The sequence below is a fragment of the Arthrobacter sp. G.S.26 genome, from assembly GCF_050847375.1.
GTDB lineage: Bacteria > Actinomycetota > Actinomycetes > Actinomycetales > Micrococcaceae > Arthrobacter.
In genome coordinates, this window is the sequence record NZ_CP193753.1 from 115,343 (window position 1) to 172,774 (window position 57,432).

At 61.5% G+C, this 57,432-nt stretch carries 50 protein-coding genes and 2 pseudogenes (2 of these 52 only partly in view); 27 read left to right on the forward strand and 25 right to left on the reverse strand.

The features are described 5' to 3' along the window. The 8 genes from ACRB8A_RS19645 to ACRB8A_RS19680 form a co-directional block, all read right to left on the reverse strand. A protein-coding gene (locus tag ACRB8A_RS19645) for a hypothetical protein (RefSeq protein ID WP_432246098.1) crosses the window boundary here: on the reverse strand, positions 1-428 show its 5' portion. 25 nt of this gene lie to the left of the window's left edge; only the first 428 of its 453 coding nucleotides appear in the window; the start codon lies at positions 426-428; the stop codon falls past the left edge of the window. Between the two features lie 89 nt (positions 429-517). Continuing rightward, positions 518-1,108, reverse strand: a complete 591-nt coding sequence (ssb, locus tag ACRB8A_RS19650) for a single-stranded DNA-binding protein (RefSeq protein WP_432246099.1) — start codon at positions 1,106-1,108, stop codon at positions 518-520. Further along, positions 1,101-1,409, reverse strand: a complete 309-nt coding sequence (locus tag ACRB8A_RS19655; RefSeq protein WP_432246100.1) for a hypothetical protein — start codon at positions 1,407-1,409, stop codon at positions 1,101-1,103. The genes ssb and ACRB8A_RS19655 overlap by 8 nt, the downstream gene beginning before the upstream one ends. After that, a complete protein-coding gene (locus ACRB8A_RS19660; RefSeq protein WP_432246101.1) occupies positions 1,406-1,684 on the reverse strand; it encodes a glutaredoxin family protein in 279 nt (92 codons plus the stop codon). Before ACRB8A_RS19660 ends, ACRB8A_RS19655 begins: the two co-directional genes overlap by 4 nt. 1,312 nt (positions 1,685-2,996) lie before the next feature. Continuing rightward, positions 2,997-3,839, reverse strand: coding sequence for a hypothetical protein (locus ACRB8A_RS19665; RefSeq protein WP_432246102.1), 843 nt, complete (start codon positions 3,837-3,839; stop codon positions 2,997-2,999). A 514-nt stretch (positions 3,840-4,353) separates the two neighbouring features. Further along, entirely contained in the window at positions 4,354-5,706 is a 1,353-nt protein-coding gene (locus ACRB8A_RS19670) for a ParB/RepB/Spo0J family partition protein (RefSeq protein WP_432246103.1), read from the reverse strand. A 717-nt stretch (positions 5,707-6,423) separates the two neighbouring features. Beyond that, positions 6,424-7,344 carry a DNA-processing protein DprA gene (locus ACRB8A_RS19675; RefSeq protein ID WP_432246104.1) on the reverse strand — a complete coding sequence of 307 codons (921 nt, stop codon included), beginning with the start codon at positions 7,342-7,344 and terminating at the stop codon, positions 6,424-6,426. Between the two features lie 543 nt (positions 7,345-7,887). Further along, complete coding sequence (locus ACRB8A_RS19680; protein ID WP_432246105.1) at positions 7,888-8,037, reverse strand: hypothetical protein; 150 nt, start codon at positions 8,035-8,037, stop codon at positions 7,888-7,890. A gap of 196 nt (positions 8,038-8,233) precedes the next feature. Here ACRB8A_RS19680 and ACRB8A_RS19685 point away from each other — a divergent pair, with 196 nt between their 5' ends. Further along, entirely contained in the window at positions 8,234-8,515 is a 282-nt protein-coding gene (locus ACRB8A_RS19685; RefSeq protein ID WP_432246106.1) for a DUF4190 domain-containing protein, read from the forward strand. Between the two features lie 166 nt (positions 8,516-8,681). On the opposite strand, the gene ACRB8A_RS19690 is transcribed toward ACRB8A_RS19685, so the two are convergent. The 3 genes from ACRB8A_RS19690 to ACRB8A_RS19700 form a co-directional block, all read right to left on the reverse strand. Further along, positions 8,682-9,704: a DUF4192 domain-containing protein gene (locus ACRB8A_RS19690; RefSeq protein WP_432246107.1), complete on the reverse strand. Its 1,023-nt coding sequence runs from the start codon at positions 9,702-9,704 to the stop codon at positions 8,682-8,684. Between the two features lie 613 nt (positions 9,705-10,317). Beyond that, entirely contained in the window at positions 10,318-10,668 is a 351-nt protein-coding gene (locus tag ACRB8A_RS19695; RefSeq protein ID WP_432246108.1) for a DUF3846 domain-containing protein, read from the reverse strand. A 73-nt stretch (positions 10,669-10,741) separates the two neighbouring features. Next, entirely contained in the window at positions 10,742-11,173 is a 432-nt protein-coding gene (locus ACRB8A_RS19700) for a hypothetical protein (protein ID WP_432246109.1), read from the reverse strand. 568 nt (positions 11,174-11,741) lie between these two features. Between ACRB8A_RS19700 and ACRB8A_RS19705 the strand changes: the two genes are divergently transcribed. The 8 genes from ACRB8A_RS19705 (at position 11,742) to ACRB8A_RS19740 (ending at position 17,688) form a co-directional block, all read left to right on the forward strand. Beyond that, positions 11,742-12,071: a hypothetical protein gene (locus tag ACRB8A_RS19705; RefSeq protein WP_432246110.1), complete on the forward strand. Its 330-nt coding sequence runs from the start codon at positions 11,742-11,744 to the stop codon at positions 12,069-12,071. Next, on the forward strand, positions 12,052-12,363 hold the full coding sequence (locus ACRB8A_RS19710; protein WP_432246111.1) for a hypothetical protein: 312 nt from the start codon (positions 12,052-12,054) through the stop codon (positions 12,361-12,363). Before ACRB8A_RS19705 ends, ACRB8A_RS19710 begins: the two co-directional genes overlap by 20 nt. Beyond that, positions 12,350-12,799 carry a hypothetical protein gene (locus ACRB8A_RS19715; RefSeq protein WP_432246112.1) on the forward strand — a complete coding sequence of 150 codons (450 nt, stop codon included), beginning with the start codon at positions 12,350-12,352 and terminating at the stop codon, positions 12,797-12,799. Before ACRB8A_RS19710 ends, ACRB8A_RS19715 begins: the two co-directional genes overlap by 14 nt. Continuing rightward, entirely contained in the window at positions 12,790-12,936 is a 147-nt protein-coding gene (locus ACRB8A_RS19720; RefSeq protein WP_432246113.1) for a hypothetical protein, read from the forward strand. Before ACRB8A_RS19715 ends, ACRB8A_RS19720 begins: the two co-directional genes overlap by 10 nt. Position 12,937: 1 nt before the next feature. Further along, complete coding sequence (locus ACRB8A_RS19725; protein ID WP_432246114.1) at positions 12,938-13,348, forward strand: LexA family protein; 411 nt, start codon at positions 12,938-12,940, stop codon at positions 13,346-13,348. A gap of 317 nt (positions 13,349-13,665) precedes the next feature. Further along, positions 13,666-14,040, forward strand: coding sequence for a hypothetical protein (locus ACRB8A_RS19730; protein WP_432246115.1), 375 nt, complete (start codon positions 13,666-13,668; stop codon positions 14,038-14,040). 322 nt (positions 14,041-14,362) lie between these two features. Continuing rightward, complete coding sequence (locus ACRB8A_RS19735; RefSeq protein WP_432246116.1) at positions 14,363-15,337, forward strand: AAA family ATPase; 975 nt, start codon at positions 14,363-14,365, stop codon at positions 15,335-15,337. A gap of 119 nt (positions 15,338-15,456) precedes the next feature. After that, positions 15,457-17,688, forward strand: coding sequence for a S8 family serine peptidase (locus tag ACRB8A_RS19740; protein ID WP_432246117.1), 2,232 nt, complete (start codon positions 15,457-15,459; stop codon positions 17,686-17,688). Between the two features lie 36 nt (positions 17,689-17,724). Here the strand turns inward: ACRB8A_RS19740 and ACRB8A_RS19745 are convergent, their stop codons facing one another. Further along, complete coding sequence (locus ACRB8A_RS19745; protein WP_432246118.1) at positions 17,725-18,651, reverse strand: hypothetical protein; 927 nt, start codon at positions 18,649-18,651, stop codon at positions 17,725-17,727. A gap of 177 nt (positions 18,652-18,828) precedes the next feature. Next, on the reverse strand, positions 18,829-19,551 hold the full coding sequence (locus tag ACRB8A_RS19750; protein ID WP_432246119.1) for a hypothetical protein: 723 nt from the start codon (positions 19,549-19,551) through the stop codon (positions 18,829-18,831). 512 nt (positions 19,552-20,063) lie between these two features. On the opposite strand from ACRB8A_RS19750, the gene ACRB8A_RS19755 reads away from it, so the two are divergent. Then, positions 20,064-23,303, forward strand: coding sequence for an RHS repeat domain-containing protein (locus ACRB8A_RS19755; RefSeq protein ID WP_432246120.1), 3,240 nt, complete (start codon positions 20,064-20,066; stop codon positions 23,301-23,303). Positions 23,304-23,572: 269 nt separating this feature from the next. Here the strand turns inward: ACRB8A_RS19755 and ACRB8A_RS19760 are convergent, their stop codons facing one another. The 4 genes from ACRB8A_RS19760 to ACRB8A_RS19775 form a co-directional block, all read right to left on the reverse strand. Continuing rightward, positions 23,573-24,133, reverse strand: coding sequence for a recombinase family protein (locus tag ACRB8A_RS19760; RefSeq protein ID WP_432246121.1), 561 nt, complete (start codon positions 24,131-24,133; stop codon positions 23,573-23,575). Between the two features lie 479 nt (positions 24,134-24,612). Then, positions 24,613-27,315: a GH32 C-terminal domain-containing protein gene (locus ACRB8A_RS19765; RefSeq protein ID WP_432246122.1), complete on the reverse strand. Its 2,703-nt coding sequence runs from the start codon at positions 27,313-27,315 to the stop codon at positions 24,613-24,615. Positions 27,316-27,534: 219 nt separating this feature from the next. Further along, positions 27,535-28,596: a LacI family DNA-binding transcriptional regulator gene (locus ACRB8A_RS19770; RefSeq protein ID WP_432246123.1), complete on the reverse strand. Its 1,062-nt coding sequence runs from the start codon at positions 28,594-28,596 to the stop codon at positions 27,535-27,537. Between the two features lie 21 nt (positions 28,597-28,617). Continuing rightward, positions 28,618-29,850 (reverse strand): Gfo/Idh/MocA family oxidoreductase, encoded by a 1,233-nt coding sequence (locus ACRB8A_RS19775; RefSeq protein ID WP_432246124.1) that lies wholly within the window; start codon positions 29,848-29,850, stop codon positions 28,618-28,620. A gap of 154 nt (positions 29,851-30,004) precedes the next feature. Here ACRB8A_RS19775 and ACRB8A_RS19780 point away from each other — a divergent pair, with 154 nt between their 5' ends. The 4 genes from ACRB8A_RS19780 to ACRB8A_RS19795 all read left to right on the forward strand — a co-directional run bounded on the left by ACRB8A_RS19780 (position 30,005) and on the right by ACRB8A_RS19795 (position 33,802). Beyond that, positions 30,005-30,961: a carbohydrate ABC transporter permease gene (locus ACRB8A_RS19780; protein WP_432246125.1), complete on the forward strand. Its 957-nt coding sequence runs from the start codon at positions 30,005-30,007 to the stop codon at positions 30,959-30,961. A gap of 11 nt (positions 30,962-30,972) precedes the next feature. Beyond that, a complete protein-coding gene (locus tag ACRB8A_RS19785) occupies positions 30,973-31,896 on the forward strand; it encodes a carbohydrate ABC transporter permease (protein WP_432246126.1) in 924 nt (307 codons plus the stop codon). 81 nt (positions 31,897-31,977) lie between these two features. Next, positions 31,978-33,324: an ABC transporter substrate-binding protein gene (locus ACRB8A_RS19790; RefSeq protein WP_432246127.1), complete on the forward strand. Its 1,347-nt coding sequence runs from the start codon at positions 31,978-31,980 to the stop codon at positions 33,322-33,324. Positions 33,325-33,409: 85 nt separating this feature from the next. Continuing rightward, positions 33,410-33,802: a hypothetical protein gene (locus ACRB8A_RS19795; RefSeq protein ID WP_432246128.1), complete on the forward strand. Its 393-nt coding sequence runs from the start codon at positions 33,410-33,412 to the stop codon at positions 33,800-33,802. Positions 33,803-34,279: 477 nt separating this feature from the next. Here the strand turns inward: ACRB8A_RS19795 and ACRB8A_RS19800 are convergent, their stop codons facing one another. Continuing rightward, positions 34,280-35,314 carry a LacI family DNA-binding transcriptional regulator gene (locus ACRB8A_RS19800; protein WP_432246129.1) on the reverse strand — a complete coding sequence of 345 codons (1,035 nt, stop codon included), beginning with the start codon at positions 35,312-35,314 and terminating at the stop codon, positions 34,280-34,282. A gap of 249 nt (positions 35,315-35,563) precedes the next feature. Between ACRB8A_RS19800 and ACRB8A_RS19805 the strand changes: the two genes are divergently transcribed. The 12 genes and pseudogenes from ACRB8A_RS19805 (at position 35,564) to ACRB8A_RS19860 (ending at position 50,426) form a co-directional block, all read left to right on the forward strand. Continuing rightward, on the forward strand, positions 35,564-36,871 hold the full coding sequence (locus ACRB8A_RS19805; RefSeq protein WP_432246130.1) for an ABC transporter substrate-binding protein: 1,308 nt from the start codon (positions 35,564-35,566) through the stop codon (positions 36,869-36,871). Next, complete coding sequence (locus ACRB8A_RS19810) at positions 36,868-37,815, forward strand: carbohydrate ABC transporter permease (RefSeq protein ID WP_432246131.1); 948 nt, start codon at positions 36,868-36,870, stop codon at positions 37,813-37,815. The genes ACRB8A_RS19805 and ACRB8A_RS19810 overlap by 4 nt, the downstream gene beginning before the upstream one ends. Position 37,816: 1 nt before the next feature. After that, positions 37,817-38,644, forward strand: coding sequence for a carbohydrate ABC transporter permease (locus ACRB8A_RS19815; protein ID WP_432246132.1), 828 nt, complete (start codon positions 37,817-37,819; stop codon positions 38,642-38,644). Positions 38,645-38,916: 272 nt separating this feature from the next. Continuing rightward, a complete protein-coding gene (locus ACRB8A_RS19820) occupies positions 38,917-39,138 on the forward strand; it encodes a hypothetical protein (RefSeq protein ID WP_432246133.1) in 222 nt (73 codons plus the stop codon). Between the two features lie 102 nt (positions 39,139-39,240). Next, positions 39,241-41,031: a hypothetical protein gene (locus tag ACRB8A_RS19825; RefSeq protein WP_432246134.1), complete on the forward strand. Its 1,791-nt coding sequence runs from the start codon at positions 39,241-39,243 to the stop codon at positions 41,029-41,031. A 241-nt stretch (positions 41,032-41,272) separates the two neighbouring features. Beyond that, positions 41,273-42,310 (forward strand): L-glyceraldehyde 3-phosphate reductase, encoded by a 1,038-nt coding sequence (mgrA, locus tag ACRB8A_RS19830; RefSeq protein WP_432246135.1) that lies wholly within the window; start codon positions 41,273-41,275, stop codon positions 42,308-42,310. A gap of 291 nt (positions 42,311-42,601) precedes the next feature. Further along, positions 42,602-44,794 (forward strand): alpha-galactosidase, encoded by a 2,193-nt coding sequence (locus ACRB8A_RS19835; protein ID WP_432246136.1) that lies wholly within the window; start codon positions 42,602-42,604, stop codon positions 44,792-44,794. A gap of 102 nt (positions 44,795-44,896) precedes the next feature. After that, entirely contained in the window at positions 44,897-45,934 is a 1,038-nt protein-coding gene (gene galE, locus ACRB8A_RS19840) for a UDP-glucose 4-epimerase GalE (protein WP_432246137.1), read from the forward strand. Between the two features lie 78 nt (positions 45,935-46,012). Continuing rightward, entirely contained in the window at positions 46,013-46,678 is a 666-nt protein-coding gene (locus tag ACRB8A_RS19845) for a LacI family DNA-binding transcriptional regulator (protein ID WP_432246219.1), read from the forward strand. Between the two features lie 155 nt (positions 46,679-46,833). Continuing rightward, a pseudogene (locus tag ACRB8A_RS19850) lies at positions 46,834-47,105 on the forward strand (MBL fold metallo-hydrolase); the annotation flags it as partial. A 260-nt stretch (positions 47,106-47,365) separates the two neighbouring features. Continuing rightward, positions 47,366-47,962 carry a recombinase family protein gene (locus ACRB8A_RS19855; protein WP_432246138.1) on the forward strand — a complete coding sequence of 199 codons (597 nt, stop codon included), beginning with the start codon at positions 47,366-47,368 and terminating at the stop codon, positions 47,960-47,962. A gap of 439 nt (positions 47,963-48,401) precedes the next feature. Then, on the forward strand, positions 48,402-50,426 hold the full coding sequence (locus ACRB8A_RS19860) for an ATP-binding protein (RefSeq protein ID WP_432246139.1): 2,025 nt from the start codon (positions 48,402-48,404) through the stop codon (positions 50,424-50,426). A gap of 485 nt (positions 50,427-50,911) precedes the next feature. Here ACRB8A_RS19860 and ACRB8A_RS19865 read toward each other — a convergent pair whose 3' ends face one another. Then, the gene (locus ACRB8A_RS19865; protein WP_432246140.1) at positions 50,912-51,268 is read right to left on the reverse strand and encodes a hypothetical protein; all 357 of its coding nucleotides are present in this window, start codon (positions 51,266-51,268) and stop codon (positions 50,912-50,914) included. 144 nt (positions 51,269-51,412) lie between these two features. Continuing rightward, positions 51,413-52,030, reverse strand: a complete 618-nt coding sequence (locus ACRB8A_RS19870) for a suppressor of fused domain protein (protein ID WP_432246141.1) — start codon at positions 52,028-52,030, stop codon at positions 51,413-51,415. 73 nt (positions 52,031-52,103) lie between these two features. On the opposite strand from ACRB8A_RS19870, the gene ACRB8A_RS19875 reads away from it, so the two are divergent. Then, a complete protein-coding gene (locus tag ACRB8A_RS19875) occupies positions 52,104-52,307 on the forward strand; it encodes a hypothetical protein (protein ID WP_432246142.1) in 204 nt (67 codons plus the stop codon). A 332-nt stretch (positions 52,308-52,639) separates the two neighbouring features. Here the strand turns inward: ACRB8A_RS19875 and ACRB8A_RS19880 are convergent, their stop codons facing one another. The 5 genes and pseudogenes from ACRB8A_RS19880 to ACRB8A_RS19900 all read right to left on the reverse strand — a co-directional run. Continuing rightward, positions 52,640-53,002: a PadR family transcriptional regulator gene (locus ACRB8A_RS19880; protein ID WP_432246143.1), complete on the reverse strand. Its 363-nt coding sequence runs from the start codon at positions 53,000-53,002 to the stop codon at positions 52,640-52,642. A gap of 93 nt (positions 53,003-53,095) precedes the next feature. Then, positions 53,096-53,779, reverse strand: coding sequence for a response regulator (locus ACRB8A_RS19885; RefSeq protein WP_432246144.1), 684 nt, complete (start codon positions 53,777-53,779; stop codon positions 53,096-53,098). A gap of 351 nt (positions 53,780-54,130) precedes the next feature. Continuing rightward, on the reverse strand, positions 54,131-55,102 hold the full coding sequence (locus ACRB8A_RS19890; RefSeq protein ID WP_432246145.1) for a sensor histidine kinase: 972 nt from the start codon (positions 55,100-55,102) through the stop codon (positions 54,131-54,133). A 327-nt stretch (positions 55,103-55,429) separates the two neighbouring features. After that, complete coding sequence (locus tag ACRB8A_RS19895; RefSeq protein WP_432246146.1) at positions 55,430-55,984, reverse strand: hypothetical protein; 555 nt, start codon at positions 55,982-55,984, stop codon at positions 55,430-55,432. Positions 55,985-57,122: 1,138 nt separating this feature from the next. Then, positions 57,123-57,432, reverse strand: a pseudogene (locus tag ACRB8A_RS19900) (recombinase family protein) (it continues 144 nt past the right edge of the window).

Consider the following 57,432-nt stretch of genomic DNA (forward strand, 5'->3'; position numbering starts at 1 on the left):
GGCCACGCGTGCAGGGCATCGAGGTACCCGCTATACAGCACGATGGAGCCGTCTTCTTTGGTTTCAATATCCGAGTGCTGGTGACTGCCGCCGGCATGGGCAATCGCGGCGAGAACCAGATCCAGGTTCACCCGGTCCAGACCGGGAACCACATCGCCCAGGACAACAGGGACATCCTCAGCCAGCGACGCGGCAAACAGCAGGAACCGGCGCTCCCCACCGGAGAGCACCCCAACTTCTTCCGGGATAGAAGCGAAATCGATCCAGGCGCTCACCTGGCTCGGCCCTTGCGGCTCGGTGCTCGTGTGGACCCATGGCTGGCCGACGGCGGCGAAGCGGCCGCCGAAAGCACGGAGCAGCAGCTCCGTGGCGGCTTCGGTCGTGTACGAACCTTTTGCCCAGGCACGGAGGTCATCTGCATGCGTCATTGGTGTTGTCCTTTGTTGATGCTCAGAAGGTTGGTCAGTGGTCTCGTCCGGCTCAGCGTACCTGCTGTCCCCGACACGGGGCAGCGGGTTTACGTGGCGGTTCCGGGGTCCGGGGTTCGGCTGTCCTGGGGGCTGCGTTCGGTGCGGTTCACCCTCGCGGCCGCGTAGCGCAGTGAGGGCCCGATTTCATCGATTTCCAGTTCCAGGACGATGCGCTTTTGGCCGGTCTTTGTCTCATAGGTGCGGGGTTTGATCCGGCCGCTGGCGATGACGCGGGCGCCCTTTTTCAGGGACGCGGCGGCGTTCGTCGCCGCTTCCCGCCAGAGCGTGGACCGCAGGAACATGGTCTCCCCGGGATCCCCGTCGTTTCCCAGGGCCGCTATGGTCCGGGGCGTGGAGGCGATGGTGAAGTTCGTAACAGCCGCGCCGGCCTTTGTGTAGCGCAGCTGCGGGTCGGCGGTCAGGTTCCCAATGATCGTGACGGTCGTTTCCCCCGACATGATCACCGGCGCCTTGCCCGGGGTTTCGCCGGCATACTCCGGGTACGCCATCCCCTGGTGGGGGTCCTCGAAGGGGACATTGATGGTCCCTGACTCGTTGGCTTCCAGACCGAACCAGTCCGCATCTGTAATCCGTCGCGGACTCATCGCGAACCGGTCCCCCACCGTTGCCTCAGTCATCGGCTGCGGCTTCCAGCGCCTCTATCCCTGCCCATTCAAGGTCGCTGCTCCGGCGCCACATCCGTGCGATATAGACCTCCTCGAGCATCGCACTCGTCGAAGCCTGGTAGGGGTAGCGGCCTTCCTCGTCACTGAACAGGGTCACTGACGAGTCGTAGAGCCTTGCTTCGGGCCCCTCTTCCGCGTCATTGATGAACGCGATGGCGTAGGCGGCTCCCAGCAGCTCAGGGTCTTCCCGGTGCCTGGGCTCGACTTCGGCGCGGTCGAAGATTGCGGTGATGGTTTCCTTCTCGATGCTCATGCTGTGGCCCCTTCCCGGGCGTGATTCATGGTGGCGGTGACGAGTTTGTCGCGGCGCAGGCCGGACCAGTGGTCCTGGTCATCGGCGTTGTTTACAACGACGGGCGCCTGGGCGTACCCGAGTTCGGCGGTGATGTATTCCAGGGCGGCGGGGTTCGCGGTGATATCCACCGCGGTGTAGGTGATGCCTTTAGCCTCGAAGTAGGCCTTGGTCTTATCGCAGTTCGGGCATTCAGGCTTGGTGTAGACCGTGTAAGCGGTGGGTGAAGAAGTCATTTTCAGTACCTGGTTTCGTATGAGTTTTAGTTGCGTTCGACTGCTTGACTTGATGCTTCCATTTTAGCAATTATCCAACTGAATTAGTAGCGCCTTTGGCCTATAATCTAGGCAATTTACTAAGGAATATTCGTCAGCTTTCCGGCTTTGGCCGCCCCGTTCTCTGTCCTCGGAATAGAGCCGCCTGAAGGCCCGGCCACCCTGCCCCCCAGGGAACTGCCGGCACGTACCCGGCCCCGGACCTCATCCTGTCGTCCACGGCATTTTTTTGTTTGTGAGTCCCCCGGCGAAAGAGGCTGTCCAGGGCCACCGGCCCATGGTGGTGATTTGGCGGTTGTGGCCTGGCCGGTCTGTTGGGTCCCGTCGTCCCCTGTGCGCGGGAAAAGCCCGGAGGGGTTGAGCTTTCACCATGATCAGGTTTGCGAGAGGCAAGCCGCGGCAGATCGGTAACTCAGCATCAATCCGAAAACGTGCCAGCAAAACAAAAGCCAAGAACTGTCATAATCGAAGGACGAACATGCTGCCACGATGCCGCTGTCGGACGAATTGCTTGGAATTGGGGAGCGACACATGAACGTTGATTCGCAGAAGCTGATCCAGTTGGGCGTGTGGGAGGTGAATCCTCGAAGTCTCGAAGGAACAGGCCTTGCCTGGGAACATGTGATCGCGGGACGTGCACCCACGGGAGCAGACGGTGCTCTCCCACCAAGGGCAGGAAGTGATTTTCCGTTAGCAGGCTGGCGGATTGTCGATTCTCGGTCAGAGCCGTGGTCCGATGAGGTGTTGATTTTGGGTGCGCCCTCAATTGTCGAACTGGAGCGTTGGGTTCTTGTCCAATTCGCACACGGGAACAGCGGCTGGTATTTTTCCACTCCCGTGAACTGTCTCCCTGTTCCAAGTCGAGAACAGCGTAGCCAAGGGCTGCGGCTGGAATGGGCACAGGAGGCCGTTGTTCGAACGCGGGAAGGCCTACCGAGTTTAGACGTCGTCTTAGTGAACGATTCGAACGTTCCGTGGGTCCCAACGGAGCTGGATTTCCAGCAGGTACAGGGGGCAATCGTTAACGTCTGTGGCCAGGATTCAGGTACAAGATGGTACTCACGTGGATCTGGTGGGGTACTGCCGGAGTTGGCTCCGGGCAATCGCGTCACCCTGCCCGTTTCATGGGAGGGATCTGCCCTTAATGAATTGACCAGAGGTGAGTACCAAGTAAGTGCTCACCTCGCAGCGCTGAATCTGAGTACGGAGAAAAGAGTCGGTTTGACGATTTCCTAAAATCGTCAAACCGACTCACAGTTTTCTTACTAATAAATTAAGACCAGCTGGTAGTGCCGTCGCTGGCAATCTTGTATTCGCGCCCGTCCCAAACTTTCTGGAAAGTAGCCGCGAAGTTTTTGAAAGCAAGAACGTATGTCGGGTGATAAACCTCGTTCTTAGTTCCTCCAGTCCAGCTTGCACTCAGAATCTGGCGGTACATGACCTCGTTAGTGGTCTTAGCGTTTGGACAGTTTTCCCAGTTGTGCACGATGTCGTCAACATTCAGAAATCCATCGTGTGTTGTGTAGCAGTACATAGTCGTAATGCGGATTGCCGATCCTGAAGTGACATCGATATCTCCGCTCAAGGCAAAACGCATCTTGCCAGTGGTGGACATCCGCCACTCGACATTCACTGTTCCGGAAGGCTTGCAGATACCAGTGCTGCTACTGCAGTACTCGTACGTAATGGTGTCCTTCACGTCAAGAGTGGTGCCCACAACCGTGCCAACCCCTCCAGGGTTCCTTTGGACAGGCTGCCCAATTTTCAGAGCATCCCTCTTGGCTTCCGCCGACGGTGCTTTCTTATAGGTTTCTACAATTTCCTGTATGTTAACCTGCGCAGCATCAGATTTTACTTCCCCTCTACGCTGCACGAACTTTTCGACAGAAATCACCGGAACACCCATTTGTAGTTGCTGTACCACGCCTGCAACAACTGGGTCCTCTCCTCCTGTAACAACAGCAGTGACACAAGCACCGGCACCAACGTCTGCGGCAGAGCAAGAATCAGAACCGACATTCTTGTCAACGGCGTTTGCCGGAAAAGTCCCGCTGGTGAGCAGCAACATGCCAACAGCCATGGTAGCTAGAGTGCGAATAACCAACTTTTTCTTCAATTATTTCCCCCAAAATTGTGTGATACCGACAAACATTCGGAGCCTAACCATCTCTACCTAGAACCGCAAGTCAAACGCTTGGCCGAATTTTTCCGCGGTTGTTTTGACCCGCCATGCTTCCTTGAATCGCATGCGGGGTAGAGAAATTCATCTGCAGGGAGCTGCCTTTGCCTCTTCGTGAGAAAGCCTGAGCCTGGTGTTGCCGTGTCAAGGAGGGCGAAGGGAAATGCCCTAGATGGAACTTTCCTTCCCCCGCATTCCCAATGCGCTGTACCTAGGGCATAGCCGGCGGGTGTCGCGTGTGAATGGCGGTCCGCCGGTGGGGACCACGCTGGGAGCCGGCCACCTGGTGAGGCGGACCGCCCGCGTTTTCGAAGGTTCCGCACTCTGCTCCCCACACCGGGATGACCTTGGGTTTTGCCGGTTGTGGCCGGTAGAATGTGGGGAGAAGAAACCCCGGAGCCTAGATATTTGCGTTATCTAGGGTCCGGGGTTTTTCTATGCCCGGCGGGTGTTACTTGCCGCTGTCGATGATGATCTGTTCAGTCTCGGAAGCGGTGTATCCCCACGTGACCAGCTGGTTCAGGTAATCGCGGTGGGACTGGTGAGGGGACCGCCACGAGTCTTTGGCGATGGTCTTTTCATACCCGGCGCAGATCAGGGCGATCAGGGAAACCTCGGGCCGGGTCGTGGTCTTGGCCACGTGATCCCTCAGCGGGTTCCACGCCCACGACTTATCCCCCTCGATCTTGGCCCCTGCCATGGTCGAGGCCACCTCACCGTCGTAGCCGCTGGCAACCTCCGGGTGGTGGGTGATGGCGTGGACGGTGAAGTACTGCCAGCCCTTAGGGGCCTGCTTCTTCCCCAGCAACCCGGCCACCCATGCCCTGCGGACCACCGTGGCCGATTCCATCTTCTTGTTGTTCTCGATCAGGGTTTTCCGTTCGGCCTTCTGCTCGTCCGTCATCGGGCCTTTGTTGGCCGGGGATGAGTGGTAGCTGTACCGGTCTTTGTAGCCGAGTTCTTTCCAGCCAACGATGACCGGGACGGTGATGTGTGCCCCGGTGCCGTCGGTGGCGATGTACACGGCGTTGCCGTCGTCCTCGGTGGCCCGTTCCCCATCGGCACGGTTCAGCGAGGCCACGCGGGCCACTTCTTCGTCGCTGTAGCCGGGAGCGTCAACGATGCTGGTTCCGGTCGCTTCGAGTTCAGCGGTGAAGGCGGCGAGGGCGGCGGCGCGTTCCTTCTCGTCCCGCAACTGCTGGGCCACGTGGTGGAGCTGGTCCGGTTCATCCATGATCACCGACTCCAACTCGAGCGTACGCTCGGGGTCTCCTTCAAATTCGGCCATGATGAGGGCTTCCTCGATGCTCCACCCCCGCCCAAGTGCGGCGGTCCCGGCGTCGGATGCTTTGGCTTTCAACGCACCCTCGACCGTGGTCTTGGTCCGCCCGGTCTTCTTGGCGATCTGGGACGCGCTCACGCCGATCAGAGACAGCTGGTGGTACGCGTCGGCTTCATCCGCTTCCGTCAGGGCGGCGCGCTGGATGTTCTCCACCACCTGCGTCACGATCCGTTCCGCTTCCTCCGGCGACTCGATGACCATCACCGGGATCAGGCCCCGGGCGGCTTCGACAGCGGCGCGGGTACGGCGCTGGCCCATCAGCACGTGCACCGTGCCGTCGTCCTTGCGGTGGGCGATCACCGGTTCCATCACGCCGTGTTCCTTAATGCTCGCCACGAACGAGGGGGTCAGGGCGGCGTCCTTGCGGACGTTCACGTCCACCGTGAGAGTGGACGGGTCCAACCATTCCAGCGCCGGGACGGTAACGGTGGTGGCGGTGGAGTTTTCTGCGATTGCAGTCATGTTTGGTGTTCTCCTTGTTTCATCACTCGGGGTGAGGGGACGGCGTAACCGTGCCAGCTACCCCTCTCCCCCGTTGTTTTTTTGTTGCTGGCACGCAGTGCTCTACGGGGCCGACGGAAGCGCCTCCTCCCGCCAGGGCAAGGTGTCGGGAATCTTCGTAAGGAAATAAGCGACGCAGGAGCGCCGTCGAAGAATCCCAGGACCGCAGGGCCCCGGAGTTTACGGAGGGGTCAGGAGCAAGAGCTGGAGCGGAACCGTACGATCCGAAGGACAGCCACAAAAAAGCGTCGAAGACCTCGGTTCGGGGACGTCCGGAGCTCTGCGACGGCCGGCCCCGGACCCAACAGGCGGGAGCGAAGCGGACGACCCTTCTCTTGGGTGCAGCGAAGCGAAACCCAGGGCGAGGCGTTCCGAGCTGCCCGAACACCGATGCCGGCGCCGGCGCTGGCATTCTGGGCGATACCATGATGCAGGTTAAGAGTGGAATGGCCGCCACCTTCTCGGGTGCCGGCCATTCCTGCTTTCCCTCAGCAAAAGGAAATCCATGAGGCAGCATCATCGCTGCAGGGTGTGTTGGTGTGCCGCCGGGCGTGAGTGCTCCGGGCGGCTGGTGCGTCATTGGCGGTCCGCCGCTGGTTCCCAGGCACTGAACCCGGCCACCCATGCGGCGGACCGCCCGCGGTGACCGGACTTTGGGCGTCCGGCCACCGCATGGTTTTAGCTGGTGAGCAGTTCCATCAGTTCGTTGGCTTCGGTTACGAGGACGGCCGAACCGTCGCGGGCGAGCCGGTGGCAGCCTGCACTGTTCGCGGACGTCACCGGACCAGGAACGACTGCTACATGGCGGGCGATGGTTTCGGCGTGATGGGCGGTGTTCAGCGCACCGGAACGGTAGCGGGCCTCCACCACACACACGGCACCGGACAGGGCGGCCATGATCCTGCCGCGCTGGATGAACCGGTGGCGGGTCGGGGCGGTCCCGGCTGGTGTTTCGGAAAGCATGAGTCCGGTTCCCAAAAGTGCCCGGCCAAGGTCGGCGTTCCCTGAAGGGTAGAACCGGTCTACGCCACGGGCGACCACGGCGATGGTCGGCATCGCCTCGGGGGTGCCTCCGGCCAACGCTGACTTGTGGCTGACCGCATCCACGCCATAGGCGAGGCCGGAAATAACGGTGATGCCGCGCTGAGCCAGGCTGTGGGCAAAGTCCCCGGCAATAGCTGCACCGTAGGCGGTGCAGTCGCGGGACCCGGTGAGTGTCACGCACTTCTCGATGGCCGGGATCCCGGTCGTGAGGTTCCCCCGGAACCAAAGTCCCAGCGGTGGCACCTCCAGATCATCAACACCTGCGGGCCAGTGCTCGTCCCCCGGAATGAGGAACCCGCCGCCCATCGCGGCCGCGTCGTCCAGGTCTTTTTGCGGGTCAATGTCTCCCGCGTAGTGCTGTGCAGCGCGGGCCACAGCGGCGGTGAGTTCTTCCGGGGTGACGCCCTTCAAGGCGTGGGGTGCTTGCTGGCCGGTCAGCAGGCGGAACGCTGCGTACGCGCCGAGCTGGCCAACGATGGCGGCCACCACCCGGTCGGCAGGTTCAAACAGGCGGGTCAGTGCTGCGCGGGCCGTACGGTCTCCAGTGATGTTCATGGTTTTGGTCCTTTGCTGAGGATGGGGGTGGTGGGGGGACGGCGTTACCGGGCCAGCTGCCCCTCTTTCTCCCCCGTTGTTTTTTGGTTGCTGGCAAGCTTGCTTGCTCGGTGGCCGACGGAGCCCTGTCTACCTGCAGGGCAAGGGCCGCGGGATCGGCGAAGGAAATAAGCGACGCAGGAGCGCCGCAGCCGATCCCGTGGACCGCAGGCCCCGACGAAGGAGGGGCTAGACGGGGTGGAGCGGACGCCTAGAATCCGGAGGACAGCAACCAAAAAACGTCGAAGACGTAGAGACAGGTGATGACGGGCAGGAGCTCTGCGACGGACCGGCAGTACCCAACAGCCGGCCGCGCCAGCGGACGCCCGTTCACCTGGTTGCACCGCAACCAGGGCGAGCACCAGCGAGCCTGCCCGGGTAAGTACATTAGTCACGTTGCGGCGGGGCTGGAGAGCGGAATGGCCGGCACCCTGTGGGTGCCGGCCATTCCTGTTTTCCCTCAGCAAAAGGAAATCTATGGGGCAGCGTCATCGCTGCGGGTTTTTAGTATTGCTGGTCTTGGTGGTCCCAGGTGAAGTCCGTGGGGCCTGTTGTTTTGTCGTTCCCCAGGACGGCCAGCTCGATGGCTTCTTCGGCCGCGGTAATGCCTTCGGGGGCTTTGTCTTGGTCCGTGAGGATGTATCCGTGGCTCATGGGGGGTTCCTGCCTGGTTGTCGTGTTTCCACTCTAACCCGGCGGGTGTTTGCGTGTTTTCCCGGTGGTGCTGCGCCCGCGCGAGCGTGACAGGCGGCCGGCGGCCGGCGGAGATGTTCCTTTAGACAAGCCCAAGGGCTAAATTGCGGCAGGGAGTAAACTCAGCCAAAGCGATCAAGAGTGGGGGACTCCTTAAATGTCAGCAGCAGCAGCAGCTTCACCGGCCGCAACCGGCTACAACCGTATGGCTATCGTGGCAGTAGTTAGTGCCGTGGTTGCCGTAGTTGGATTCTTGGGGACTTTCACCGTGCTGGCGGTCTTCGCCGTGGGAGCGGGGCACGTTGCTCTCAACCAGATCAATCGCGACGGCGGTCAGGGGCGCCAGCTTGCCCGGGCATCCCTCGCTGTCGGTTACGCCATCGGAATTTTCGGGCTGCTTTTCACGGTCCTGACTGTGCTGGGCGGCTTCTACAACTAAGAGTTTCCGCTACTCCGAGCTAGCATCCCTGTGCGTCCCATCTCCAGGCTCCTAACAGGCTGCGCCCGCGCGAGCGTGACAGGCGGCCGGCGGAGCCTGCGGGGGAGGCCGCCCGCCCCCGCTTGAAGGGGACGGACCTTGCTGGCCCGCCCCCTTCCACTCGTTGTTAGTGCTGGGGTTTGTAGGCGGTGGCTGGGTTCTTGGCGATTTCAGCGACGGTGCCGAGGTTCATCACGCCGGTCAGCAGTTCCGCGAGCCGGAAGCCTGGGCTGTCATTGCTGGCTTGGGTGAAGTGGTTCGATGCTGAGGATGCCCGGCCTTTGAGGAAGTCGGTCCAGCCGATCAGGGTCAGCAACGGGGCGCGGTAGCCGGTGGGTGCGGCGTTGATGAGTTCCCGCGCCCGTTCCTGGGCTTTGTCCACGCGGTTCCAGTCCGGGGCGACTTTGCCGATGAGCAGGTCCCCTGCCCCGTCAGCGATTTTCAGGTCCGGGTCGATGATGGTGCACAGCACCATGTCCCGGGCGGTGGGGATCTGAAGTGTGGCCAGCAGCTCGATCCGGTCCTGTTCAGGAATCGGTCCGTTGCTTGTGAGCGCGTGCGCCCACAGGGCTTCGGCGTGTTCGGTTCCGGTGATCATCTGGGTTGCGATGGCCGCGATGATGGTTTCCTCCGTCTCGGCCGGGCCGGTGTACGGGGTGTAGGTCGCGCCCGGGTCCTGGTTGTAGGCGCTCCCGCGGTAAACCATTTCAGCGTTCAGGGCGCTGTCGGTGATGCTCTCCAGCGGGTAGGCCGGGCAGCAGTCGTCCTGCCCGTCGCACAGGAGGTTCTGCCAGTGGCTGGAGGTCACCAGCCAGCCGTCTTTGAGCGGTGTCCCGGCCTCGTCCAGGACCTCAATGAGGGCTTCGATGTGCTCGTGGAACGGGCGGGGCAGCTCCGGCGCGCCGGTCTGGTCGGTGTAGACCGCCAGCAGCACCGAGGTAGTGGCGGGGTCCGCTGCGAGGTGCCCGGCGACGGTCCGGGCGTACATGGCCGGGGTAGGCGCCAGCGGAACATCGACGCGCAGGGTGGCGCCCAGCCGCCCGTTGTTGACGGTGATGAGCACGAAGGATTCCCGGGGAACGGAACCCAGGGCGTGCGGGATGAAGCTGAGAACGTCGGCGGGGCCGGTGGCGCGTACTGAATCAGTCATGGTTTTGGTCCTTTGCTGAGGATTGTTCGGTGGTGGGGGGACGGCGTTACCGGGCCAGCTGCCCCTCTTTCTCCCCCGTTGTTTTTTGGTTGCTGGCAAGCTTGCTTGCTCGGTGGCCGACGGAGCCCTGTCTACCTGCAGGGCAAGGGGCGCGGGATCTGCGAAGGAAATAAGCGACGCAGGAGCGCCGCAGCCGATCCCGTGCGCCGCAGGCCCCTGGAGGAACGACAGGGGCTAGACGGGGTGGAGCGGACGCCTAGAATCCGGAGGACAGCAACCAAAAAACGTCGAAGACGTAGAAATCAGGTGATGACGGGCAGGAGCTCTGCGACGGACCGGCACCACCGGACAGCCGGCCGCGCCAGCGGACGCCCGCCTTCTGGTTGCACCGCAACCAGGGCGAGCACCAGCGAGCCTGCCCGGGAATCCAGCCGTGCGGTGGCGGGGTCTTCGGTGGCGTGTCACGGCACCTGTTCCCGGCCCCGGGGTTTGGTGGTGGGAACGGCGGGCCGCCGCCAGGTGATGATTCCCTGTGGCGGGTACGGCTCGGCGGTGGCCCGCCCCGCGCCTGAGGCGGGCCGGGGCTACTGTCCCCGGCCCGCTCCCCCCGGTGCTAGTGGGCGGGGGGTTGGCTTCCTTCCATCAGGGCCAGCAGGCCCCATAGTTTGGCCGGGACGTCTGCTTCGTCGCCGTCCGGGGTTTCGCCCAGGAACACCACGTCGCCGCAGTAAACGTCCTGGAGGTCGCCGGTGAGCTGGAGGACCATCGCCCCGGCGCGGGTGTTCGGTTCCAGGCCAAGGATCTTGCCTTCCTCGTTGAGGTAGAAGTGCCAGTTATCGCCGCTGACGGCTTCGATGTTGCCGCGCACCAGGTGTTGGAGGGTTTCCAGGTCCGCGGTGATGGAATCAACGCGGGCAGGCTGCGACGTGTCGGCGGGGATGATGAGGGCTTTGCAGGTGCTCATGGTGGTTCTCCTTCGTGAAAAGTTGGGGGGATGGTGCCCCGCCCGGCTTTGGGCGGGGCACCGGTGGGGCTGGTTAGGCCGCTTCCTGATACATGGACGGGATCCGGTACTTGCCGGGCAGGTCGGCGGCGGCCTCGGGCAGGTCGTCCGGGCCGTGGGCCTGCCCGTTTTTCCAGTGGAAAAATGCCTGCTCGCTGATCGCGTCCCAGAACTTGGCTTTGGTCCGGTAGAACGTGGTCGTCACGTCGCCCTCGCAGTAGGTCGCCATGCCGAACAGATTGCCTACGGCGTCGGCCGTCCGGGTTCCGGCGACCATGACATAGGGCCACTGGCCCAAGTCCCAGCCGTCAGAGCCCCAGCTGGGAATCACAGCCCAACCGTGTTCGCCGATGAGTTCCATCCAGTCGTAGCCGGTGTTCATGTGGTAATCACCCAGCACGGTCACGTCGTCGATGCTCTCGCCGGTGTCCTCGGTGGTGATCGTCTTGGTGGTGATGGCGTTCATGGTTTTGGTCCTTTGCTGAGGATGGGGGTGGTGGGGGGACGGCGTTACCGGGCCAGCTGCCCCTCTTTCTCCCCCGTTGTTTTTTGGTTGCTGGCAAGCTTGCTTGCTCGGTGGCCGACGGAGCCCTGTCTACCTGCAGGGCAAGGGGCGCGGGATCTGCGAAGGAAATAAGCGACGCAGGAGCGCCGCAGCCGATCCCGTGCGCCGCAGGCCCCTGGAGGAACGACAGGGGCTAGACGGGGTGGAGCGGACGCCTAGAATCCGGAGGACAGCAACCAAAAAACGTCGAAGACGTAGAAATCAGGTGATGACGGGCAGGAGCTCTGCGACGGACCGGCACCACCGGACAGCCGGCCGCGCCAGCGGACGCCCGCCCTTCTGGTTGCACCGCAACCAGGGCGAGCACCAGCGAGCCTGCCCGAACCGGCCCGCATTTCCCCAGGGAATGGCCGGCACCCGTAGGTGGTGGTTGTCGGTGCCTGGATGCATGATGAACCAGTAAGATTTATTCGAAGCTATCTTCGTATTGCTAAGAGTGTCGTTCGTTGAAGTGTTCTAAAGGTGTGGTATGGACCGTGACCAGCTCAAACGGCTGCAGGCCCGGTACGCCCGGCGGGCCGGCCCGATCGGTCTGACCCCGGAAGAACTGGACCTGGACAACGCCCCGATGCAGGTCGATGTGCACGGGATCCCGGTCAAAGCCTGGATCCGGTTCCAGGACTGCTCCGAGCTCATCGAGGGCCTTGCGCACACGTGGACACAGAAAGCCGTGCAGGTGTCCTGGACCGACGGGCCGCTGCGCCGCTCGACATGGGTATGGGCCTCGGCCGTCACCCGCACCAGGACACTTGAACGAACTTTGGGAGAAAGAACACAACGTGACAGCAGTACAGACTGAAGCCCCCCTCGCGGCCGCGGTGGACGTCCGCTTCACCCTCGACGGCACCCCTTTGGCCGTCAGGTACGACGGGCATATCTGGGCCGTGGCCGCGGACCCTGTCCGCTGGTTCGAACGCGAATCCTGGTGGGAAACCCAAAACCGCGCCCCGGTCGGGGCGGCCGTAGTCGATACGACAATCTGGCAGGTCCAGGTCAGGATCAACTCGGCTTCTCCACTGCGGACCATGCAGCTGCGCCAGCCGGCGATGACCGATCACTGGATCCTGACCTCCATCGATGACGCCACCTAACCCCACCACAGCGCCGGGAGTCCTGTATGGGCAGGCGATCCCGCCGGCGGTGTGGGAGGGCATCCGTACCGAGTACGGCCTTCCCACCCTCGCCCAGGTACGAACCCGGCTCGCCTCGATCCACGCGGATCCCGAACCCGTCATGCGTCAGCTCGTACGGATCTTCCTCGGGGACGAGACCCTGTGCCCTGGCTACCAGTTCACCGACACCCTGGAAGTGAGGCCGGCCGTTCTCGTCCTGTTTGCCAGGGCGATGGAGCTGCGGATCGCTCACAACTACTTCAGCGCCTGGATCACTACACCCTGCCCGGACCTGGAAGGCCGGCGCCCGGTGGACCTGCTCCACCACCCCATTCCCCCGCTCCTGCACGCTATGGAACGGTTCGGCACATCAAAGAACACCACCACAAAGCAGAAGGTAAAAACGTGGAATTAACAGGCACCATCGAAGCCCCGGACGGGTCCCACGATCACGTCACAGCCGCCGCCGGCGACACGTATGATGCGGCCCTCACAACGCTGCGTGAACGGGTCCCGGAGGGACACCGACTCATCGGTATCCGCACGAACTGACATGACCTCCAAGGAAAACCCGGAGTTCACTCCGATCCGGGAATCGCTTCTGCCCACAGGGTTCGCCTCCCCCGCACAGGACTACTTCTCCGGCCGGATCGATCTGAACAAAGCCCTGATCCCCAACCCGGCCAGCACCGTCCTGATGAGAGTCCGGGATAACGCCATGAACCTGGACGGAATCTGCGCCGGGGATGAAATCCTGATCGACCGCACCGGCACACCCCACCACGACTCCGTCGTGGTGGCCACCGTGGACGGCGGCGAAACCCTCATCCGCCGACTCCGCCAAACCAACGACCGCTCCTGGCTCGAAGCCTCAAACCCAAACGTTCCACCAACTGAAATCTCAGACGGCACCGACCTGCAAATCCTCGGAGTCGTCACCCGCACCCTCCACAGAATCCTGTAGAGAGTCACCGCGAAGGGGGTGCGTGGGCATGGACCCACGCACCCCCTTCTTCTGTGTTGTTGGATAGCGGCCAACGACATCAGTATGTCGTAGAGAAGGTCCCGTAACGCATCCGAGGAAGATCGAAGTGTGACTGCCTCGCGGCCCAATGAGGAAACAAGCGTCGATTAAGGGACGTGTGTAGTCTGCACTGCCCGCATTTTATTTTTTATTTTAAAATAAAATAGCAACTAGTTTGACACTGTTTACCGAAGATGATACACTCGTATTATTGTGCGCAATTGTGCAGCATGTAACTGAGAGATAGGAACTTAAAATTGACAGAAAATAGTGGTATTGATGAGCTTGTTGCAGACCTCGAGTCAGAACCCATTCAGGTAGTAAACCTCTTGCGACTGCGAGAGATTTTTGGGTATAAGCGCCTTGGCAACCGCGTACTTGTAGACATCTCAAAGGAACTGTCTGACCGTGGGTTGGGATATTTTCCAAGAGAGATCTTGGATGCGAACGACCAGCCACGACAGTGGGAAGAGCTTCGGATTTTCCGCAAGCAATCACCCGTGGGCAAACTCGTGACTGCCGTTCTGGCACCGAGCCAAGAAAACGACGTTTTCCTCAAGGAAGCCAGCACCAATGATGAGACAAACGCAGCAGCAGTACTGGATCAAATCAGGACGCTCCTGGGCGACTAAGGCTAAATCGAGAGCGCCACTGTCTAGAGGAGAAGTTCTTCTTGACGGTGGCGCTTTTGTTTTAGGACATCTTCGTAACCGTTACAGCTGCTGCTGGAGCGTACGTCTGGTTCTGTGGAACTCAGACAACGGGCGTCTCATTTTCTTAGAACTGGAACGGATGGAAAGCCTCAAAGGCGGACGTTGATGGCACGCGCGGACCGTCACGGTGCCTCCGGGCGGCCTGAAGTCAAGATTCTGCGCGTGCGGGGCCGGCTCTCCTGCCTTTCTATCGTTCCGTGAGTCGCCTGAAGAGCGGCTGGCGCAAAGCTACGATGGGTAGATGGCCGGCCGACATCTGAAAGAGATATTCAAAGCGTTCCATGCTCGGGATGAGCTGGCGTTTCGTCGTGCTGCGACTGAAATTATTGAAGAGGAGCAAGCCAAGCATCACAATGCATTGGCGCGAGATCTCCAGAAGCTTCTTGTGTCCGGGGGCGGTTCAATCGATTCGGGAGCCACAGTAATTGTGCCTGCGCCGCCTAAAGACCGCGAGGGCGAATGGGATCTGGGTGAGGTGAAGGAGCCTGAGCGCCTCCTTGAAGACCTGATTCTTGATACCAAGGTTGTTAAGACACTTGACGGCCTTAGCAGGGAAGTACGGCAGTGGCCTTCCCTCGACGCAGCGGGCATCGGTCGCCGGCAGCGCATTCTGCTTGAGGGGCCGCCTGGCTGTGGCAAGACAACCGCAGCAGAGGCTTTGGCAGCAGAATTGGGTCGTCCTTTCCTCTTGGTTAGGCTGGACGCCGTTGTTTCCTCCTATCTGGGAGAGACCGCAAGTAACTTGCGACGGATCCTCGATTACGCAGATCAAGCCCCGTTCGTCGTACTCTTCGATGAGTTCGACGCGTTGGGACGATCCCGTGATGACCAGTCGGAACACGGAGAGATGAAGCGAGTCGTCACAGCTTTCCTGCAGATGACGGACAGATACAGAGGGCCGAGCCTCCTTCTTGCAGCCACCAATCACTCGGGCCTGTTGGACCAGGCCCTTTGGCGCCGCTTTGATGAAGTCCTCACGTTCAGAAAACCGACGGTGCATGAAATTCGCAGGCTCATTCGACTTCGGCTCCGAAGCGTTGCCCATGTCCCCGTTGACATTGAGCGATATGCGAGTGCTCTGAAGGGGCTGCCGCATGCGGCTGTCGAAAAATTAATCACTGATGCACGCCGAGAGGCACTGCTGAGGAACGCCGAGGCTGTGGGCCCCGAGGACTTCGATGCTGTGCTCTCCGCTGTGGTCACCCGCCCCTGGTGAGTTAGGAAACAATGGCCGATCATCTCCTCCTGCCCGACCCTCGTCGGCTTCCCTCACGGCGAGCATCCGGAAGTGGCGGTGGGGGCTCTAATCGTCAATGGGGACGGCACGGAAACCATTTGAAGACCCAATTGACTCAGGTCGTAAGGGCACCGCGACGGATCGATCAGGGGATCGATCCTGGCCTCGTTTTCAAGATCCGAGCCGCGTCCAGACCTACAGACGGCGGGTTTGAAGGCCGGGGTCTCCAGATTCTCGGCGAGACCGTGGACTACACGTATTTCGTCTTATCGGAAGACAACGGTGCAGCACTTTCGACGGCTATCTCGAACTACTCCACCCGAGGCGTACTGCGATCATTCTTTGATGCCGTTAACGACATCGAACCTTACGGTCCGGCTGACCGGCGAGGAGCTGGCGTCAAAGGGCTCACCGAATTTAGCGGGACGATCGCCGTCGATATTGGCCTGTGGGCTGCTGGCAGCCAAGCCGAGGCTGTTCGGAGAGCTAGCACAGTTGAAACCGTCCTGGCGGCTTCTCAAGGTCGCGTCCTGTTGCGCTCCACGTCCGCACGCCGGAACTTTCTTCGCGTGGAAGTTGATGAACAGGGATTGCAGGACTTGCTAGAAATCAGCGTCGTGGAGGTCGTCAGAACGCCCCCAGTACCATTTCTGGATTTCCGCGAGTGGAGGAACCTGTCCGTTGATGAACTCAGTCTCGCCAGAGAGCCAAGTGCCACGGTTGGTGTCCTTGATGACTCCCCTGCCACTGCACACCCGTTACTCGCGGGGTTGGTGCAGTCAGTCGATTCCCTCGCGCCTGATGGCTACCAGTGGCAGATGCAGGGCCACCACGGCACAGAAGTTGTTGGACGGGTCCTCTACCCAAACCTGGCGGACGAACTCCGGGAGCTTCGTCCTATAACAGGATTGGGCACCGTTCGCGTTGTCCGGATACTGGAGCCGGACCCCCACCGCGCCGATTCACCACCGCGCTTCGCAAACTACGACTTTCCGCACGAGATTGTCAGCCAAGCCATCCGGCATCTTCATGGCACCTACGGGGTTAGGATCTTCAATCTGTCAGTAGGGTATGCGGAGCCGTTTGATGAACTTCATGTCGGTCCTTTGACCGAGACCATTGACGACTTGGTTCGGGAACTGAACATTGTAGTCATCGTTCCTACCGGCAACACTGGGACGACCATGGACGGACGAACTGACAGTGGCCACCACGTTCTCCACGACAAACCCGAATACTTCTTCTCCCCGGAACACAGATTGGCAGAACCGGGCCCGGCAGCTCTCGCCGTAACGGTAGGCTCACTGGCATTGAGCGGTGCCGCTGCAGAGCTGCCGAACAGATTCGGCTGGCAGGCTGTATCAGCTGAGGATGAACTTTCGTGTTTTAGCCGAACTGGACCGGGTGTCGGGACAGCTGCGCGGCGCATGAATAAGCCGGACGTTTCTCACTACGGTGGCAACCTGGTCATCAACGACTCGGGCTACGTCGTTCGTAATGACCCTGGAACAGGAATGGTCACCCCGTCCTTCCGAAGCGGGGATGGGCGCTTATTCGCATCCGTCATCGGAACAAGCTTCGCTGCACCGGCAGTAGCTCGCGTGGCAGCTGATGTTGCTCATGCATATCCGGACTCCTCTGCAAACCTCATCCGGGCACTTCTCGTAGCTGGCGCCGCTCCCACAGCACCAGCCACCGCGATCGGGGACCTGCATCGCCGCTCCGGCTTATACGGAAACGGACGACCGTCCAGCCACCGTTCTATCGATAGCGGAGCTAAGAGAACGACCATGACATACGACGGCGCTCTGCCGATCGACACCGTCCAGATTCATCCTCTGCCACTTCCCGAGATATTCAGACGCGGGAGCGGAGGGGAACGAACGATAACTGTCGCGCTTGCCTACGACCCTCCGGTAAGAAGACAACGGCGCGAGTATTTGGCCTCGTCTATGAAGTTGGACATCTACCGAAACATCGATCCTGATGAGCTGGCAGAAATGCTGATTAAGCAGGATCCGGATGATGCGAAAGACCTCATCAAGGACAAGCGGAGACTAAGGATGACGCCAGGCAGCAATTCCTTTACGAACAGCACGCTGCAGTTACGGCAATGGGCCGCACGCAATTCCTTCACCGACGACGATGAAACTTTTTTTGCTGTGGTCACTCACAAGGCCCAAACCTGGGCGCGATCCCACCCTGACTATGAGACGCAGTCCTACGCTCTGGCAGTAACCCTTGAAGACCAGCACCTTGTTCAGGCGGATCTTCATCAGCTACTGATGCAACAGGTCAGAGTGCCAGCCAGGGCGCGCATCCGGTCCTGAACCGCGCGGCAGGAAGTCGTAACTAAAGGCGTGGCATTAGCGGTCCCGGCGTTGATCCTTAGCCACCAGGTGTGGGAATTTCTCCTGGAGGCAATCACGGAACTCTTGTGCCAGGTTTGAGCTAACCGTCCGCAGTTGCTCGATGGAATGTACGCAATTCACTCGCGACTCAAGCTCCCGCTCGAACATGTCCAGGTGGACCTTAAGTCTGTCTAGAGGCAGGCTCCCGTTCAAGTGTGCTTCAACCACTCCTACAAAGGCTGAGGCCTTTAGATCGAGTGTCACCATTTCATAGGGATCCCAGTAAAGGCTGCCCCATTCGTAGTCCATCTCCGGGGTCATCCAACGGAGGCCCACAGTTAGCAACTTTGGGCGGGCAATGATTACCAGAAGGTCCCTAGATTGCCGCAGCTCCGTTGTAGCGCGCGTAACATCGCTGATGCGTGCGCCATTGAAAGTATTGAAGGCGTTCTCCACGGATGCTGCTGCATCCGACAACTTCTCCGTAAACCGCAGCGCACCAGGCCTTGGGTTAGCCGGCTTTTCGACGTCACGAATGAGTCCCTGTATTGCTCCGTGAGCATATGCCAGATTGTGCTGTAGACGATTTATGTCAGTTCCAGGGGCTACAAGCCTTCCGGCTCTCTCGTTCAACTCTCCAGCAGCAGCAATCGCCGTTCGAATAGCACTCAAAAGGGCAGTGCGTTCCTCCTGATACGAGGTAACCGACCGGAGTACCACCAACGCAAGCGGGATGCCAAAGCACGCGGTTGTTCCCGCACTGTATATGTTGAGTTGGAAAGGGGCGCTTATCCAGTACCCAGAAAGATCAAATCGCCACCCAATGACCAAGCCAAAAATTCCTATCAAGGGCAAAAACAGGACCAGGGCCTTAAACCCGTTCCCTGATTCCTTAATTGCGGCGCCCGCTCTTTCCCATTCAGCCCTAACTTCGGTCCCCACGGCGCCTCCTGTCTAGTGGTGGCATAGTCTTACATGCCTCAGACGCATCCCACCGGATTACACAGCCCGGGGTGTCCTGGTAATGCTGTCTCAGTTTCACGGCCGTAGTGTTGAACCCAAGAACTATCGGCGGCCGCTGACCCGCATTCCGTTGCAAGGTGAGAGCGGGTGTGTTGGTCAGCCGTGGGCGAGGATGGTGTCGATGAGTTGGGCTAGCTCCGGTGCGTCGTTCGGGGTGACTGCCGGTCCGGCTTTCACGGCTGTGGCAGCCAAGGTTCCTTTGATGCCCGTCATGGTCAACATTGTCTGGGTTTCCCCCGTGGCAAGGGTTTGTTTTCCCAAGGCAGCGAATGACTGGTCCCCGCCCGTCTTGGCCTCTATCTGCTGGATCTCGGTGGTGATCTTCTGCCCGCCAAGTTCGATCGTGAAGTTACTGCACGTGGCCACGGCGTTCTTTGACGCTGCCAGCTGATCGGCCATTTCCTGGGCGTCTTTGAGGGCAATGACGGTCACCACGATCGATGTCTTTTCTTCCGCTGCCACGGTGGTCCCGGCAGCGTAGGTGCTGTCCTCAGGGACCTGAGCGTTGCTGTCGGAAAGGGCCTTGCACTCGGGCGGGGTAAACACGGCGGTCTTCAGCAATTCCTTGGCTTTGATGATGCCCTGGTCGATCTGCGCCGCGGGAACCACCGTCAGGGGGCGGCCCTGGGCGTCCTTCAAGGTGGCCAGAACCGCGCTGAGGTCCGCATCCGTGTAGGTCTTCGCGGGGCTGGGTTCCGGGCTGGCGGATGGTTCCGGTGCAGCGGAGGTTGCCGGCGTTGTTCCGGTGCCTGTTCCACACCCTGCAAGGGCCAGGAGCGCGGTCAGAGCGAGGGTTGTGACTGTGGTGCGCCTTTGCATGGACTGATCCCCTTCAGTTCGCCGGCCGCCCCGAGATTCGGCGCGCGTCCCGGAACCGTATCCTGCGGGTTCCTGCCCCAGGCTGATACGGCCGTGCTGCTCACGCACAACAGCGGACGACGGGGTTTACCCCCTCCTTGCCACCGCTGCCGGACGCGATAGGACCAAGCTATGCGGCCACATCTCAAACCGGGCACAGTAATCAGTACCTGCTTTACATTCCCCGCACTACTCCCCTGCAGGTGTGATGGCGGCAGATTCGCGGTGAGGGAAGGGGCCCATTGGCCGTGACAAGAGTTGTCAGTACGCTTACTGGTTTTTGTCGTGGGCGTTTATCTATTCAACGCATGTTCTGCCCCGTACCGTGAGCGTCATCACACTTTTCCGAGTCGGGAGCAAAGATGCTTATTGGGGGCCGGCGCAAAGCGCCACGGAACCATTCACGCCAGCAAGCCGGCGGCCATGTGCCGCCGGCTTCGTTGTACCGTGGCGCTGTCGCCGGGGCCCTGGGGATGGCGTTGCTGCTCGCAACGGCCGGACCTGGCCTGGCAGCGATCCCGGCAGCGAGCACCGGGGCGCAATCCACGATCGGGAAGCTCGGCAGCCGGCCCGGGGCGACCCGATTGCCGCTGCCGATCAATGACCAGATCAGCGGCTCAGTCGATGTCGGCACAGGAAACCTGGCGCTTTCCATCACCGGTCTCTCCCTTCCAGGGATCAACGGAGACACCCCGTTGGGAGTGGTGTTCAACTCCCAGTCCACGGACACGACCGGCAGCGACGCCGGCCCGCGATGGACACTGGCCGCAGGCGCAGCAGGAACACTCTCTTCCACCTCGTCGGGAGTCCTTTACACGGCAGGGGACGGGTACTCCGCCCTCTTCACTCCCGTTTCCGGCTCCACCACAGCGTTCACCTCCCCTGCCGGAGTGAAAGCCGATCTGGAACGAACCCTTAGCCCTTCGCTTGGTTACAAGCTGACCTCCCGAACTTCAGCGACTGTTGTTTGGTTCAACGATGACGGGCGGACGAAACTGGTGGAGGACCGAAACGGCAACGACACCGTTTATGGACCGGCCACAGGCAAGATCACCACGGTCACCTCGCACAAGGGCCCGTCAGGGGCGCGCAGCGCAACCCTGACCTACGACTCCCTGGGCGACCTGTCCGGGTTCACCCAGACCAGCGGCACCTCAACCCGGGCGGTCTCTTTTACCCGTGACGGGGCAGGGAACCTGGAGTCCTTCACCGACTTCGCAGGGAAGACCACTGATTTCGCGTACACGAACAGCCGGATCACCACGATCACTCCCCCGACCGGCGGGGCAACAACCATTACCTACGACACGAACGGGAAAGTCACCCGGATCACGCGGGCGAACGCGAGCAGCGGCTCCCCCGGCAGCTCAGTCACCCGAATTGCTTACCCGTCGGCCACGCAGACCCTTGTTGCCGGCCCGAACACCGACCTGGCCGTCGCTGTAGCGACCGGCCCCCGCACCACCTACGCCCTCACAGCTGACGGGCGGGTTTCCCAGGCCACTGATCCGGAAGGGCGGATCCGGTCCGGGACCTACACCGGGGACTTCGACACCCTCACCGCCACCCAAGGCACCGGCACCACCTCAGGGACGACGACCAACACGTTCGGGGCGAACACCGGGGAATCGGTCACGAAGTCCCAGTCCCAGACCGGGGCGGCCTCCCAAGCTGCTTACGGAAACACGGCCGCGAACACCAAGTACCTGGCTACCTCCTCCACCGATGATGCGGGTAACCAGTCCCTCTACACCTACAACGGTGCAGGTAACGCGCTGACGTCCTCGGACGCCCTGGCAGCCGTGGCGACCCTGACCCCAAACCCGAATAACGACGGAACGGTGACCGAGGCGCTGGCCCCGGGGAACGGGACAAACAAAACCAAGTACACCTACGAATTCGGCCAGCTGAAGACTCTGACCCCGGTCACGGGGTCCTCCCTGGGCGCCAGGGCGTTCACTTACGATGAGTGGGCGCGGCCTAAGACTGCCACGGACGGCCGAGGTATCACCCTGACCTACACCTATGACGCTGTCGGCAGAATGACCGGCACGTCCTTCTCCGGAACCACCCCGGCGGCCAGCTACACCTATAACGACAACGGCCAGCCGCTAACCCGGGTCGATGCCAACGGGACAACAACCTTCACCTATGACCAGATGGGCCGGTTGACCTCCCGGGTCAACACTGCCGGCGGCGGGACCATCTCCTACGGCTACGACAAAGCCTCGAACCTGGTCTCCACCACCGACTCCCGCGGCACCACCACCTACACCTTCGACACCTCAGGGGTCATGGAAACCCTCGTCTACCTCATCGACGGGGTCCAGAAGACCCTGGCCGTCGCCACCGATGACCGCGGCCGCCGCACTGACACTTGGCTGCAGGCCTCCCCCGCCCGAACGGCATGGAAAGCCAAGAGCCACACCGACTACGACCGCTCCGGCCGGGTCACCCGCGTCACCGCCAAATCCGGTGAAGGCGACACCGACAACACCACTGTCATGGACCTCTCCTACTGCTACGCAGCAGGATCCACCGCACCGACCTGCTCCACCACCGCCACCGCAGACCGGTCCAAGATCCAATGGGTCAAAGACAACCTCAGCGGCGCCGTCACCACCTACACCTACGACGCAGCAGGCCGGCTCACCAAAGCAGCCATCACCGGTGGCACCAGCCCCACGACTTATAACTACACCTACGACTCCCGCGGGAACCGGCTCACCGCCAACGGCGGCACCGGCGGCAGCCAGACCTTCACCGCGAACGCTGCAAACCAGATCAGCACCTCCGGCTACACCTACGACGGGGCCGGAAACCTCACCGTAGACCCGAGCGGTACCTACGCCTACAACGGCGCCGAACAAATGACCTCAGTGACCAAAGCCGGCACCACCTACAACTACACCTACGCCGGGACCTCCCAAACCGAGGTTCTTTCCCAGACCACGCCGGCCGGGAATTACTCCATCACCTACGGTCGCACCGATGCCCAGGGCCTGCCCATCATTGAGCAGTACAAGAAGGACACCCTCACCGCCTACGTCGAACACGACCCGATCACCGGCGAAGCCCTCATGCTCCGCACCAGCTCCGGCATGCAGTCCCTCTACCTCTACGACGGCACCGGCAACCCCGCAGCCCTGGTCACCAGCGCCCCCACCACCGCCTTCTCCTACGACTACGACCCCTACGGCGTCGCCATCCTCGACGAAGACTCCGGCGGACTCGGCACATCCCAGAACCCGTACACCTTCAAAGCCGGCATCCAGGACCGCACCACAGGATGGGTCAAATTCGGGCAACGCTGGTACAACCCCAAAACAGCCCGCTGGACCCAACAAGACACCCTCGACACGCCCCTCGACCCCAAAAACGCCAACCGCTACGCCTACGCCGCCAACGACCCCATCAACAACGCAGACCCCACAGGTCAATTTTCTTTCGGGGACTTCGCTGGCCAAATAATAGGCTCTGCTGCCGCTGCTGTTGGAGTAGGGCTTGGCGTTGGACTCAAAACAAGCGTAGGAGGATGGGCCGTAGGCGCCGTCGGTTCCTGTCTCGGTGGGGCGCTCACTGAAGGTGTCGCCAATACACTCGACGGTGAATCCACATCATTGACAGATGTCGGACTGGCCTGTGGAGCGGGAGTTCTTGGTTTCGCTGTAGGTGGCGTCATAGGCACCGGAATCGGCAAGGCCAGGGTGTGATTTGGGGACCTCTTACCGCTTGAAAGTCAGGACAAGAACATGGCACTTATCTACCTCATAGCTGGTTGCGTCTTCTTTGTAGGCTTCGGAATAAGCTACTTTCTCTGGCAAACGTCGGATCGCCGCGGACGTTCCCCCGAATTCAGAAAAAGAACTGTGATCTCAAGTATCGCGAGCCTGGGTCTCGTTGCAGTCTGCTTAGTACTATTCCTACTGAACCAACCTTCCGCTGAAGCGACCTCGGGCGTGATTGATGAGTGGACAATCACTCACGCACTGGCTCGAAGGTACTGGTAAAGCGTTTCGCGGCTGATGCCGAATTCGCGGGCGAGGGCGGCTTTCTGCGCCCCCGCCGCTGCCCTGGCCCGGAGGGTATCGGCCTGTTCGGGTGAGAGCGCTTTGGCCCGGCCGCGGTAGACGCCCTTGATCTTGGCCAGGGCAATGCCTTCTCGCTGCCGTTCCCCTATCAAGGCACGCTCAAATTCAGCGAAAGCGCCCATCACCGAGAGCATCAGGTTAGCCATCGGTGAGTCCTCCCCCGTGAAGCTCAGATTCTCTTTCACGAACTCAATCCGCACGCCCTTGGCAGTAAGCTTCTGAACCAGGGCCCGGAGGTCATCCAGGTTCCTGGCGAGACGGTCCATGCTGTGCACCACCAAGGTGTCACCCTCACGGATGAACTTCACCAGCTCCACGAGCTGGGGCCGTTTCACGTCCTTCCCGGACGCTTTATCCGTGAAGAGCCGGTCCAGCTGCACCCCTTCGAGCTGCCGTTGGGTGTTTTGATCCAGGGTGCTGACCCTGATGTATCCGATTCGCTGCCCAGCCATACCATTTCCTGCCTGTAGTGTCAGGCTGAAATCTAAGACCCTCGCAGGTGCCTGTCAAACTAACGAAACAATGACCCTAATCTGACATGCAGGGACCATGGGCCCTGACGTCAGTTTGGGGTACACCAAAAGCTGACACACGGCTCTCTTGCCTGTTGCTCGGAACAACCGGAATTGATCTACATTTTTGAACGAGAAGTCCGGTCCGCCCGCCAACAGCGGGGGACAATTCTCATAAGTTATCCGCCGCTACTGCTACCAAGGAGCTACCCTACGGCTCCTACTTCCAGCCGTGGACAACCTGAACTGACCCCGGCTATGGACCGATCAGGGCCGCATCAGTTCGGGCCTCTTGATCAGCAAGCACGGGTTTTGCCCGGCCGAGACAGGTTGACGGAATATCCATTATCGGCTCTCTAAAATGCTCGTGGGAGAGGCCCGAGAGGACCGTCTTCTATCGTCTGATTCGGCAGGCGAACTCAGACCGGCAGCGGCCGGTCGTTGGCATACACAACACCCAACTGAGAGCGAACGCCGTCGAACAACTCCAGAATGGCCACCGAATCAGCCCATGGCATGGTGGCGCTTTCCAGCTGTCCTGCCTGAATGCAGCGAGTGACCTCACGCAGCTGGTAGGTGTAGCCGGACCCGGGTTGGTCAAAGGATTCCTCGCGACTGGTGTCCCCTCCGGTGCTGATCCGGATCGTCCTGGGATTGTTCACCAAATCCACGGTTTCGATCATGCCCTTGGTTCCCGAGACCACGGCCGTGCGAGGCCCAAATGAGGACAGGTAGCTGATCAGCTGCGCCTGGGCACCCCCGTCGTACTCCAGCGTCAGCGCGTTCTGGCTGTCCACACCAAAGTCCGTCACAATGCCGGAGGCGCGCACCGCATTGGGGGCACCCAACGCACCCCAGGCCCAGAGCAGCGGGTAGACGGTAACATCCAACAACGCGCCGCCGCCGTCGGCCGGAGCCCAGACGCGGGCACTGAGGTCTTCCGGCGCCGGGAAGCCCAAATCCGCACGGACCCAGCGCACGGTGCCGATTTCTCCCGAGGCGATGATGTCCAGGGCCCGCTGGATGCCGGGCACAAAACGGGCCCAGACTGCCTCCATCAGGAACAGCCCGCGCTCACGGGCCAGGTCCACCAAGGCGCGGGCCTCGGCAGCATTGATGGTCAGAGCCTTCTCGCACAGGACATGTTTGCCAGCGTTGAGGGCCGCCTTGGCCACCTCGTAGTGGTAGGCGTGCGGGGTGGCGATGTAGACCACGTCCACCTCGGCGTCCTGGACGAGCTGCTCATAGCCGGTCTCGCCGTCGTCCTCGATCCTGTCGTAGTAGGCGCGGACAAAGCCAAACTCCGCCGCGAACTCCTCGGCATTCGCCTGGGTGCGCGAGCTGACTGCCTGAAGCACGGCATCCTCCAACAGCGCCAGGTCCGCAGTGACAGTGTGGGCGATGCCGCCGGTGGCCACCACTCCCCAGCGCAGTGCGGTGCCCGTGGCGGTGAGAGTCTCGGGGTTGTCCGTGGTGTACCAGTCAGGTTTGGCGATATGGCGAAGTTGGGGCGTCAGTTCTGCCACTGCCTTAACGTGCCCCGAAGAATCTGCTACGGCATGGGGGCCTGTCGGGCGCGGGTGAGATTGCAATGGCTCTGCGTTTCGCATTGACGGTCCCGCGGGTCGCGTCACTTTCAGGCTGGGTGCGGTGGCGGTCCCGCCTTTGGCGTAGAGCGACAGACTGGTGCTGTCCGGCCCGGGAAATATCAGGCCTGTCATGGTGATTTGGCCGTCTTGGGCGAAGACTTCCACTGAGCAGTGGTCGATGAAAAGGGTGAGATTGTAGGACCCGTCGGAGGCAGGTTTCAGTGGGGCCGTATCGGTGGAAGCAAAGGAGTCGTGGAATTCCGTGTTGCCGGAGTTTGTCCGGTCCATGATGAGAAGGTTCTCGGAGGGGCGGATGCCGATGCGTGTGCCGTCGGTGCCGTTGCCTCGAATGATGAGTCCGAATTCCTCTGCGGATTCCGGGATGAAGGTCACCTCGATGGTCTCTACCGGCGCTCCGGTGTGCAGGTGGCGCTTTCCTTCATCCATTGCAAGATCAGACCAGGTGTTCACCGACAGTGCGTTGCCGGTTCGATATTCGTCGGCGACCCGTTGGGACAGCCGGTGCTGGCCCTGCTCGGTGACCAGGGAGATTTCGCGTACAAGTGACATCGAACTGCGCCATGGCCAGGTCGGGATGTCGGCGCCATATTGCCAGTTGTTCATCCAGCCAACCATGAGACGGCGCCCATCGGGTGCGTTATGGAATGAGACGGCCGCGTAATAGTCGCGTCCCCAATCGAGCCAATGGTAGGTGTCGAGCCCGGCCGTTTGGCTGCTGCCGTCGGTGACGGTTGTTTCGGATGTGAAGGCCACGCCGTCGAAGTGGCCGACAAAGTATTGGCCCCCTGACCCGCCGTTGGGCCCTCCGGGGTTGAGGTTCACGGTGAGAATCCACTTGGTCTGCTCTTTGTCGCCGTCCAGTGGCAAGGGGAATAGGTCGGGGCATTCCCAGACGCCGCCGGTGGCGTTGGCGGGTCCGAAGCTGCTGAGGTAGTGCCAGTCCCGAAGGTTATCGGACCTATAGATGACCACCCTGTGTTCCTCGGCTTCGACGGCCACCATCACCCAATAGCTGCCCGGGGGCCCGTTGTAGCGGAACACCTTGGGATCGCGGAAGTCTGCAGAGTTCCTGTCGAGGACGGGGTTGCCCTGGTGCTTTGTCCAGGTGTAGCCGCCGTCGGAGCTCCAGGCCAGGGACTGTGCCTGTGTGCCCCGGCGGGCTGAGCTGTCTTTGTAGGCGCTGGTGTAGATTGCCACCAGAGGGGCGGTCTGCCCGTTGCCGAGGCCGCTGGTGTTGTACTCGTCGATGACGATGCTGCCGGAATAGATATCCTCTTCGGCGTCGCAGAGGATGGCCACGGGCTGCTCGTCCCAGCTGATCAGGTCCACCGAGGTGGCGTGGCCCCAGGACATGTTGCCCCAGACATTCCCGAAGGGATTGTTTTGGTAATAGAGATGGTAGATGCCCTCGTGGTAGATGAGTCCGTTCGGGTCGTTCAGCCAGGTGTTCTTGGCTGTGTAGTGGATGGCGGGCCTGAAGATGTCATCATCGTTGATGGGATTGGCAGTCATGTCGTTGGGTGCCTTAATGGTTAATCGGTGGGTACGCTGCGGGCAGGTGGCTGCTGTGGCGGCTGTCAGGTGATTTCGGGCAGCAAGGAAACCCACTCGCCGGTGGGCGGTTGACGACGAGCGTCGGGCCCGGAAAACAGGTACTCCCACTGGTGGTGGGATGCCGGTCCGCCCACGGCAGGTGATCGCCTTTTGGCGCAGTCGGGGACTGTGTTGGTGTCAGTGACAGCCGCAGGAAGCGCGCAGTACCAGCTCGGTCGGGAAGATTTTCGTCTGCGTTTCCCCTCCTGGCTTGGGGGCCAGGAGGGCTTCCAAGGCGGTCTGCGCCAAGTCGTCTATTGGCTGGGCGACTGTGCTGAGCCTGGGCCAGGTGTATTCGGATTCGGGTGAGCCGTCGAAGGCGAACACCGCAAGGTCTTCCGGTACCCGCAGGCCACCCTCGTGGAGGGCGCAGAGGAGACCCACTGCCTGCTGGTCGGAGCTGACGAAGACGGCGGTGGGCCGCTCGGCGCGGGCGAGCAGTTCCTGTCCGGCACGGTGCCCGCCCTCACGGGTGAACGGTGCCCTGACGATGGGACCCGCCGTGAGGCCAGCATCCTGGATGCCTTGATGCCATCCGACCTCGCGGGCGTCGAGTTCGCCGCCGGCGTTGCCGCCCATCACCAGCCCGATGTGTTCGTGGCCGTGGCTAATGAGGTGCTCCACCGCCATGCGTGCCCCGTCCTGGAAGGCCACTCCAACGGAATTGGAACTGTGGGCTCCTGCCCCGTGTTTCATGACGGCGGGACTGCCTGCAGTGGCGAGGTCGGTGCTGTGGTTCAGGAGCACCGCGGGGATCTCTGCCTGTTCAAGATCCATCAGGTCCGGCTCGAACAGCATGCTGCAGAGGAACAGTCCGTCCACCCTTCTGGCGGCGAAGTTCTTGATGAGGCGACGCTCGGTGCGCAGCGAGGCCTGGGAATCCGCCAGCAGAAGGGTGTAGCCCCGCTCGGCCGCGGCGTTTTCGACGGCGCGGGCGAGCGAGGCGAAGAACGGGTTCATGGCGTCGGAGACGATCATGCCGAGCATTTCGCTGGAGCCCAGGGCAAGTGCCCTGGCTGCGGCGTTCGGACGATAGCCCAACGCCCTGATTGCCTGCCGCACCTTGGCCTCTTTCGCCGGTGATACTGGCCGGGGTCCGCCGTTGACCACGTAGCTGACGACGGCGGGACTGACCCCTGCCAGTCGGGCGACGTCATCGCGTGTGACGGCGGCCTTGGCTTGTGAGGTGGGGTGCGGCATGGCAACCATGCTAACGGCGATTTACTGGGCGGATTCGCGAAGTGCCGGGCGGGCCAGCTCTACGGGGGCGTCGCCGAAGTCGGGCACCGGCAGGCGTTCGCCGCCGCGCAGGGCTGACTGGTGGGCAACGATGCCGGGAAGCGTGTAGCGGGCCGCTTCCCAAGCGTTGACCGGAGGCAGGGTGCCGGTGTTGATGGCAGTGACGAAGTCATCCACGAGGAAGTGGTGGCTGCCCTCGTGGCCGTTGGGCAGGCCGCGGAACTCCGCCGGCAGGCGCCCGGCATCGTGCACGGATGCCATGCCGGAGATAAAGGCATCGCGCAGTGCGGGAGCCACGTCGGCCAGCATGGGGTCATCGAGTTCCATGGTGGCCTGGGTCTCAAGCTGATCACTGATGTCGGTCACGGTGTGCTTGTCCTGCCAGACGCTGACCAGGGCGAGCTGTTCCATGCTTGCCTCCGTACCGAAGTAGCGGAAGCGGCTCTCGCGCAGGTGGCAGGGGTAGCCCACCCTGCGGAACTCGTTGATGCGCATGGACCCGCCGCCGGCGAGTTCGAACAAGGCGCTGGCGTTGGAAAAGTCATTGTCGAACATGCTCACCTCGCGGTCGAAGACGCCGTCGCCTCGCTCGTCCCGCACCCCGACGCAGCTGACGCTGACGGCGTGACCGCCAATAGCTCCGAGCACTCCGCCAACGGAGTGGGTGGGGTAAAGCATCGGCGGGTAGCTGGCCGTAGCCTTCCAGTTTTCTCCGCCGCTGAACTGGTAAGCGTTGTAGAAGCCGAGGTCCATGTCGTGGACATAGTCGCCCTCCGCGTAGAAAATCCGGCCGAAGGCGCCCTCTGCATTCTTCTTGCGGGCCAGGACGGTTGCGGGGTTGTAGTAGCTGGTCTCGCCCATCATGTACGTCAGCCCGGTTTCCCGGACCGTGTCGATGATTTCTGCGATCTCCGCTTCGGAGATGGCCATCGGCACGGCGGAGTAAACGTGCTTGCCGGCCCGCAGTGCCTGCACCACGAGGGGCCCGTGGGTCCAGCGCTGGGTGAAGATCGCGACGGCGTCAACGTCGCTTTCAAGCATTGCCTCGAAGCTGTCAAAAGTCCCTGCAGCCCCGACACTGCTGGTTTGCGCCTCTGCACGCTCTTTGATGAGGTCGGTGAAGTAGATGTCTGAGATTCCGGGGTGGGCAGCGAAGAGCTTGGCGAACACGCCTGCGAACTGTCCTGCACCAACGATTCCAATTGAAGAAGTCATGAGAAAAAGCATGGGCCACAATTCTACGCGGGTCAAGTACTTGCGCGTTTTCTTCTAGGAGCCTTGAAAGATAGAGAAGTCTCTTGCAACAATTGACGCAACGCGCGTAGAGTATCCGGCAAGTGTTACCTACCTCACAGGAGAGGGATCAACGATGACTACCACTGCCGCCAGCCGGGCCGCCAGAGACGGCACGCCACTCCACGGACGACCGGGACGGGCCGGGAAACCCTTCTGGCGCCGGAACCACGGAGACTTGCGGATCGCCTTGTTCTTCATTGCCCCGGCTCTGATCGGCTTCATCATGTTCTACGTGGTCCCCGCGGTACGCGGGACTTACCTGAGCTTCACCGAGTACAGCCTGCTGGGCGAACCGGAGTGGGTGGGCGGGGCGAACTACGCCGCGATCGCCAAAGACCCGCTGTTCTGGAACGCGCTGGCGGTGACGGGCCAGTACGTGCTGATCAACATGGTCCTCCAGACGGTTCTGGCCCTGGGCCTGGCACTGCTGATGCACCGGGTCGCCAAATCCACCATCATCAGGGGGGCGCTACTGCTGCCCTATCTGATGGCCAACGTGATCGCGGCGCTGCTCTGGTTCTGGCTCCTCGATTACCAGATCGGCATCATCAATCACTTCATCGAAGCCGTCGGTTTACCGCGGGTGGCGTTTTTCGGCAGCGAGGCATGGGCCATCCCCACCCAGGCGCTGATCAACACGTGGCGCCACGTGGGCTACACCGCACTGCTGATCTTCGCCGGGCTCCAAGCCATTCCCCGACAGGTCTACGAGGTGGCCGACCTCGACGGGGCCTCCCCGTTCCAAACCCTGCGGCAGATCACCCTGCCACTGCTACGCCCGGTCATCGCGCTGGTGGTCATCGTCACCGCGATCGGATCGATCCAGATCTTTGACACCGTTGCCGTCACCACCCAGGGCGGCCCGGTCAACGCCAGCCGGGTCCTGCAGTTCTACATCTACCAAAAGGCCTTCACCGAGTCGGACTTCGGCTACGGATCCGCCCTCGCCGTCATCCTCTTCGTCATCCTCGCCGTGGTGGCCTTCGTGCAGATGAAGTTCCTCCGCGGCAACGAATCGGACCTGGACTAAGGACACCCACCATGACCGCCACTAACCACACCAGTCCTGCACGCCCGCAGCGGAGCCGCAAACCCATGACAGTACGCCGGGCGGCGTCCTGGGCCCTGATCATCCTCGCCGTTGCCTTCTCCGTGTTGCCCTTCTATTGGGTTCTCCGGACCTCCCTATCCACCAACGGTTCGCTGGCCAGCAACGCGACGAACCTGCTGCCGGCCGACTTCAATCTCGGCGCGTTCAGGCGGGTGTTTGGCCTCCAGTCAGCCGAAGAAGCAATGGCAGAGGGCGGCTCCGGGGCGCACATCGACTTCTGGTTGTACCTGCGCAACTCTGTCCTGTTCGCCACCATCACCACGGTTGGTGCGCTGTTCTTCAGCGCGATGGCCGCCTACGCCTTCGCCCGCCTGCGCTGGAAAGGCCGGAACGCGGTCTTCAGCCTCTTCCTGGCCACCATGATGGTCCCTGGCATCTTCACTGCGCTGCCCAATTTCCTGCTCATTAAAAACCTTGGACTGCTCAACACCATGCTCGGCCTGGTCCTGCCCTACCTGTTCATGAGCCCGTTCGCGATCTTCTTCCTGCGGCAGTTCTTCCTGAACATGTCCCGGGAAGTCGAGGAAGCCGCGATGCTCGACGGCGCCAAGCACCTGCGGATCTTCTTTCAAATCGTCCTTCCCAACGCCGCGGCCCCGCTGGCCACCCTCGCACTGCTGACCTTCATCGGCCAATGGAACGAATACTTCTGGCCGCTCCTGGTCGCCAACCAAGACGACCTGAGGGTCCTCACCGTCGGGCTCGGCGTCTTCAAGGCCCAGGCCCCCCAAGGCGCTCCTGACTGGTCCGGCCTGATGGCCGCCACCCTCGTCTCAGCGCTGCCGATCCTCCTGCTGTTCATCGCCTTCGGCAAGAAAATCGTCAACTCCATCGGCTTCTCCGGCATCAAATAACCCTGCGCCCAGCTCCCAAACCCCCGCTAGACCAGCGCCGCAGCGCGGCGCGCCCCAACCAATGTCCTGAAAGGACCCACCATGAAAAAGAAAACAGCCAGCGCCATCGCCGTTGCGGCTGCAGCCGTCCTGGCCCTGTCCGCCTGCGGAAGCGGAGGAGGCACCTCAACCGAGGAAGCCAAAGGCGAGCTCAGCTACTGGCTCTGGGACCCGAGCCAGCGCCCTGCCTACCAGCAGTGCGCCGACGACTTCCACACGGCAAACCCGGACATCACCGTCAAGGTTACCCAGCGCGGATGGGACGACTACTGGGCCACCCTAACCAACAGCTTCGTCGCCGGGAACGCCCCGGACATCTTCGTCAACCACCTCACCAAATACCCGGAACTGATCAAAACAAAGCAGCTGCTGCCCCTCGATGACGCCCTCAAGAAGGACCCGGTTGACCTCTCGATCTACAACGAAGGCCTGGCCGAGCTCTGGGTCGGCGAAGACGGCAAGCGCTACGGGCTGCCCAAAGACTGGGACACCGTAGCCATCTTTTACAACAAGACCATGGCCGCCGACGCAGGCATCAGCGAAGAACAGTTCAAAAACCTCAGCTGGAACCCCCAGGACGGCGGCAGCTACGAGAAGACCATCGCTCACCTGACCATGGACAAAAACGGCAACCGCGGCGACGAACCCGGCTTCGACAAGAACAACGTCGCCGTCTACGGCCTGGGTCTGAACGGCGCAGGCGGCGGCCTGGGCCAGACCGAGTGGAGCTACCTCACTGGCACCACCGGCTGGACCCACACCGACAAGAACCCCTGGGGCACCCACTTCAACTACGACGACCCCAAATTCCAGCAGACAATCGCCTGGTATGCCGGTCTGATCGAAAAGGGCTACATGCCCAAGCTGGAAACCACAGTCGGCGCCAGCACCGCCGACATCTTCGCCGCCGGCAAGGCAGCGATCAACGTCAACGGCTCCTGGACGATCGGCCAATACACCAGCTACAAAGACATCAACCTCGGCATCGCGCCCACCCCCACCGGGGTCAACGGCAAGCGAGCATCCATGCTGAACGGTCTCGGAGACACCATCTGGGCCGGCACGAAGAAGCCAGCCGCCGCCGCGAAGTTTGTCGAATACCTCGGATCTGCAGCCTGCCAGGACGTCGTCGCATCCAAGGCAGTCGTCTTCCCCGCCGTCAAGACCTCCGCCGAAAAGGCCGCGGCGGCTTTCCAGGCCAAAGGCGTCGACGTCACACCTTTCACCCAGCCCGTGAAGGACGGCGCGACGTTCCTCTTCCCCATCGCCGATAAGGCACCGAAGGTCGAAGGCGTCATGAAACCCGCCGTTGATGCCGTCGTAGCAGGCAAAAACCCCGCCAGCTCGCTCACCCAGGCAAACGAACAAGTCAACGCCCTCTTCAAGTAACCATCCGATCCCGGTGGACGGGGCGGACCTTTCCGGTTCCGCCCCGTCCACCAAGGCAACAACGATCCACCCCTACAGGACCACCATGAACACCAATGCGATAAATGAAAACCTCCTCCACGTTCAGGTCCAGGACCGCCGCCAACTGGAGGAACAACTGGACAAAGCGGTGGATATCCTCGCAGCCCTGTCCCCGCAGCACGGAGGCACAGGGATCCTCGTTGCCCGGCACTCCCCCGGGACTTCACCGTCCAACTCCACCCGGACGTCCCATTCGGAACCATCCAGGAACGGCAGGAATGGTAACCCGCAACGGGAACAGCCTCCCCTGCAAACCATGACCAAGACTTACTCATCCCGCGGGACGAAAAGCAAGCCGGAAACCACAACCCAACCCACGGAGAAACCTTTGACCCTGGACCTGAACGCGAGCAGCACACCACCGTTCCTGGCCGCCGGGAACCAGGGGGACGCCTAAGAGCCCCGCGTCGATGGCGGTTGGTTCACAGGGTTTCTCTCAAAACGAGGGTTGGTGCAGGCGACTTCGAACGCCTTCCATATCGGGAGTCGTCTGCACGGGTCCCGTACTTCCGGAATATACCCAGACACTCCCACTTCTGAGGCCAATACCGGAGTCGGGCTGCGGGAAGCCGGCTCATATGTCTCATATCGTTTTGTATGTCGAGACGAGTGGATTTCATCGGACGGGTGAACGGGCATCCGGCAAGCGCAGACTTGCGGGTTTCGAGTTGGACAGAGAGACGGAATGATGGCGGACCGCAGCCAGCTACCTAACAGCGGCTAGCTGCACGCGGCGCAGGTGCGCCGAGGATCAGAGGATCCTGGGCGGCGCACCGTCTGGTCGAACCAGCTGCACGATGTCGATGCCACAGACGGCGAGACGGCGCTGCACGGCGATCCTGACCGAATTGAGGTGTGCCGACGACAACCGAGCTCAAGGAGTCCGCGAGGACAGGTCTGGCCTCGGGGGTGCAGTGGTGCCGCGGATGACAAGTGACGTTGGGAGGGTGGTCGTGGGGGCGACCGCTTCGCCGCGCAACAGCGCGAGCACGGCCTGGGCTGTCGTGCGGCCAAGCTCGAACGGGTCTTGCCGAACGGTGGTGAGGTCGGTAAGCGATGCGAGTGGGTGGTCGTCAATGCCGATGACCGAGATGTCTTGGGGAACGCGCAGACCTGCCCGCCGTATGGTTCTCATTGCGCCCAGGGCAACCTCGTCGGAGTGCGCATAAATGGCGGTGGGCGTTTGGTGCAGACCCAGGAGTGTTCCCATGCAGGTCGCGCCCTCTTCGCCGCCCCAGTCAGCGACCGCGACGAGTTCGGGAACGATGGGCAGGCCAGCGTCCGTGAGTGCGTCGTAGTAGGCGGTCGAGCGACGTCGGCTCAGGTGAGGAAGATCCGGGTCGGTCGCCTCGATCATCGCGATTCGCCGATGGCCGAGGGTGATCAGATGGTCGACCGCGCGGCGGGCTGCCACATAATCGTCAATGTTCACGAGGGGGCTGACGCCCTCCTGCAGGGCGGCTGTGACGATGTGCACCCCCATAAGTTCTAGTTGGCGCTGCTCGTCTTCGGTCACGGGGAACCCGATAATGATGAGCGCATCGACCTTGCGTCGCGGGGGAAGCGCACGGAAAAACCGTCTACGGTCCGCCGCATCGCCCACTCGATACAGCAGGAGGTCCAGTTCTGCCTCTTGCAACAGCGTTTCGACGCCCTCTACAACAGCTCCGAAATGCCACCGCGACAGATGCGGCACCAAGACACCAACACGACCAGTACTCCCTTTTGCCAATCCCGAGGCCTGGGGAGAGACGACGAAGTGGTGCTGTTCCGCGATCGCCAGGACTCGTTGCCGTGTGCGAGCAGAGACGCCGTAGGAGTTGCTCAATGCCCGGGAAGCGGTAGCCATGCCAACACCCGCGAGGCGCGCGATATCGGCCAGCGTTACCGAACTCGATTCCTGCAGCACAGAATCAGCTTATCCGATAGGAAACGATTCCAAACATTCGACCGACGCCGCGTGGAGCCGAATGGGACGTCTCCTGGTCCTATTGACGCGATGACCATAGTGTGGATAACCTATTTTCGGAAGCGCTTCCGAAGACAAGATTGTCCACGTTGCGCTAGTCCTTTTCAGCCCCGATATCCCTTCTCACCGTGGAGCAGTGGCATGTACAGTAATTCATTTCGTTTCTCACGACGCGCCCGTGGCGGCGCTATGGTCGCAATGGCCGTCGCTTTGGCGTGCGTCGCAAGTGGCTGCGCGCCGGGTGGTTCGGCGCCGAACAACACAGATGCGACACCTGTGACGGCCCACACCCTGGGTGATGCCCAGGTGAGCTTGACGTTGTACGACGGTCAAGGTCTCAAGCCGTTGGACGACGCGTTGATCGCGGCGTTCCAGAAAGAGCACCCGAACGTCACCATCGAGGCGACCTACGACCCGGACAATGTGACCAGCCAGAACCAGCCGCGCCGGCTCGCCTCGGATACGCCACCGGACCTTACGCGTGTGGTTTCGGTGACAGCGAACTCCAAAGCGGGCCTGTTGACCGACCTCACCCCGTACCAGGACCTGTACGGCTGGAGCAAAATGCCTGCGACACAACTGGCGCAGTTCCGTGCCGCGGAAGGCGTCGCCGGGTCCGGCCCGCTCTACGCGAAACCGTCCGGGTTCACCATGACCGGCCTTTACTACAATAAGCAGTTGGCGCAGCAGATCGGGATGGACACGCCCCCGCGGTCCGTCGCGGAGCTGACCGGCCACTTCGAGTCCGCGAAGAAAGCGGGCCTGTATGGGCTTGTCGTGGGCAACAAGGAGGGCGCGGGAGTGTTCCCGTTTCAGTTGCTGCTCAACTCGGGGATGGGTGTCGCGGGCGTGTCAAAATGGGTCTTCAACGCGCCCGGGGCGACTATCGACACACCTGAAGCGACCGCTGCAGCCGACCAGATCGTGCAGTGGGGTAAGGCTGGCTACTTCCCGGAGGGTGTGAACGGTCTGGACGCCACCGCGGCGGACTCCATGTTCGCCGCCGGCAAGGGCGTTTTCTACGCCTGGGGCAACTGGGCGGCGGTCAACCTCGACAAGACCATGCCCGGCAAAGTCGGATTCATCCCGATGCCTCCAGCGCAGGCGGGGGGCCAACTGGCCGCGATGTCTGACGCAGCAACTGCGTTCGGTATCCCGGCGAAGTCGAAGAACAAAGACGCCGCGGCGGCGTTCCTGGACTTCCTCTCCAGTGACAAGGCCCGTCAGATCGCACTCGACAACGGGTTCATGCCGTCGGGTCTGGCAAGCCAGGCAGTCCCGACGGTTCCCAAGGATTCCGTGATGTCTGATGTCGTCACGGCGTTCACGGCAGTATCTGCGGCTGGCGGGCAGGTGCCGTTCGTGCAGAACGCGACGGCCGCGATCGCGAACCAGGCGTGGAATCCGGAGAGCCAGCGTCTGTACGGCGGTCAAATCGGCCCCGAAGAGTTCGTGCGTAACGTTCAGGCGACGTACAAGTCCGAAATCGGCAAATGACGCTCCGCATCACAACGGCCTCAAGGCTCCGTGGGGAGGGCGCAGCTGCGCGCTCCCCACGGAGACTCAGGTCCCCCAAAAGCCGGCGCGGTGGATGGTCGGGTTGGCTGTTCGCCCTACCCGCACTTGCCGTGTACGCCACTTTCTGTCTCTACCCGGTTCTGACGGCGGTGCAGTACTCGTTCTACGACTGGGACGGGATCGGGCCGGCCACAGCGGTCGGGCTCGCGAACTACGTCCGTGTGTTCACCGAACCGCAGCTATTCGCATCGATTGAGCACTCTTTCATCCTGATCATTTTCTTCACCGTTCTGCCGGTCAGTCTCGCGCTCGTCGTTGCATCTATCGTCCGAGAAATTCGCTCCCGAGTGCTGGGCGGTGTAGCGCGTACCCTTATGTTCCTGCCCCAGATCATTCCAGGCGCTGCCGCGGCCATCGCCTGGACGTGGATGTACGCTCCGAACGGGGCGGTTAACCAGCTGCTCGGTGCGGTGGGGCTAGGTTCACTGCAGACGGCATGGCTGGGGGATTTTACCTGGGCGCTGCCAGCGGTGGGAATCATCGGCACCTGGCTTGCGACCGGGCTATGCACCCTGTTGCTCCTCTCTGGCATCGGCAAAATCGACAACGCCCTCTACGAGGCGTCGGTGCTCGATGGTGCCAACCGGATTCAGCAGTTCTTCGCGGTCACGCTTCCGGGTCTGCGCCGTGAGATCGGGGTCTGCGTGACGATCACGGTTATTACCGCTTTGGCCAGCTTCGATGTCGTCTTCATGACCACCCAGGGTGGCCCTGGGTACAGCACGATGGTGCCCGGCGTGCAGGTCTACCAATTGGCGTTTACCCAGTTCCAGATCGGCCAAGCTTCTGCACTCGCGATCGTGCTGAGCTTGTTGGTACTCGTCGTGATTGTTCCCCTTCAGTGGCTGTTCCGGGAGAAGTGACATGTCAGTTTCTGTTTTCAAAGACACCGCGCCACGCGCCCTTCTGCTTACCGCTGTCGCGCTGTTGTCGGTGTTCCCGCTGCTGTCGATGCTGTCAGCCGCGCTGCAACCACAAGGCACAGCCCCGTCGGGGCTGGCGATCCCTGCCGACCCGCAATGGCACAACTTCGTCGACGCGTGGAACGTTGCCAACCTCACCGTGCTGCTGCGCTCCAGCGTTATCCTCGTACTCGGCGTGGTGCCCCCCACCCTGCTCTTAGCCGCGTTGGCCGGCTACGCCCTCGGACAACTGAAGATCCGATTCGGCGGAGTATTCTTCGTCCTGCTGCTGTTTGGGCTCACCCTGCCGTTCGAAGTCGTCGTTGTGCCGCTGTACTACCAGATGCAATCGCTCGGTCTGATAAACACCCAGCTGGGGTTGATCCTCGCCCTCATCGGGCTCAACATGCCGTTCGCGGTGTACTGGATGCGCGCACACTTCCAGTCCGTTCCGATCGAACTTGGCGAAGCATCCGAACTGGATGGAGCAGGCCCGTGGCGCGCGTTTTTGCACGTGCAGCTGCCGCTGGCCGGCCCCGCGCTAGCGAGCCTGGGGATCCTGTCCTTCCTGGGCACCTGGAACCAGTTTCTGCTAGCAATCGTCCTAATTGACGACCCCGAAAAGCGCACCATGGCCGGGGCTCTCCAAGCGTTCGTCGGCGCACACAGCACCGACATCGTTTTGCTAAATGCTGGGGCCCTGCTGATCATGGCGCCCACCATCCTCGTCTTCATCATCTTTCAGAGGTACTTCGTCCGCGCCATGTTGGCCGGAGCCGTTAAAGGCTGACAGTCCCGGCGGACGGCACCGACCTCCGCGTGACCAACAATCGATGACCAATGCCAACGCCGGTCACGAACGAATCTCCCGCGTGTTCACCAACATCCTGAAACTTGCCATGCGCGCCGTCGTAGCAGGCAAAACCCCGTCAGCTCGCTCACCCAGGCAAACGAACAAGTTAACGCCCTCTTCAAATGACCATCCGAGGCCGGTGGAAGGGGCGGACCATTTCGGTCCCGCCCTCCCCACCGGGCGACAACGATCCGCCACTACAGGACATCATGTATACCGATTCATCAAATGAGGCCCTCCTCCACGTTCGTGTCCAGAAACGCCGCCATCTTGAGGAACAACTGGACACAGCGGTGGACATCCTCGCTGAACGGGCCCGCCTCCGCGGCGGCCAAGGGATCCTCGTTGCCCGGCACTCCCCCCGGGACTTCACGCTCCAACTCCACCCCGATGTCCCGTTCGGCACAATCCAGGAAAGGCAGGAGTGGTAAACCGCGATGGGAACAACGGCGGCTAGAAGCCATGACCAGGAAAAACTCATCCCCCCGGATGAAAAGCGACCGGAAACCACTACTCAACCCACGGAGAACCCCTTGACCCTGGACCTGCACCCGAGCAGTACACGTCCCTTCCTGGCCGCCGGGATGGAGATCTCGATCGACCCCGCGCGTCAGGTCCTCACCCTGGCCACCCCCGACGGCGCATCCCTGGCGCGCCTGCGCCTGCTTGCCAGCGTCAATACGACCGCCGGCACTGACGAAATCCGTGTCACAGACGTCGACGTCAACGCCCCCGACGGGAACTTCAGCCAGGTGGGAATCACGGCGACGAGCTCGGTGTGGCAGCACCACCACACCCAGCTGCGCGCCGACGGCGACACACTGGAACTGACGACCACGGTCCAGGGCACTGGCCGGATCACATCCATCCGCCAGCTCGGGGCCCACGTGGCCGGCTCCGGTCTGCTGCCCAGCGACCTGCTGCACAGCACCGTCTTCTCCCCCAACCCGGACCGGCCATGGCAGGTCCTCCGCCCCGCAGGGGAATCCGCAGCCCTGGGCGTAGTGGGAGACGGTGGTCAGCCCGGCGTCGGAAGATGGCTCTTCACCCCACCACCACTGTGCCTGGCTCTCTTCCCTGACGACCCCGACGCGTCCCCGGCGTCGGGCGGGCCCTGCCTGATGATCGGTGTCGCAGCCAAGCGGCGTCCCTTCACCCAGCTCACCTACGACGCCCTCACCCCTGGCTTCACCCTCCGTTACGACTACGACGGGCACACCGCAGTCGAGGGCCACTTCAGCACACCCACACTCCTGCTGTTCCTCGCCGATAACCCCTACGACGGGCTCAAACGCTACCGCGAGCTGCTCGACGCGCGGGGCCTGCTGCCGGCCCGCACCCACGCCCCGCCCTCACCAGAATGGCTCGAGCCGATGTTCTGCGGCTGGGGCGCCCAAAACGCCGACGCACTGGCCTCCATCGGCGGTCAGCGTCCAGCAACCGAACGGGCACGCCAGGCAGACTACGACGGCTATCTCAACACGCTCGCCAGCCACGGAATCGTGCCCGGAACCATCGTCATCGACGACAAATGGCAGCAGAACTACGCCACCTGCCAGCCCGACACCGAAAAATGGCCGGACATGGCCGGATGGATCCGGAAACGGCATGACGAAGGCCAACGGGTCCTGCTCTGGTACAAAGCCTGGGACACAGAAGGCGCACCACCGGAAGCCTGCGTCCGAGACCACACCGGTCAGCCCGTCGCCCTCGACCCCGAATCACCCGCCGGGCGCAAACTGATCCAGCAAGCAGCACGGACCATGATCGGCGAGCTCGGTGCCGACGGAATCAAAATAGACTTCACCGCCTCCACCCCCTCAGGCTCCGCCCTCACCCACGCCGGGCCATCATGGGGCATCGACCTGCTCCACCAACTGCTAGCAGTCCTCTACCAAGCCATCAAGGAGATCAACCCCGACGCCCTCGTGATCACCCACACCCCGGACCCCGGCTTCCGCGACGTCACCGACATGCTCCGCCTCAACGACGTGCTCATGCTCGACCAGCCAGGCGGCCACAACGAACCACCCAACACCACCCCCGGCACCGGCGTCGTCGACACCATGACCCACCGGGCCCGCGTCGCCACATCCGCCTGCCCGGAACTGCTGATCGACACCGACGGCTGGGCCCTGCCCAGCCAAGCCGCCTACCAGAGCTGGACCTCGGCACAAGCCGGTCTCGGAGTCCCCAGCCTCTACTACACCGACCGCCTCGACGTACCCGACCCCAGCGAACAACCCATCCCGTCCGCGTCCCTGCACGCCACAGCGCGGCACTGGGCAACCTACCGGGCCGCCCTGACCGTCGAGACTGAATAACGTACAAAAAGGGGGTGTGCAGCGTCGGATGCCGCGAAGCTGCACACCCCCGAAACACAGCAGCTTGGGCTTCGATCGAAGCATTCAGAACTAGCTGCACCAAGGAGTCAGCGCCTTGTTGCGCCCCTCAGGTACGTGCCGACCTCCTGGGTTTGCCCTTTCCGGCCGGTTTACTCCTTCCCTCTAACGTCCCTCACCCGTGCTCCGCCCGCTTCTTCCAACGGCAGGCAGAAAGGCACCGATGACCTTTTCGGCTGCGAACACCCGCTATGAATCCATGCCCTACCGCCGCGTCGGACGCAGTGGACTGAAATTGCCGGCCGTCTCCCTGGGCCTGTGGCACAACTTCGGCGACGACAAGCGCTTCGATGAACAGCGCGCCATCCTGCGCCGCGCCTTTGACCTCGGCATCACCCACTTTGATCTGGCCAACAACTACGGCCCCCCGGACGGTACCGCCGAGTCGAACTTCGGGCGGCACCTCGCCGATGACTTCAAGCCGTACCGGGACGAACTGGTCATCTCCACCAAGGCCGGCTACTACATGTGGCCGGGCCCCTACGGGGAGTGGGGCTCCCGCAAGTCCCTGCTCTCCAGCCTGGACCAGTCCCTGCAGCGCATGGGCCTGGACTACGTGGACATCTACTACAGCCACCGTCCGGACCCGGACACGCCGTTCGAAGAGACCATGGGCGCGCTGGACCACGCAGTCCGCTCGGGCAAGGCCCTGTACGCGGGCATCTCGTCCTACACTCCGGAGCAGACCATCGAAGCGGCCCGGATCCTGAAGGACCTCGGCACCCCGCTGCTAATCCACCAGCCCAGCTACTCCATGCTCAACCGCTGGACCGAAAACGGAACGCCGAACCTTTACGAGGCGCTAGAAGAGGTGGGCGCCGGTTCCATCGCGTTCTCCCCCCTGGCACAGGGCATGCTGACTGACCGCTACCTGGTCGGCATCCCGGCCGATTCGCGGGCGGCCAAACAGCGGTTCCTGTCCAAATCTGCCCTGACAGAGGACACCCTGGACCGTGTCCGCGGGCTCAACCGGATCGCCGCCGGCCGCGGGCAATCCCTGGCGCAGATGGCCATCGCCTGGATCCTCCGCGACCAGCCCAAGGGAGCACCCGTCACCTCCGCCCTCGTGGGTGCATCCAGCGTCAAGCAACTGGAAGACACCCTATGCGCCATAAACAACCTTGCATTTACCGGCGAGGAACTCGCGGCCATCGACGAATTCGCAGCCGAATCAGACATCACCGTGACCGTCCGCACCTGATGCTCCACCTATTTCCCCGTGGTTCCATGATGGATCGTTTCCGCAGTGTTTCGACGTGCAAGTTGTGCCAGATCGCTGCGGCGAGTGCGAAGAATCTGGCTGCGACTCTCGCGTAGACCCCGGAACGCTCTACCCTCCGGCAAGAACCCCGCCAGCTCGCCCACACAAGCCACCAAACAAGTCAACGCCCTCGCCAATAACGACCCGCCATACCTACTGCGCGCCGCGGGCATCGAATCCCCCGCAGCGCGCAGCCCCACTCCGTTACTCCCACGCAGAAGGACAACATCAATGGATCCCCTCCACCTCCGTTCCGCCGGCACTAGCCTGGTGATCAGCTTCGACAGTGGGGAGGCCGAGGTCATCCACTGGGGCGCGGACCTTGGCAGTACACTGCCCGACCTCGCTATCCTCACGGCGGCCATTCCGCCGTCGTCCGCCGACGCAACCGTGCCCGCAGGCCTCCTGCCGCAGGCCTCCTCCAGCTGGCGGGGCCGTCCCGCCCTCCGCGGCCACCGCGTCGCCGATGGCGTGTCCGGCCTGGACTTCTCGGCCCGCCTCCGCACGGTGACAGCGACCGCCGAGGGCAACGCCGCCGTCATCGTCCAGTCCGATTCCGACTCCGGCCTGACCCTGTCGTCCGCGCTGACACTGCACGAGGGAGGGCTGCTGGAGCTGCGTCACACCCTCAGCAACGACGGCGCCACGCCCTACCAGCTCGACGAGCTGGCCACCGTCCTCCCGGTGGCACCCGACGCCGTCGAACTCCTTGACCTGACCGGGCGCTGGTGCCGGGAACGCCACCCGCAGCGCCGCCCCATCCAGCAGGGCACCTGGGTCCGCACCGGCCGGCACGGCCGCACCGGACACGACTCCTCGCTGCTCTTCGCCGCCGGCACCGCCGGGTTCGGCAACCGTCACGGCAAGGTCTGGGCCATCCACCTGGCTTGGAGCGGGAACCACGAACAGTTCGCGGACAGCATCGGCGATGGCCGCACAATGATCGGCGGCTCCGAACTCCTGGGCCCGGCCGAGGTCATCCTCGCACCCGGCGCCAGCTACACCACCCCGGCGCTCTTCGCCGCATACTCGGACCACGGCCTGGACGGCATCAGCGAGGCGTTCTACAGCTGGTTCCGCTCCCGCCCGCACCACGTGCTCCCCGCAGCCGGTACGGCAACCCACCCGGGCAAGCCCCGCCCCGTGGTGCTCAACACCTGGGAAGCGGTCTACTTCGACCACAACCTGTCCACCCTGATCGAGCTGGCTGACTCCGCGGCCGAACTGGGCGTGGAGCGTTTCGTGCTCGATGACGGCTGGTTCCGCGGCCGCCGCGACGACCAAGCCGGCCTGGGCGACTGGTACGTCGACGAAACGCTCTGGCCCGACGGCCTCACGCCCCTGATCGACGCCGTAACCTCCCGCGGAATGGAATTCGGGCTCTGGGTGGAACCCGAAATGGTGAACCTGGACTCCGACATTGTCCGCGCGCACCCCGAATGGATCGTTGGTCCGTCCGTCCAGAGCTACAAGGACGGCGGCCGCCTGCCCCTTGAATGGCGGAACCAGCACGTGATCGACCTCGTGAACCCGGAAGCATGGCAGTACATTTTCGACCGCGTCGACACCCTGCTGCGCGAGAACAACATCAGCTACCTCAAGTGGGACCAGAACCGGGACCAGCTCGAGCACGGCCACGCCGGCCGCTCCTCGGTTCACGAACAGACCCTCGTCGCCTACCGCCTCTTCGACGAACTCAAAAAGTCCCACCCCGGCGTCGAAATTGAAAGCTGCTCGTCCGGCGGCGCCCGCGTGGACCTGGGCATCCTGGAACGCACCGACCGCATCTGGGCCTCGGACTGCAACGACGCCCTCGAACGCCAGACCATCCAGCGCTGGACCGGACTCGTGGTCCCGCCGGAACTGGTGGGCGGTCACGTTGGCCCAACCACCTCGCACACCACAGCCCGCACTCACGATCTGTCCTTCCGCGCCATCACGGCGCTGTTCGGCCACTTCGGCATGGAGTGGGATGTTCGCGAGGTCCAGGGCCCCGAGCGCGAGGAACTCAAACGCTTCATCGCCCTCTACAAGGAACACCGCAGCCTGATCCACTCCGGTCGCATGGTCCGCGCGGACGTGCCCGACGATTCCCTGATGCTGCACGGCGTGGTGGCCCCCAAAGGTGCCGCACAGGGCACGACGGCGGCGCTGTTCGCCCTGGTCAGCACCCGCACCGCGTTCGCGGAACAGCCCGGCCGGATCACCATCCCCGGCCTTGCACCGGACCGCACTTACCGGGTGGAGGCCATCTTCCCGGCGCCCGGAGACGCTGATTACGCCCACACGTTCACCCAGGTCCAGCCGCCTGCCTGGCTGGCGGACGGGGCGGTGGCCGGTGGCCGCTTCCTCGCCGAAGTGGGCCTACCCATGCCTATCCTCAACCCGGAGCACGCGTTGGTCCTGAGGTTCACTGCCCTGTAGCAACAGAAAGACAACCAACCAGCCAATACGTGGCCTGACCGACGTTCCCCGCCAGTTGGTAGAGAACGTCGGTCAGGCCGCCCTCAGACACTGGAAAACGACATGAAAATTCTGATCACTGGTGGCACCGGGTACATCGGTTCGCACACAGTCTTGTCCCTGCAGGAAGCCGGCCACGATGTGGTGGTGATCGATAACCTGGTGAACTCCAACGAGGAGTCCCTGCGCCGGGTTGCCGAACTCAGCGGCAAGACCGCGGAATTCCACAACGTGGACCTGGTGGACGAAGCCGCATTGGAAGGCCTCTTCGCCGCCCACACGATCGACGCCGTGATCCACTTCGCCGGACTCAAGGCCGTGGGCGAGTCGGTCCGAGAACCGCTCAAGTACTACTACAACAACCTCGTAGGCACGCTGAACCTGATCCGGGTGATGGACCGCCACGACGTCCGCTCCATCGTCTTCAGCTCGTCCGCCACCGTCTACGGCGAGCACAATCCCACCCCCTACGTGGAAAAGATGGAGATCGGCGCCAACAACCCGTACGGCCGCACCAAGGAACAGATCGAGGACATCCTCGCTGACCTGGGCGCCGCTGACAGCCGCTGGCACATCGCCCTGCTGCGCTACTTCAACCCGGTGGGCGCACACCCCTCAGGCCGCATCGGCGAGGATCCCCAGGGCATCCCCAACAACCTGGTGCCCTTCATCGCCCAGGTGGCTGTGGGACGCCGCGACAAGCTCATGGTGTTCGGCGGAGACTACGACACCCCTGACGGCACTTGCCTGCGCGACTACATCCACGTCGTGGACCTCGCCGAAGGCCACATGGCAGCCCTCAACCACGTCGCTGACCGCTCAGGCGTCTACCGCTGGAACTTGGGCTCCGGGAAGGGGTCCTCCATCCTGGAGGTCCTGCGGTCCTTCGAGAAGGCCGTAGGCCAGCCCATCCCCTACGAGGTAACCGGACGCCGCACGGGCGACCTCCCCGCGTTCTGGGCCGACGCCACTTCCGCCCTGGCCGACCTGAGCTGGTCCACCACCAAGACCGTGGACCAGATGTGCGAGGACCACTGGCAGTGGCAGAAAAACAACCCTACCGGCTATGCCGGCCAGGACACCGGAAACGGCCGGGACTGAGATTGCCGTGACCAGCTTGGGGAGGCACACGGCCGGGCACCGGAAGCACATTCTGTTCAGCCTCTGTATGCTGCGGGCATCCGGGACGTCGCGGGCGCTGCGGGGGTGTCCACCGCGACCGTCTCCCGCGCACTCCGCGGACTCCCTCGCGTATCGGAGTTGACCCGCCAGAGAATTGTGGCTGCTGCGGCCATCCTCGGCTACGTTCCTTCTTCCGCTGCATCAGAGCTGGCACGCAGACGAGGCATCCATGCTGCCAGCGTTATTGAGCCTTTAGACCAGACTGCTCATAGACCGGCACCACGCCAGGGAACGATCATTGTCATCAATGAACTTTTAATTGGCTCAGGCAAACCCCAAAAGCCTTGGGAGCCCGCAATGTTGGAGATGGAGCAACTTGTCCAGTCCGCGGCGTCGGAACACGGTTTCAGCGCGTGCCTGCTGTCCTGCAATCCAGCCGACATGTTGGAAACCGTACGCTCGGTCCCTGCGTCCGCCGTTGGAATGATTCTCGAAACCCGCAGCCCAAGCTTCGTCTCCACCGAACTGCGCTCCGCGCTGGCTTCTGCGCCCATCCCCACTGTCCAGGTCCATCTCAGCAATAATTACGACCAACTAAAGGAACTCCGCACCTCCCCTCCGCCCTCCGCGTGCACCGTCGTCATCGCCGGTGCAGGCATTTACGGATACAAACTTGCCATCGACTACCTGGGCGCGGCCATCCGGCCACAACCTCATATCTGAGCCACACAACCGCCACCCTCCTGACGCAGGGCCGGCGCCGGGATTGGGGCCCGGAATGCGCTCGGCCGGACAGGGACCGCTGAATGGCGATGGCAGCAGCGCCCCGCGCCCACTGATTGAACCCGAGCGACGCCAGCCGTGGATGAGCTGGAGCAGCCGGGGCGACGCCACAGGCGGTCCACACCCCCGGGCACTCCCCTGGCTCCATGCTTCTACCTGGAAACCGAAGGGACCGTGTTCACAGGCGATGCGCTGTTCACCGGCGGACCGCCGCCACCGGACGTTCCTACAGCCACTACCCCACCATCCTGACCTCCATTCGCGAACGGCTGCTGACGTTGCCGGCTGAAACCGTGGTGCGCTCCGGCACGGCGACGAAACCACGATTGCGGCGGAACGGTCAGCTCTGGCGCAAGTAGAGCAGTGAGCGAATGATGTTCAGCCTAAATGCCATTCGCGCTGCGCTTGCCCTGCACGGCTTTTCGATGCAGACGTGGACGCAGCGTCAAACAAAATCGATCTTCTCGCTTGCCCGGAAAAGTACAGTTTTTTGAGACACCGACCTGGCGTCGGAATTATCTGGGGGCAGTCGCGCAATTTCAGGCATCATTTCGTCTTGGAAAGTCGTCTCGATGAAAACCGTCTCAACAGAACGGTTTCACAGACTTTCTGAGGCATAATGACCCGATGAGGCATCTTGGGTATACGCGCGTGAGCACTTCGAGTCAGGACGCTCAGCTGCAGCTCGATGCATTGGTCGCTGCAGGAGTCCAGAAGCGCGACGTCTTCGCCGATGTCACGTCCGGAAGTAAGGCCGCCGGCGATCGGCCAGGGATGAAGAAACTCCTTACCTACGCTGAGGAAGGCGATACCGTCGTGGTGTGGCGGGTGGACCGGTTGGGCCGGTCGCTGATTGATGTCCTCAACACGGTGAACCTGCTGCGGGAACGTGGGATCCACGTCCGGTCCATTTCCGATGGAATCGATCCGGCTACTTCAACGGGCCGGTTGATGCTCAATATGCTGGCGACTCTTGCCGAGTACGAACGCGAGCTGATCGTTGAACGGGTCAACGCCGGCATCGCTGCCGCCCGACAGAACGGCACCAGGTTCGGCCGGCCGCTCTCAGACCCTGCCGTCATCGCAGACAAACTCGCGATCGCCACCGAAGCACGGCTTCGGGGACGCACTGCCGAAGAGGCCGCACGATTAGTCGGCTGGAGCCGCGCCACCTTGTACCGCCACCAACAGGCACTTACAAACCGCGAGGGCACTGGTCGATAAGGCGCAGCGAGGAGTCACTCCAAAAGCCCAGGCACTCCCCCGAACCGCTGACACGTGTGTAGCAGTTCAGGCACCCCTGCGGGCATTTTGTCGGGCAGGTCATATGGGAATCCAAAGATCCCGGAATCTATGAATTCGGGCACGCGCTGAAGCGAACTCGCCGGCGGCCGGTGGAGGACCGGCTAACGGGCGCTGCCCCGAAGTATCTGCGGCCCTGTCCACATGATCTTTAGTACCCGTCAAAGTCTCAGCTGAATGCTGATGGGCGGCGGTCCGTGCGGGCCAGGCGGTTGATTCACTTATAAATGGACCGACTACATGTGCTTCCGGTTGCGGAGGTCGATGGCCGAGAAGCCGCCCATCGATGCCCGAATTAGACACTGGCTGACACATAGATGGACTGTCCGCTCTCTGATGGGATAGATGACAGAATACAAAAATGGGAAAATTTGAGGTCGTTGCTGGGGAACACCTCCTCGAGAATTTCGTCGGTAAACCGGTGAAAGGGCTGACGGAGCTGATTTGGAACGCCCTCGATGCTGACGCCGACACGGTCCGGGTGCATCTTGTGGAAACTGAAATCGGCGGGTTCTCGGGAGTGATCGTTGAAGACGACGGACTTGGGATGTCTGCTGACGGAGCGATCAGCGCCTTCAAACACGTAGGTGAGTCGTGGAAACGGCGGCCTGGAGCAAGGACTGAGAAGCACAAGCGTTCCGTTCACGGGGAGCAGGGCCGTGGCAGGTACGCGGCATTCGGCTTGGGAGAGCATGTCGTTTGGTCTTCCGTCGCAGACGGGGTCACAGGGCAGCGGGAGAGAACAGTCATCACGGGTCGCTCTTCTGATCTTCGTCACTTCGACATCGATGATGCCGTCGCAAGTACGGACGAGACGGGGACGAAGGTCGAGATATTCAACTTAACAAAGGAGGCTGAGCGCGATCTCCTCAAAGACGAGGAGATGAGAAACAAGCTTCTCATCACCTTCGCCATGCACCTTCAGACTTATCCTTCGATCCACTTGTCATGGAAAGGCGCAAAGCTCACTCCGGAAGATGCGCAACTTGACTGCTCAGATATTGAGCTGAAGCTGCCTGAAAAACTTGCCGGAGCCGCGAGCGTCACATGCATCGAATGGGATTTGAAAAATGTTCCTCGCCAAATATTCCTATGCGACGCTGACGGATCCGTCATAGCAGATATTCCCGCGCGCTTTCACGCACCTGGTGCCGAGTTCACTGCATACATTAAGTGGGATGGATTCCGCGAGAACCTACAAGATGCGTTGATCGATGAAGCTGGAGAATCAGACGCGGCAACTATAATAGCGGCGGCCAAGGTTGGTTTAAAGAAACACCTAGCGAGGCGAACCCTTGAACAGGAGCGCCGCATAGTTTCTGATTGGCAAAATGATGAGGTTTACCCATACAAGGGCGATCCTGCTAATGAGGTGGAGAAAGCCGAAAGGCAAGCTTTCAATATCGTTGCCCTGACGGCGGCCCGTGTCGTAAACGAAACCAAATCAGTTAAGGCAAAGAAGCTCAGTCTTCGCCTGATCAAAGAGGCACTAGAGGCGAGTCCTGGTTCACTACACAGAGTTCTTGAGGAAGTGTTGAATCTTCCGGACGACAGGGTGCAAGAGCTTCAGTTGTTGCTGGAAAGGACTCCTTTAGCGAGCATGATCTCGTCGTCGAAGCAGATAGCGGATCGCCTTGACTTCCTCAAAGGGCTCGACAGTCTTCTTTTCGATAAGGAGCCTCGGAAGACGACGCTCGAACGAACGCAACTCCATCGAATTCTTGCGGTCGAGACCTGGATCTTCGGCGAGGAATGGGCCAAGACCGGTGACGATGAGCGGCTGGTGGACGTCGCAAGAAAACATCTCAGCTATCTTGGCGAAGACGTCGAACTGGGCGCCGGTGAGCCCATCAAACGTGAGGATGGCCGGGATGGCATCCCTGATCTGGTGCTAGCTCGAAGCTTGGAGACCGACCAAGACATGCATGAGATGTTGATCGTGGAACTCAAACGCCCTTCCCATAAACTCAAGTCAGACGATGTAGATCAGCTGCGCTCTTATGCCACGGCAATGGTCGGCGACGAAAGATTTGCTCAACCGAACATAAATTGGCACTTTTGGCTGGTTGGCAACAGTACCAACGAGGGCGTCGACCTGCAGCGCGAACAGACAAATCTCCCTTTCGGGGTCGTCACTAAGAATGCAAAGTTTACGATCTGGGTTAAGACTTGGGCTGAAGTTCTTGGCAGTGCGAACCATCGACATAAGTTCCTCCGAAATGCCTTGAATTTTGTACCCGAACACGATGCGGGAATCGACTATCTACGCAAAAAGCACGAGGAGTATTTGCCAAAGGTTCTATTGCAGGGTGTTTCCTCTGATGTGGATGCCGAGACTTCAGCAGAGCAAGTTGGCAAATCTGTACAGGATTTGAAAAGCGCCTAGTTAATACGAGGGCAGGATGGGTTTTGGGGCATCATTTTCCAGGTGATGTACGATGTCGCTGGCTCCTTCGGAAGCGGACTTCTGTCTACACGCCAAACCGCACATCATGTCCATTGAAGCAGTTGAGTGCCAGGATGTGGCCGGAGTTTCAACTGCCCGCTGAAGGATCCCGTACCGGACACGTTTTTTACACACGACCATTTCCTTGCGCTCTGTACAACTGGAATAAGGGGGAGGCTTGGGGCCCTGCCTTGGCAGGGCCCCCGGACTCGGCCTGACTCGAACAGGCTGCCACCCTCTCCAACTGGGTGCGGTCATCCGGAGCCAGCGCACCTTGAGCAAGGTCGTGACCATTAACTCATACTGCCGGCAATGGGGCTATTCAAAACACGGAAATTACACCAGGCTGGCCAAGGCACCAGCCTGATGCCATGTGCTTTGGCGGTCCGGTTTGCCCCAAAATGGCCGCTGCGGTTGGCTGAGTACTAAAAGCTGCGAATATAGCTGTCGATGTCAGCCCAAATTACTGTTTCGGTTCTAAATGGGTCGTACGTGCTGACGATTTCGTCCCATAGCTGCCACAGTATCGAGGCTTCGTCGGCGTCCTCGTCGTCGTAATTGCACCCACGAAGATAATCCACGGCGTCCTGGAGGACTTTTCCTGATGTTCGGTCCCCGGCTTTGAAGGACGCCAACTCGTAAGCCCAAATCAGGGGCCAGGGACTTCCGGGAGGAGCCGTCTGGATCTGCAGTTCCTGGAGGGTTGCCGTCCAAAGATCTCGTTTGTCGGCGGCGTCTTCATGGTCAGCGCCGGCGAGTATGCGCAGACTGTCTGAATCCATGCCATCAGCCAGCCACTGAGCAGCAATGTCGGGAAAATCGTCCGCGCGTATCAGCCCTGAGCGATCGCCTGAATCGGGGTGGGCTGCAGCTTCATGCCCCTCATTTTCGCATTCACAGCGTTTTTCCTGGGCGGTATGAGCGTCTTATGACCTGAGGTTTCTGGCCTTCGTGCGAGCCCACTGGCTAAAAGAGCGTGCTGCCGGCTGGATACCTGTGGGCAGGCTGCGGCCGAGGTCCCATGAGTCCATTTCGGTCTGCTCCCATATCTCAAAGAGGTCATCAGTCCGGTTGTTGTGCCGGTATTGTGCTTCCTCGGGGAAAACCGGGATAGCGTCGAGGAATACCACGTGGCCAGCGTCACCGAGGTCAAGGGTCGGCATGAAAGCATCAGGGCGTTCCGTGAGGATCCAGCTGGTGAATTTGAGCCCGGGGATGATCCTCCAATCACCCGTGACGAAAACCGCGTGTTGGGGCCGGGTGCCGCTTTCACGAACGTTCAGCGTCATGGTGGTGAACGCTTCGAGAATGTCCTGCCCGCCGCGGTTGACGCCGGTAAACAATTCCACGGCATGCTGGTGCTGATCCACCGTGGGAGGGCTTGCGCCGGCGGACGCGTAAAAGTGGAGATCACCGAGCCTGCTGGTTCCAGCTGGCCACTCGAAAACATTGACCTGCTTCCCGGAACGATTGGTCATCACGTGGAGGTGTGGTTCCGCGCCAACTGCTGAGGTGTAGTGCTCGCGGAGCGCGTCAATCATCATAGGCTTTGGATTTCCTTGCATTGAACTTGGAAGCGCGCTTAGAAGTCGGCTAGGGAAGTTTTGGATTCTGAGAATGACGCTTTCGCGTTATGAATCGAGCAATGATTTGGGCATAGCGTGCGATAACGAAAGCAACAGCGACGCCCAGTACAAGAAGGCCGGAAACGCCGTAGCCCGTCCCGTTGTCGAGTTCTACACTTCCGAGCAGGTCACCATGGAAGACGGTGTACTCGAAGAGCCAGGCACCAAGACTTACCGCGAAGGCCAGGCCGAATAGGGTCCAGACTGCGTTCATCCCTCGAAATAAGCCGCGGCTCTTTTCCGGTCCTCCAGCTATGGCCTGCATAGCTCCTGCCTTTCGCTGGTTATGGTCTCTGCCCCAATGGAGATCTGCAGCTACTCCCCGGATCGCGCGCCAAGCAACCGCTCGGCTGGCGGCCTTCGGGGGAAGCCCGGTCGAGGCCGCCGTTGTGTACTGCTCGTAAAGGTCGGACAGCAGCTCCTTCCTCCTGTCCGCAGCGATCCGTGGGGGAACTGAGTGGGTGTACGCGGTCACCCACCACAGGACAGCTTTTGCTGTCCAGGACTCCAGGTATTCCTTCGATGCACTCATGCGCGCGCTGGCCGTATGTGAGTGCGCATGGGGTTGGGATTCGGTGCCGGAGTTACTTGCGCCAGCTGGAGTGCAGTTCTCCCTGGTGCGGTAATGCTGTAAAGGCGGCGCCGAGGACGTCCTTCGTGCTCCGCAATCTCCGGACTTTCCCACTCGGCTTCCAGAAATCCTGCCTCACTCAGTCTCGATAGAGCTTTGTACAGAGTTCCATGAGCCGCCAGCATCGTTCCGCCCTCTGCGGCCAGCGTGCTCGCAAGAGAAAAGCCGTAAGCAGCCTTGCCCGATAGTTTCGCCTCTTCAACGATCTCCAGGATGCGAATCTCTAGGGTGAGTAGCGTTCCCTGCTTTCGACGGCCCATAACCAAAGAATAGGAAGATAGCTTCTAATAGTCAATGCCACGCTCTATTCAAGCCTTTTTCAGTCGGGAGTACGCCTCTTTCAGACGCTCCTGTCAGTCTCCAAGGAGTCTGCGTTCGTGAGCGAACGCAATGAGTTGCAGGCGGGTGCGCAGACGCAGTTTGTCCAGGACGCTGCGTAAGTGTGTTTTCACTGTGGCTTCGGAGACGAACAATGCTCCGGCTATGTCCTTGTTGCTGCTTCCTTTGGCGGCAAGGAGAAACACTTCGCGTTCACGGACTGAGAGGACGTCCAGCACCGAGAGGTCCGGGCCCACGCTCGGACCGCGGCTCGCAGCGTGTCCGAACAGTGTGTGTATGGATCCCGGGGCGATGACTGAGTAGCCGGAATGAATGGTCCTGATCGCTGCGAGCAGGAATTCGGGTTCAGCGCTTTTGAGCAGGTATCCGCTTGCCCCGGCCTGGACTGCATCCAGAACAGCATGGTCCCGGTTGAAGGTGGTCAGCGCGATGATTCGGGGTCTGTCGGAGTTACGCGTCTCCGCGTCCCTGATGATGCGGCCGGTGGCGGCGACTCCGTCCATGACAGGCATGCGCAGATCCATGAGCATCACATCGGGACGACGTTCGGCTGCCAGCGCCACTGCCTGCGCTCCGTCCGCGGCCTGGCCGGCGAACCGCATATCGGTTTGGCTCTCAATGAGCATGCGGATACCGGCCAGGAACAGAGGCTGGTCATCGACGAGGGCAACGCTGATAGGAGCCCCGGTTTCAGTCATGACTACCGGCATTTTCTGCAGCCACTGCTGGGATCCCGTGAGGCCTCCCAGGATTTTCCTGGACGATGGCTTCACCGGCGGGGTCCTCAGCGGTTGCCAGGTAAGGGATGAAAGCCGTGACGAGGAACTGTTCACCGTCCGGTCCTGCAGTTAGCCATCCGCCGGCTAAATGCGCACGCTCCCGCATGCCAGGAAGACCGCGCCCAAGCCGCCGCGCACCAGCAGCTGCTGCTGGGGTACTGTCCCTGCTGGAGGCTCTTTCGGAGGCCACATGGACCGTGAGTCCAGGCCCGGTCCAGTCAAAATGCAAACGAACGTCCGCTCCCCGCCCGCCGTGCTTCAGGGCATTCGTCAGGCACTCCTGGACAATACGGAAAACCGCCACCTCTTGACCACCGAAAGGCCCCTGCGGGTTCCGGATTCGCTGGACTGAATATTCAAACTCTCGCGCTGCAACCTCTCGACCAGAGCCTCGATGTCGCTGAACTGCGGTTGAGGGACGGCCATGCCGTCGCCACTGACCCCTTCGATGACACGCTGGGCATCGACCAACGCGGTCCTCGCGGAACCGGCGATGTTTTCCAGGGCGCCCAGGACCGCTTTCGGCTGGTCCTTGCTCAAGTACCGGGTGCCATCGGCCTGGGCCGCAATCACAGCCAAGGAATGGGCGAGGACATCGTGGAGATCCCGGGCGATGCGCGTCCGTTCCTGTTCCACGATCAGATCGACCTCGGTCGCATGCAAGGTCCTCTCCGCAAGCTCGCGGGCACGGGACAGGCTGGCCTTCTCCTGATATAGCGACAGCAGCAGACCCAGGGTGAAGCAAGCCGCAGCGATCATCAACAACAAGGCAAAAAGTTGTCCACCGTGCCGAAGCAGGATTCCGCTGTCCCCACCAAGCGGGCTGAACCAGCCCACCCCCGCGCCGTACCTCCACGAGAGCATCGAGAAGGTCATGAAGGCCGCGAAGACCACGCTGAGTCCGGCAGCGGCCAGCCGCGTCCGCCCCTTCGTCGTCCACGCGATAAAGGCCAACGCAATGAAGGAACCAAGGTAGATCGCCCAGTCATTGGCCGACATGGATGGGACCAAGTGCGCGAGCTGGCCGATGAGCAGCAAAGCAGTTAGAGCCAAGGAAACCGCCGGCCGCCAAACGGCCACCCCAATCGCCAACGTCATCAACACCAGCGGCCACGAGCCGGACCAGGACCCCAAACCACCTGGCCCCATCCGACCCGACTCAGCCACACACCACAAGGCGAAGAAAACACCAGCCACCACAAGGGCACCCCAACATCGCGCAAACTTCAGAACTGGTTCCATGCCAGTCACCCTATCCACGTCGCCAGAACCACCACGCCCGATACCGCCGATCTCCACCCAGAAGCCAGAACAATTCAACCTCCAAGCCAGCAAAGGCCCCTGAACCGGGGCCCCACTCCCCCACCAGTCAGAAAAGGTTGCGCACCAACACTGACCAACTCTGATTTCGCCATCGACTTCTGACAGCCAGAATCAGAGCCGGACAGTCAGCAGGTCAGTCGTATCCAGGACTCAGTCCCAAAGGGTCGTTTCTGACTCGCCCCGGCAAAGCGCGGCTGGTCCCTCTTCGACCAACGATGCGAGAGCTAAATGCCGCCGCGACAAGAATCAGAAGGATCGCTCTTGCTCACTGCCGCGTTTCCGTCCTACCCAGACCAGGTGTTTCGGAGCAACGTTCAGTCCTGCCCTTTGCCTGCCCCGCAAAACACCCACGCGTGTTCGCCCCTCTATCAAATGCAGCCCAGCGCCTGACAGTTCCATTAGGCAACAAGCGATCGCGACCGGCGGGACGACCCATGTCCCGTTGTCCTCCCAGGCGGATCTCACGGTGCCTTTGGCTTTATTCTTCAGCTCCATCCAGTAGTGATGGTTAGCGGCGTATTCCTCGATTGCATCGCCATCACTTACACCCGTCACTAGCGTCATGAAGTCATCGGTGGGCACCTTCTCGAGGGTCCAATTGAGCAGGCTGAGGTCCAAAGCGGCATAGTCCCTCAGAAAATGGTCGTTAGTACCGTGATCCCAGATCCATTGCCTGACTACATCGGCCGGCCAGTTGAGCGCCGCGATATCAGGGACGAGCTGAAACCGTGCGAAGGCATCATCGTCTGCTATGAAATCCAACTCGGGCTTCACCGGAAGATCCTTGAGGTATACGGGCATTTCGTCCTTCTTTGCTGGAGTCCCCCTGAAGTTCATCGTACGGTGGCAGGCTCATCTAGACGGATCCCATTAGGGAACGTAAAACTCCCGAGGCTCACTGGCTTGAACCGAAAGCGCTCCGCCCGGTCCGTTGCCGCCGACCGTGCGCGCGTATGGCACGCCCGATCCGTGGTTCTCTCCTGCGCAGGCGCATTCGCATAGCCATGCATTCTCGGCTTTGCCGGCGTCCCAGCACTGTTGAACGCATTTGCCGACGCCACCGTACTGGATGACCTTGACGCGCCGATAGCGGTCAGCCAGCCCAAGAACGACCTCTTTTGCGTGAGTCCGTGACACGGTCCAGGCTCCATGGCTGTACTCCACTTGGCCTTTGCGCGATGCGTTGAACATTTCATCCAAGATCGCATATCCAGTGCCCCTGCCCTCGTACGGCAGATTTCGAACCTCAGTCCTTGTAGCAGGTCGGATTATTACCGTTACGACGCCCATGTGTAGAGGGTAGGGCCTGACATCTTAACGCAGCGAATCGCGTCACTTGGGAATGCTATTCCGAATATGAGATAGGCGCGGAGACGACTATCGAAAATCGCACTTCCCAGCCAGTATCAGAGGGCTGCACAGGAGATCACAAGTCCTTCAGAGCTTCCCGAAACTCGCTTACAGGAAGGATATCCACGACGAAGATACCTCCATGCCGTGCAAGACTCTCCGCGTAGCCTTGTTTCATCAGCTCATCCGGGACATCTCCCGATACACCGCCCGAACGTCCCCTGCGTCAATGTATTTGTAGCCCTGCTCACCGAGGGACCCGACCAACAAGTCCTTACCCTTGGCTGCCCCCTCGCGAGGCGCCTTAGACCGGCAGCCAGCGACTCCTTCGGTTGAGTGGGTAATGGAACTCGACTAAATAAATCCTCTGCCGATACTGCTTCACGCATATTTTCGATTAGCAGCATTATTTTTGGCATTGTCATCATGCTAGTCGGCGTTGCGATCGGATGGCGTTTGCTTACCCAATAGAGGTCGCAGGGAAGGGAGTGAACGGGTATGGACCTGTTCACTCCCTTCTTCTGTGTTGTTGGATAGCGGCCAACGACAGCAGTATGGCGCAGAAAAATGAAAGCCTCCAGCCGGCTGCTTAGCCGCCGGCCTTGAGGTACTGGTAGAGCGTTTCCCGGCTGATCCCAAATTCTCGGGCGAGAGCGGCCTTCTGCTCCCCCGCCGCGCCCCGCGCCCGGAGGGTATCGGCCCGTTCGGGTGAGAGTGCTTTGGCCCGGCCACGATATACACCCCTGGTCTTGGCCAGGGCAATGCCTTCCCGCTGCCGCTCCCCTATTAACGCCCGCTCGAACTCAGCGAAGGCACCCATCACCGAGAGCATCAAGGTTCCGGGCGAGACGCTCCATGCTGTGCACCACCAACATGTCACCCTCACGGATGAACTTCAC

What these genes read in the sequence shown, in the direction of transcription:
- ACRB8A_RS19895 (WP_432246146.1), bottom strand. Translation starts at nt 55,984, where the DNA reads ATGCCCGTATACCTCAAGGATCTTCCGGTGAAGCCCGAGTTGGATTTC.
- ACRB8A_RS19795 (WP_432246128.1), top strand. Translation starts at nt 33,410, where the DNA reads ATGAACACCAATGCGATAAATGAAAACCTCCTCCACGTTCAGGTCCAG.
- ACRB8A_RS19790 (WP_432246127.1), top strand. Translation starts at nt 31,978, where the DNA reads ATGAAAAAGAAAACAGCCAGCGCCATCGCCGTTGCGGCTGCAGCCGTC.
- ACRB8A_RS19725 (WP_432246114.1), top strand. Translation starts at nt 12,938, where the DNA reads ATGACCTCCAAGGAAAACCCGGAGTTCACTCCGATCCGGGAATCGCTT.
- ACRB8A_RS19680 (WP_432246105.1), bottom strand. Translation starts at nt 8,037, where the DNA reads ATGAGCCACGGATACATCCTCACGGACCAAGACAAAGCCCCCGAAGGC.
- ACRB8A_RS19755 (WP_432246120.1), top strand. Translation starts at nt 20,064, where the DNA reads ATGGCGTTGCTGCTCGCAACGGCCGGACCTGGCCTGGCAGCGATCCCG.
- ACRB8A_RS19775 (WP_432246124.1), bottom strand. Translation starts at nt 29,850, where the DNA reads ATGACTTCTTCAATTGGAATCGTTGGTGCAGGACAGTTCGCAGGCGTG.
- ACRB8A_RS19655 (WP_432246100.1), bottom strand. Translation starts at nt 1,409, where the DNA reads ATGAGCATCGAGAAGGAAACCATCACCGCAATCTTCGACCGCGCCGAA.
- ACRB8A_RS19735 (WP_432246116.1), top strand. Translation starts at nt 14,363, where the DNA reads ATGGCCGGCCGACATCTGAAAGAGATATTCAAAGCGTTCCATGCTCGG.
- ACRB8A_RS19690 (WP_432246107.1), bottom strand. Translation starts at nt 9,704, where the DNA reads ATGACTGATTCAGTACGCGCCACCGGCCCCGCCGACGTTCTCAGCTTC.
- ACRB8A_RS19815 (WP_432246132.1), top strand. Translation starts at nt 37,817, where the DNA reads ATGTCAGTTTCTGTTTTCAAAGACACCGCGCCACGCGCCCTTCTGCTT.
- ACRB8A_RS19685 (WP_432246106.1), top strand. Translation starts at nt 8,234, where the DNA reads ATGTCAGCAGCAGCAGCAGCTTCACCGGCCGCAACCGGCTACAACCGT.
- ACRB8A_RS19750 (WP_432246119.1), bottom strand. Translation starts at nt 19,551, where the DNA reads ATGCAAAGGCGCACCACAGTCACAACCCTCGCTCTGACCGCGCTCCTG.
- ACRB8A_RS19820 (WP_432246133.1), top strand. Translation starts at nt 38,917, where the DNA reads ATGTATACCGATTCATCAAATGAGGCCCTCCTCCACGTTCGTGTCCAG.
- mgrA (WP_432246135.1), top strand. Translation starts at nt 41,273, where the DNA reads ATGACCTTTTCGGCTGCGAACACCCGCTATGAATCCATGCCCTACCGC.
- ACRB8A_RS19780 (WP_432246125.1), top strand. Translation starts at nt 30,005, where the DNA reads ATGACTACCACTGCCGCCAGCCGGGCCGCCAGAGACGGCACGCCACTC.
- ACRB8A_RS19870 (WP_432246141.1), bottom strand. Translation starts at nt 52,030, where the DNA reads ATGATGATTGACGCGCTCCGCGAGCACTACACCTCAGCAGTTGGCGCG.
- ACRB8A_RS19770 (WP_432246123.1), bottom strand. Translation starts at nt 28,596, where the DNA reads ATGCCGCACCCCACCTCACAAGCCAAGGCCGCCGTCACACGCGATGAC.
- ACRB8A_RS19880 (WP_432246143.1), bottom strand. Translation starts at nt 53,002, where the DNA reads ATGGGCCGTCGAAAGCAGGGAACGCTACTCACCCTAGAGATTCGCATC.
- ACRB8A_RS19660 (WP_432246101.1), bottom strand. Translation starts at nt 1,684, where the DNA reads ATGACTTCTTCACCCACCGCTTACACGGTCTACACCAAGCCTGAATGC.
- ACRB8A_RS19890 (WP_432246145.1), bottom strand. Translation starts at nt 55,102, where the DNA reads ATGGAACCAGTTCTGAAGTTTGCGCGATGTTGGGGTGCCCTTGTGGTG.
- ACRB8A_RS19855 (WP_432246138.1), top strand. Translation starts at nt 47,366, where the DNA reads ATGAGGCATCTTGGGTATACGCGCGTGAGCACTTCGAGTCAGGACGCT.
- ACRB8A_RS19695 (WP_432246108.1), bottom strand. Translation starts at nt 10,668, where the DNA reads ATGAGCACCTGCAAAGCCCTCATCATCCCCGCCGACACGTCGCAGCCT.
- ACRB8A_RS19875 (WP_432246142.1), top strand. Translation starts at nt 52,104, where the DNA reads ATGACGCTTTCGCGTTATGAATCGAGCAATGATTTGGGCATAGCGTGC.
- ACRB8A_RS19885 (WP_432246144.1), bottom strand. Translation starts at nt 53,779, where the DNA reads ATGACTGAAACCGGGGCTCCTATCAGCGTTGCCCTCGTCGATGACCAG.
- ACRB8A_RS19785 (WP_432246126.1), top strand. Translation starts at nt 30,973, where the DNA reads ATGACCGCCACTAACCACACCAGTCCTGCACGCCCGCAGCGGAGCCGC.
- ACRB8A_RS19705 (WP_432246110.1), top strand. Translation starts at nt 11,742, where the DNA reads ATGGACCGTGACCAGCTCAAACGGCTGCAGGCCCGGTACGCCCGGCGG.
- ssb (WP_432246099.1), bottom strand. Translation starts at nt 1,108, where the DNA reads ATGACTGAGGCAACGGTGGGGGACCGGTTCGCGATGAGTCCGCGACGG.
- ACRB8A_RS19835 (WP_432246136.1), top strand. Translation starts at nt 42,602, where the DNA reads ATGGATCCCCTCCACCTCCGTTCCGCCGGCACTAGCCTGGTGATCAGC.
- ACRB8A_RS19670 (WP_432246103.1), bottom strand. Translation starts at nt 5,706, where the DNA reads ATGACTGCAATCGCAGAAAACTCCACCGCCACCACCGTTACCGTCCCG.
- ACRB8A_RS19860 (WP_432246139.1), top strand. Translation starts at nt 48,402, where the DNA reads ATGGGAAAATTTGAGGTCGTTGCTGGGGAACACCTCCTCGAGAATTTC.
- ACRB8A_RS19675 (WP_432246104.1), bottom strand. Translation starts at nt 7,344, where the DNA reads ATGAACATCACTGGAGACCGTACGGCCCGCGCAGCACTGACCCGCCTG.
- ACRB8A_RS19715 (WP_432246112.1), top strand. Translation starts at nt 12,350, where the DNA reads ATGACGCCACCTAACCCCACCACAGCGCCGGGAGTCCTGTATGGGCAG.
- ACRB8A_RS19765 (WP_432246122.1), bottom strand. Translation starts at nt 27,315, where the DNA reads ATGACTGCCAATCCCATCAACGATGATGACATCTTCAGGCCCGCCATC.
- ACRB8A_RS19700 (WP_432246109.1), bottom strand. Translation starts at nt 11,173, where the DNA reads ATGAACGCCATCACCACCAAGACGATCACCACCGAGGACACCGGCGAG.
- ACRB8A_RS19810 (WP_432246131.1), top strand. Translation starts at nt 36,868, where the DNA reads ATGACGCTCCGCATCACAACGGCCTCAAGGCTCCGTGGGGAGGGCGCA.
- ACRB8A_RS19805 (WP_432246130.1), top strand. Translation starts at nt 35,564, where the DNA reads ATGGTCGCAATGGCCGTCGCTTTGGCGTGCGTCGCAAGTGGCTGCGCG.
- ACRB8A_RS19760 (WP_432246121.1), bottom strand. Translation starts at nt 24,133, where the DNA reads ATGGCTGGGCAGCGAATCGGATACATCAGGGTCAGCACCCTGGATCAA.
- galE (WP_432246137.1), top strand. Translation starts at nt 44,897, where the DNA reads ATGAAAATTCTGATCACTGGTGGCACCGGGTACATCGGTTCGCACACA.
- ACRB8A_RS19865 (WP_432246140.1), bottom strand. Translation starts at nt 51,268, where the DNA reads ATGGATTCAGACAGTCTGCGCATACTCGCCGGCGCTGACCATGAAGAC.